Genomic DNA, 41,905 nt, shown 5'->3' with positions numbered 1-41,905 from the left:
GCGTTTTTAGTCGCATGCTCTAGACCCGAAGCGGAGTGATCTAGCCATGGGCAGGCTGAAGCGCGGGTAAGACCGCGTGGAGGGCCGAACCCACCAACGTTGAAAAGTTGGGGGATGACCTGTGGTTAGGGGTGAAAGGCCAATCAAACTCCGTGATAGCTGGTTCTCCCCGAAATGCATTTAGGTGCAGCGTCGCGTGTTTCTTGCCGGAGGTAGAGCACTGGATGGTCTAGGGGGCCCACAAGCTTACCGAAATCAGCCAAACTCCGAATGCCGGTAAGTGAGAGCGCGGCAGTGAGACTGCGGGGGATAAGCTTCGTAGTCGAGAGGGAAACAGCCCAGATCACCAGCTAAGGCCCCTAAGCGTGTGCTAAGTGGAAAAGGATGTGGGGTCGCATAGACAACCAGGAGGTTGGCTTAGAAGCAGCCACCCTTTAAAGAGTGCGTAATAGCTCACTGGTCAAGTGGTTCCGCGCCGACAATGTAGCGGGGCTCAAGCACACCGCCGAAGCTGTGGCATTCACATTTTAACTTCGCCTGGCCTTGATGCCAGGTGCAGGTGTGTGGATGGGTAGGGGAGCGTCGTGCCGGGGGTGAAGCAGCGGGGTGACCCAGTTGTGGACGCGGCACGAGTGAGAATGCAGGCATGAGTAGCGAAAGAAGGGTGAGAAACCCTTCCGCCGGATGACCAAGGGTTCCAGGGCCAGGCTAATCCGCCCTGGGTGAGTCGGGACCTAAGGCGAGGCCGAGAGGCGTAGTCGATGGACAACGGGTTGATATTCCCGTACCCGCGAAAGAGCGACCCTGACGAACCTCGTTGTGCTAACCACCCAAACCGGCCAAGACCTTCGGGTTGAGGTTGGGGAGCGTGGGAACCTGGCGGGTAGTAGTCAAGCGATGGGGTGACGCAGGAAGGTAGCTGAGCCCGGCCGGTGGTTGTGCCGGGGTAAGCGTGTAGGCCGTGTCGTAGGCAAATCCGCGACACATGGGGCTGAGACGTGATGCCGAGCCGATTCAGGTGAAGTCAGTGATCCTATGCTGCCGAGAAAAGCCTCTAGCGAGTTCTTAGCGGCCCGTACCCCAAACCGACACAGGTGGTCAGGTAGAGAATACCGAGGCGATCGGGCGAACTGTGGTTAAGGAACTCGGCAAATTGCCCCCGTAACTTAGGGAGAAGGGGGGCCGGAGACGTGAAGCCCCGCGCGGGTGGAGCGTTGTATGGCCGCAGAGAGCAGGGGGAAGCGACTGTTTACTAAAAACACAGGTCCATGCGAAGAAGTAATTCGATGTATATGGACTGACGCCTGCCCGGTGCTGGAACGTTAAGGGGACCTGTTAGCCCGCAAGGGCGAAGCGGAGAACTTAAGCGCCAGTAAACGGCGGTGGTAACTATAACCATCCTAAGGTAGCGAAATTCCTTGTCGGGTAAGTTCCGACCTGCACGAATGGCGTAACGACTTCCCCACTGTCTCAACCACAGGCCCGGCGAAATTGCAGTACGAGTAAAGATGCTCGTTACGCGCGGCAGGACGGAAAGACCCCGGGACCTTTACTATAGCTTGACATTGGTATCTGAATTAGCTTGTGTAGGATAGGTGGGAGCCGGTGAAGCCTATACGCCAGTATGGGTGGAGGCAATCTTGAAATACCACTCTGGTTGATTTGGGTATCTAACTTCGGACCGTTATCCGGTTCAGGGACAGTGTCTGGTGGGTAGTTTAACTGGGGCGGTTGCCTCCTAAAGGGTAACGGAGGCGCCCAAAGGTTCCCTCAGCCTGGTTGGCAATCAGGTGTTGAGTGCAAGTGCACAAGGGAGCTTGACTGTGAGACTGACAGGTCGAGCAGGGACGAAAGTCGGGACTAGTGATCCGGCACTGGCATGTGGAAGCGGTGTCGCTCAACGGATAAAAGGTACCCCGGGGATAACAGGCTGATCTTCCCCAAGAGTCCATATCGACGGGATGGTTTGGCACCTCGATGTCGGCTCGTCGCATCCTGGGGCTGTAGCAGGTCCCAAGGGTTGGGCTGTTCGCCCATTAAAGCGGTACGCGAGCTGGGTTTAGAACGTCGTGAGACAGTTCGGTCCCTATCCGCCGTGCGCGTAGGATACTTGAGAAGGGCTGTCCCTAGTACGAGAGGACCGGGACGGACGAACCTCTGGTGTGCCAGTTGTCCCGCCAGGGGCACGGCTGGTTAGCTACGTTCGGAAGGGATAACCGCTGAAAGCATCTAAGCGGGAAGCTCGCTTCAAGATGAGGTATCCCACCCACTTTGTGGGGTAAGGCCCCCAGCTAGACGACTGGGTTGATAGGCCGGAAATGTAAGCCCGGTAACGGGTTCAGTTGACCGGTACTAATAGGCCGAGGACTTGACTACCAAGCTGCTACGCGTCCACTGTGCAACTCTGAACAAACGATCACCCACAGGGTTGGTTGACATGTTCATAGAGTTACGGCGGTCATGGCGGAGGGGAAACGCCCGGTCACATTCCGAACCCGGAAGCTAAGCCCTCCAGCGCCGATGGTACTGCACTCGGGAGGGTGTGGGAGAGTAGGACACCGCCGGACAATCTTCCAGTCGAGGGCCGCCCCAGCAGGGGCGGCCCTCGACTGCGTTAGCGTTCTCGGCGGAAACGCCATCAGGAAGGATGTACCTGTGAGCTCAGGACCCCAGGGCGGGGACCGCCCCCGTCGTTACGAGGATCGCGCCGACCGTGGCCAGGGGCGTGGTGACGCCGGCCGCGACGGCCGTCGCGATGACCGTCCCTCGTACCGGGGTGGCCGCGACGACCGCCCGGGCGGCTTCCGCGGTGGTGACCGTGACAGTGGCGCCCGTGGTGGCGACCGTCGCGAGGGTGGCTTCCGCGGTGGTGACCGCCGTGAGGGCGGCTTCCGTGGTGGTGACCGCCGTGAAGGTGGCTTCCGCGGTGGTGACCGCCGCGAGGGCGGCTTCCGCGGTGGTGACCGCCGCGAGGGCGGCTTCCGCAGTGGCGATCGCGAGGGCGGCTTCCGCGGTGGCGACCGCCGTGAAGGCGGGTTCGGCGGTGGTGAGCGTCGCGAGGGCGGTTTCCGTGGTGGCGACCGTGAGGGTGGCTTCCGGAGCGGAAGCCGTCCGGGCGGCGACCGTCGTGAAGGCGGGTTCCGGGGCGGCGACCGTGACAGTGGCGCCCGTGGCGGCGACCGCCGTGAGGGTGGCTTCCGCAGTGGCGATCGCGAGGGCGGCTTCCGCGGTGGCGACCGCCGTGAAGGTGGTGCCCGTGACGGCGGGTTCCGGGGCGGCGACCGCCGTGAGGCCGGCACCCGCGACGGCGGCTACCGCGGCGGCGACCGCCGTGAGGGTGGCTTCGCCGGTGGTGACCGTCGGGAAGGCGGTTTCCGCGGTGGTGACCGTCGTGAAGGCGGCTTCCGGGGCGGCGACCGTGACGGCGGCTTCCGCGGCGGAGAGCGCCGTGAGGGTGGCTTCGCCGGTGGTGACCGTCGGGAAGGCGGTTTCCGCGGTGGTGACCGTCGTGAAGGCGGCTTCCGGGGCGGCGACCGTGACGGCGGCTTCCGCGGCGGAGAGCGCCGTGAGGGTGGCTTCGCCGGTGGTGACCGTCGTGAAGGCGGTTTCCGCGGTGGTGACCGTCGTGAAGGCGGCTTCCGGGGCGGCGACCGTGACGGCGGCTTCCGCGGCGGAGAGCGCCGTGAGGGTGGCTTCGCCGGCGGTGACCGTCGTGAAGGCGGTTTCCGCGGTGGTGACCGTCGTGAAGGCGGCTTCCGCGGTGGCGACCGCGAGGGCGGCTTCCGCGGCGGTGACCGCCGTGAGGGTGGCTTCCGGAGCGGTGACCGTGACGGCGGTTTCCGCGGCGGTGAGCGTCGTGAGGGTGGTTTCCGCGGTGGCGACCGTGAGGGCGGTTTCCGGGGCGGCGAGCGTCGTGAAGGCGGCTTCCGCGGTGGTGAGCGCCGTGAGGGCGGTTTCCGTGGTGGAGACCGTGAGGGTGGCTTCCGGGGCGGGGACCGTCGTGAGGGCGGCGAGCGTCGTGAGGGCGGGTTCCGCGGTGGCGACCGCCGCGAAGGCGGCCACCAGGGTGGCGACCGTCGGGAGAGCTACGCCGGCGGCGAGCGCCGCGAGGGCGGCTTCCGCGGCGGCGAGCGCCGTGAGGGTGGCTTCCGCCGCGACGACCGGCGTGACGACCGTCGGCCGGGCGGCTTCCGGGGCGAGCGGGACGGTGAGCGCCGTGGCTACGGCGAGCGGCCGGGCGGCGACGACCGCCGTGGCAACTTCGGTCCGCAGCGGGAGCGCCGGGACGAGCGCGGCGAAGGGCGTACCGGTGAGGCGCCGGAGCTGCCGGACGAGGTCGTCGCGAGCGACCTCGACTCGGCCGTCCGGGCGGAACTGCTCTCCCTCGCCAAGCCGGTTGCGGAGACGGTTGCCCGGCACCTGGTCGCGACCGGGCTGCTGATCGACGAGGACCCGACGCTGGCGCTGGCGCACGCCATGGCGGCCCGCCGGCTCGCGTCGCGGATCGCCGCCGTGCGGGAGGCCGTCGGACTGGCCGCGTACCACGCCGGTGAGTGGCAGACGGCCATCGCCGAGCTGCGGACGTACCACCGGATGAGCGGTCTGCAGAGCCACCTGGCCGTGCTGGCCGACTGCGAGCGGGCGCTGGGCCGGCCGGAGCGGGCGATCGACCTGTTCCGCGGTGCCGACCGGGACAAGCTCGACCAGGCCGTCGCGATCGAACTGCTCATCGTGGCCGCCGGCGCGCGCGGCGACCTCGGGCAGAAGGACGCGGCCGTGGCGATGCTGCAGGTCCGCGAACTGACCGGCGACTCGACCGAGCCGTGGGCGGCGCGACTGCGTTACGCGTACGCGGACGCGCTGCTGGCGGTGGACCGGCGCGAGGAGGCGCGGGAGTGGTTCTCCCGGGCCGCCGACGTCGACTCCGAGGGGGAGACCGACGCCGCCGAGCGGCTGCTGGAGCTGGACGGCGTGGTCATCGAGGGCGACGACGAGCCCGAGGACGACGCGGACACGTCCGAGGCGTCGGCCGACGATGACGATGACGATGACGATGACGATGACGATGACGACGACGATGACGACGACGACGATGACGATGACGACGACCGTGAGGACGACGCGCGGCTGACCGACGACGAGCTGACCGACGCCGAGGCCGGCTCGCTCGCCACCGGCACCCCGACCGCCGCCACGACGTCCGAGGACACCGCCACGTCGACCGCGGACACCGCCACGCCGGGCAGCACCGTCGCGGCTGCGGACGCCACCGACGTCACCCCGGCCGACAAGGCCGCCGCCGACCGGCCCGCACCGGGCGACGCCGCGTCCGGCGAGGGCGAGGCGGCGGAGCGCCGGTGACCGGGTACGGCGGGGACACCGCTACCGGCGCGGACCAGGGGCGACCCGTCCGCGCCGGAGCGGCCGGCCGGCTGGTCGACGCGTACTCGCTTGTCGTCTTCGACCTGGACGGCGTCATCTACCTGATCGACCGGCCCATCCCGGGCGCGGTCGAGGCGGTCGGCCGGCTGCACGCCGAGGGGCGCGCCGTCGCGTACGCGACGAACAACGCCTCCCGGCGCTCCAGCGAGGTCGCCGACCTGCTCACCGGCATGGGCGTTCCGGCGCAGCCGGCGGAGGTGCTCACCTCCGCGGCGGCCACCGCCGAGCTGCTCCGGGACCGGCTGCCCGAGGGGGCGCCGGTGCTCGTGGTCGGCGCGGAGGCGCTGCGGGCCGAGCTGCGCGCGGTCGGCCTGCGGCCGGTGTCCACCGTCGACGAGGAGCCCGCCGCCGTGGCCCAGGGCTACGGTCCGCAGGTCGGCTGGTCCGACCTGGCCGAGGCGTCCCTGGCGGTACGCGCGGGCGCGCCCTGGTACGCCACGAACACCGACCGCACCCTGCCCAGCCCGCGCGGCCCGCTGCCGGGCAACGGCTCGCTGGTCGCGGTGCTGCGTACCGCGCTGGGCCGCGACCCCGACGTGGTGGTGGGCAAGCCGGAGCCGGCGCTGTTCACCACCGCCGCGCGCCGGGCCGGGGCCGGGCGCACGCTCGTGGTGGGGGACCGGCTGGACACCGACATCGAGGGCGCCCGCCGGGCCGGGCTGGACAGCCTGCTGGTGCTCACCGGGGTCAGCGACGCCGCCGAGCTGCTGGCGGCGCCCGAGGAGCGCCGCCCCGCGTACGTCTCGTTCGATCTGGCGGGGCTCTTCGACCCGGACGCGGTGGTGGCGGTGCCGGGCCGGGCGACCGCCGGCGGCTGGTCGGTGGCGGAAGCCGGCGCGGACCTCGTGCTCGACGGCGCGGGACCGCCGCTGGAGGCGCTCGCCGCGCTCTGCGCGGTGGCCTGGTCGGCGTCGGCCGGGCCGCGCGTGCGGGCGCAGTCCCCGGCGGCGGCGGAGGCGCTCGCCGCGTTCGGCCTCGACGGCTGAGCGGCGAAGCGCCTAGAGCAGCTTGCGGAGCTTCATCAGGTCGAACGGGTTCGCCTTGATCGAGACCCGCCGGGACGCGACCGCCGACATCACGTCGAGCCGGCCGTTCACCAGCGCGACCAGGTCGTCACTGCCGGTGCTCAGCGCGATCTTCGCCTTCGGGTCGTCGCCGTCGGCCAGGTCGACCAGCCGCCCGCCCTCCAGCCGCCCGTGGAACGCGGTGCCGAGATCGGTGATCCGGCAGGCCAGCGTGCGGTCCAGGTCGATGCGTCCCTGCGCCTCGGCGTTGCGGTCCAGCCGCGCGGCCAGGTCCTGCAACGCCTGCCGGCACTCGTCCACGCTGGCCACATCGTCTCCTCACCACGAACCACGCCGTTTCCCGGCACCGTACCGCAATGGGGCGTCCGGGGTGCCCGGTAGCGTGGCACCTGCACACCTCGCCCCGCGGAAGGACTCAGGCATGCAGGACGCGTGGCGCGCCTACCTCGAGCTGGCCATGGGCCTGACGGAGGCGCCCCGGAAGAAGGCACAGGACGCGGTCATGCGCGTCGTCGGCCAGGGTGGCGCGACCGCCGCCCAGATCCAGACGCTCGCCGAGGAGCTGGTGGCCACCGGCCTGGCGAACCGGGAGTCGCTGACCAAGCTGGTCCGCTTCGAGGTGGACCGGGCGCTGGGCGCGGTCGGGCTGGCCACCGCCGACGAGGTCGCCGAGCTGACCCGCCGGGTGCACGACCTGGAGCGGCAGCTACGCGAGGCGCGCGGCAACCTGGGGCCCGGCGAGACGCCGCCCGCCGGATCGTCCGAGCCCGCCGCCGCACCGGCCGGGACCGCCACCGCGCCGTCCGGTGCGACCGTGCCGCCGACCGCCGAGTCCGCGGCAACGGCGCCGACGAAGGCGGTGGCGAAGAAGACGGTGGCCAAGAAGGCGATCGCGAAGAAGCCGCCCGCCACCATGGCCCGTACCCCCGCCGACGGCTCGCCCGCCGCGCCCGCCCGGCCGGCGAGGAAGGCCACCGGCCGCCGGGCGGCCGGCTCGTGACCGCGCCGCGGCCCGGTCCGCCGCCGGGCCCGCGGCCCGGACCACCCCCGGGGGTACGCCCCGCGCCGGCCGAGGAGGTCGGCGAGGCGCGGCACCCGGCGGTGGACGCCGCGGTGCTCGGCATGGCCAACGCCGAGGCGCTCGCCCCGGCCGACCAGATCGCCCAGTACGAGGCGGCGTACGAGACGCTGCGCGAGACCCTCGCCACCATCGACCAGGCCTGAGCAGAGGCGGAGACACACCTGATGGCTCGTCGTACCCGGCTGGACGCCGAACTGGTCCGGCGCGGGCTGGCCCGCTCCCGGGAACAGGCCGCCGCGCTCGTGGAGGCCGGTCGCGTCCAGCTGCGCGGAGTGCGGGCACGCAAGCCCGCGGCGATGGTCGACCCGGCCGATCCGCTGCTGGTGACCGGAGAGGACCCGGCCGACGAGTACGTCTCCCGGGGCGGCCACAAGCTGGCCGGCGCGCTCGCCGCGTTCGCCCCCGGCGGGCTGACCGTCACCGGCCGGCGCTGCCTGGACGCGGGCGCGTCGACGGGCGGGTTCACCGACGTGCTGCTGCGCGGCGGCGCGGCCGAGGTGGTCGCCGTGGACGTCGGCTACGGGCAGCTCGCCTGGTCGCTGCGCACCGACGAGCGGGTCCGGGTGTTCGAGCGTACGAACGTGCGTACGCTCACGCCGGAGGCGATCGGCGGCCCGGTCGACCTGACGGTGGCCGACCTGTCGTTCATCTCGCTGCGTCTGGTGCTGCCGGCGCTGGCCGCGTGCACCGGCCCCGGCGGCGACCTGGCGCTGATGGTCAAGCCGCAGTTCGAGGTCGGCAAGGAGCGCGTCGGCGCCGGCGGCGTGGTCCGCGATCCGGCGCTGCGCGCCGAGGCGGTGCTCGACGTGGCCGCCGCGGCCGCCGGGCTCGGCCTCGGCCTCGCCGGAGTGGCGGCCAGCCCGCTGCCCGGGCCGAGCGGCAACGTCGAGTTCTTCGTATGGTTGCGCGGGGACGCGCCCGCCGCGGACCCGGAGCGGGTCCGCGCGGTGGTGGCCGCCGGCCCGCAGGGCGCCGCCACCACGGCGGCCACGACCGAGGAGGTGTCCGGGTGAGCCGCACCGCGCTGCTGGTGACGCACACCGGCCGTCGACGCAGCACCGAGCACGCCCGGGCGGTGGCCGCCGACCTGATCGCCGCCGGTTTCGAGGTGCGGGTGGTGGCCGAGGAGGCCGACGACCTGGACCTGCCCGGTGTGGTGCCGGTGACCGGCCCGGAGGCGGCCGAGGGCGCCGAGATCGTCTTCGCGCTGGGCGGGGACGGCACGTTCCTGCGCGCGGCCGAGCTGGCCCGTCCGACGAAGGTCCCGTTGCTGGGCATCAACCTGGGCAAGGTCGGCTTCCTCGCCGAGGCGGAGATCGACGACCTGGACACCGCGGTACGTGACGTGGTCGAGCGTAACTACAGCGTGGACGAACGGCTCACGCTGGACGTCACCGCCGAGTTCGACGGCGGGCCGACCATCGAGTCGTGGGCGCTGAACGAGATCAGCGTGGAGAAGGGCGAGCGCGCCCAGATGCTGGAGCTGCTCGTCGACGTGGACGGCCGGCCGCTGTCCCGGTACGGCTGCGACGGCGTGATCTGCGCGACCCCGACCGGCTCCACCGCGTACGCGTTCTCCGGCGGCGGGCCGGTGGTCTGGCCCGAGGTGGAGGCGCTGCTGCTGGTGCCGATCAGCGCGCACGCGCTGTTCAGCCGCCCGCTGGTGACCGCGCCGACGTCGACGTTCGTCATCACCGTCGACCCGTTCACCACCCTCGCGGTGCTCTGCTGCGACGGCCGGCGTGTCTACGACCTGCCGCCGGGCGCCCGGGTCACGGTGCGCCGGGGCACGTTGCCGGTGCGCATCGTGCGGTTGCGGGCGCGTCCGTTCACCGACCGGCTGGTGGCCAAGTTCGACCTGCCCGTCCAGGGCTGGCGGGGCAACCGTCGCTGACCGACGGATCAGCGGAAACCTCCGTTCGGACCACCGGTCCGGGCCGCCGCGCACGTTACGGTGGGCGTACGGGCCGCGATGAGGTGAGTCCGGGTGCGGCGGTGAGGCCCGCCGCTTCCGGATGCGTGGCCCGGATGTCGCGGGCTCGGCCAGGGGGTGGTCGGGGCCGCGACGGTCGGGACGCCGGAGTGTCGTAGCCGGCCGCGGCGGGCGGACCGGCGCGCCGCGCCCGATCGGGTGTCGACCCCGGTCGGGCGGACAGGTCGTGCAGCCGCCGCCGGAGGAAGCGGCGGCGCGCGAGCTGGGCGACGCGATCTCCGGCGTCCCGGCCCTCTACCGCGCTGCGCTCGTGTCCACCTGGCGACATGTCGCCGGTACGGCGGCCATCAGGTCGGCCGGCCGCCGTGCACCAGTGGGCAGGTCGCGGTGCGACCGTCCACCACGGCCGGTCGGCGGCCCAGCCGCTGCGCGAACTCACCGGCCCGGGCCGTGTCCGCCCGTACCGGGCTGCGGTGGAGCTCCTCCTCGTCCGGGGTCGGGTGCCCGCGGCTCGACCTGCCGGCTGGTCAACTGTCACACGGCGGGGCTACTGTCGGGTGCTGTGCTGGAAGAGCTGCGCATCACCGGACTGGGCGTCATCGAGGACACCACGCTGCCGCTGGCCGCGGGGATGAACGTCATCACCGGCGAGACCGGCGCCGGCAAGACCATGGTGGTGACCGGCCTCGGCCTGCTCTTCGGCGGCCGCGCCGACGCCGGCCGGGTGCGCGCCCAGCCGGGCCGCGCCGTGGTGGAGGGCCGGCTGCGCCTCGGTGGGCGGGTGGCCGAGTCGGTGCACGCCCGCATCCTCGACGCCGGTGGTGAGCCCGACGAGGACGGCTCGCTGCTGCTCAGCCGCACCGTGACCATCGAGGGGCGTTCCCGCGCGCACCTGGGCGGGCGGGCCATGCCGGTGTCCACGCTCGGTGAGGTCGGCGAGCAGGTGCTGGCCGTGCACGGCCAGTCCGACCAGCTGCGGCTGCTGCGCCCGGCCGAGCAGCGCGCCTCGCTCGACCGGTTCGCCGGGCCCGAGCACGAGAAGCTGCTCGACGCGCTGCGCGAGACGTACGCCCGGTGGCGCACCGTCGTCGACGACCTGGCCGACCGGCGGCGCAACGCGCGCGAACGCAACCAGGAGGCCGACCTGCTGCGGCTGGGCCTGGACGAGATCACCCGGGTCGATCCGCAGCCGGGGGAGGACGACGAGCTGAAGGCGGAGGCGCAGCGGCTGGAGCACGCCGAGGGGCTGCGTACCGCCGCGCAGGTGGCGCAGCAGTGCGTGGCCGGCGGCGTCGAGGCGGCCGACGACGCGCCGGACGCGACGGCGCTGCTGGGCACCGCGCGGCGCACGCTGGAGGCGCAGGCCGGCACCGACCCGGCGCTGGGCGAGCTGGCGGCCCGGCTGGAGGAGGCCGCCACGCTGGTCACCGACGTGGCCGCGGAGCTGTCCACCTACCTGGCCGCGCTGGACGCCGACCCGGCCCGCCTGCAGACCGTCTACGAGCGGCGGGCCGCGTTGCGCGGGCTCACCCGCAAGTACGCCGACGACGTCGACGGCGTGGTGGCGTGGGCCGAGCGGGCCCGCACGCGGCTGTCCGATCTGGACACCTCCGACGAACTGCTGGACGAGCTGGACCGCGAGGCCACCCGGCTCGCCGGTGAGGTGGCCGACCTCGCCGGCCGGGTGTCGGCGTCCCGGCGGGAGGCCGCGGTCCGCTTCGCCGAGGAGGTCACCGTCGAGCTGGCCGGGCTGGCCATGCCGCACGCCCGGATCGAGGTGGCGGTGCTGCCGCGTCCGGCGGGCCGGTCCGAGCCGAGCCTGCCGGTCAACGGCGTCGAGACCGGCGTCGGCGCGGACGGCGCCGACGAGGTGGAGCTGCGGCTGCTGGCCCACCCGGGCGCGCCGGCGCTGCCGTTGCAGAAGGGCGCCTCCGGCGGCGAGCTGTCCCGGGTGATGCTCGCCATCGAGGTGGTCTTCGCCGGTTCCGGCGGCCCGCCCACGCTGGTGTTCGACGAGGTCGACGCGGGTGTCGGCGGTCAGGCCGCGGTGGAGATCGGCCGCCGGCTGGCCCGGCTGGCCCGCAGTCATCAGGTGCTCGTGGTCACCCACCTGCCGCAGGTCGCCGCGTTCGCCGACCGGCACCTGGTGGTGGCCAAGGACACCGGTGGAGCGGTCACCACGAGCGGGGTGCGCGTGGTGGAGGACACCGAGCGCGCCCGGGAACTGGCCCGGATGCTCGCCGGTTTGCCGGACTCGGATCTGGGTATCGCCCATGCCGAGGAGCTCCTGGCCGTGGCGGCCAAGGAAAGGCGTCCGTGATACCCCGATTGTGAGCGCAAGCACACCGGCGCGGGTTCCGGTGTGCTTCCCTGGGTAGGCGGCCCTGCTCAGGCATGTCGCGACAGCAAAACCTGCCTCACATGCCAGGATGGTCACGATGCGTCTACCCATACTGCGCCGGAGCCGGAACCCGGAGCCGGGCTCCATCGTCGGCACCGCGCGCCTCGACCGCCGGACGAAACGGCTGGTCGGGCGGCTGCGCCCCGGCGACATCGCGGTCATCGACCACGTCGACCTGGACCGGGTGGCGGCCGACTCGCTCGTCGCGGTGGGTGTGGCGGCGGTGCTCAACGCCAAGCCGTCGGTCTCCGGCCGCTATCCCAACCTCGGCCCGGAGGTGCTGATCTCGGCCGGCATCCCGCTGCTGGACGATCTCGGCGAGAGCGTCTTCGAGCAGGTCCGCGAGGGTGACCGGGTCCGCATCGAGGGCAACACCGTGTTCGTCGGCGAGGAGCCGGTCGCGCACGGCACGCTGCAGGACGCCGAAACCGTGGCCAAGTCGATGGCCGACGCCCGGGAGGGCCTGTCGGTGCAGTTGGAGGCGTTCGCCGCCAACACGATGGACTACCTGCGGCAGGAACGCGACCTGCTGCTCGACGGCGTCGGCGTGCCGGAGATCCAGACCCAGATCCAGGGCCGGCACTGCCTGATCGTGGTGCGCGGCTACGACTACAAGGCCGACCTGGACGTGCTGCGCCCGTACATCCGGGAGTTCAAGCCGGTGCTGATCGGCGTCGACGGCGGGGCCGACGCGCTGGTCGAGGCGGGCTACACCCCGGACATGATCATCGGCGACATGGACTCGGTCACCGACGACGTGCTGCGCTGCGGCGCCGAGGTGATCGTGCACGCCTACCCGGACGGGCGGGCGCCCGGCCTGGCCCGGGTCAACGGGCTCGGCGTACCGGCGATCACGTTCCCGGCGGCGGCCACCAGCGAGGATCTCGCCATGCTGCTGGCCGACGAGAAGGGCGCGTCGCTGCTGGTGGCCGTCGGCACCCACGCCACCCTGGTCGAGTTCCTGGACAAGGGGCGCGGCGGCATGGCGTCGACGTTCCTGACCCGGCTGAAGGTGGGCGGCAAGCTGGTCGACGCCAAGGGCGTCAGCCGGCTCTACCGGCAGAGCATCTCCGGTTCGTCGCTGCTGTTGCTGGTCCTGTCGGCGGTGGCCGCGATGGCCTCCGCCGTGGCGGTCTCCACCGTCGGGAAGGCGTATTTGGGCGTGGTCTCCGAATGGTGGGACAATTTCGTGTTCCAGCTCGGCCAGCTCTTCTAGCTCCCCCGACGATCAAGAGGCTGCAAGCGTGATCAACTTTCGCTACCACGTGGTGTCCCTGACCGCGGTGTTCCTGGCGCTGGCGATCGGCCTGGTGGTCGGCACGGCCGCCCTCAACGGGCCGGTCGCCGACTCGCTCCGGGAGAACGTCAACGGCCTGCGCAAGGACAACTCGCTGATGCGCCAGTCGGTCAACAGCATGCAGAAGCAGCTGGAGACCGAGGAGGACTTCGCCGCCGAGGTGGCCCAGCTCGTCCTGCCCGGCAAGCTGACCGGCCGCCGGGTGCTGGTGCTCACCCTGCCCAGCGGCCGCGACCAGGCCGAGGGCGTGGTGAAGATGCTGCAGACCGCCGGCGCGGACGTCACCGGCCGCATCGACGTGCAGGACAAGTTCGTCAACCCGGACAGCAACAACAACCTGCTGGAACTGGCGGTCACCGCCCGGCCGAACACGTCCCCCGCCATCAACCTGCCCGGCAACGGGCACGGCGTGGAGACCTCGAGCGCGCTGCTGGCCAACGTCCTGGTCGACCGTCCCGCGGGCACCCCGGCGGCCAGCGAGACCGACCGGCGCACGGTGCTGGAGCAGTACGCCACCGCCGGCTACCTCACCCCGGCGGACAAGATCTCCACCGCCGCCGAGGCGGTCGTGATGGTCACCGGCCAGCCGTACGTGGACAAGGACTCGGCCAAGAAGGACGAGTCGGTGGTGAAGATCGCCGTGGAGTTCGACCGGGCCGGCGCGCTGGTGGTCGCCGGCATGGGCTCGACCGGCGGGAACCTGGTCTCCGTGGTCCGCGGCGACCCGGTGCTGTCGCAGACCATCTCCACCGTCGACAACGCCAACACCGTGCAGGGCCAGCTGGCCACCAGCCTCGCCCTGGCGCAGCAGCTCACCGAGAAGAAGACCGGCCAGTACGGCGTGGGCGACAACGCCACCTCCCGGGTGCCTACACTGCCCCGGTGACCGCTGCGGGCCGCCCGGTCCGTGCCGCGTCGCGTTCGAAGTCCGGATCGAGGAGGTCCCGTGAGACTGGGTCGGCTGCTCGCCGTGGGCGCGGGCGCGCTGGCCGCCCGCTACGTGCTGCGTCAGACGCGCACGTCGCCCGGCGGCCCGGCGCTGGAGCGCACCAACTACCGGGGCCGCACGGTGACCCTGGCCGCCGGTCCGGCCCTGGCCGTCGGCGCGGCCACCGGAGCCGCGCTCGGCGCCGGTAGCGCCCCGGCCGGCGCCGCCGCACTCGTCGCCGGGCTCGGCGCGGGCGCTGTCGGCCTCTACGACGACGTGGTCGGCGCGCGCCCCGAGCAGAAGGCCGCCAAGGGGTTCGCCGGGCATCTCGCCGCGCTGCGCGAGGGTCAGGTCACCGCCGGGATGGTCAAGGTCGCTGGGGTGGGCGTGGCCGGGCTGGGCGCCGCCGCGCTGCTCGCCGCCGACCGGCGGGTCGCCGCGCATCCGCGCCGCCGGCCGGCCGGGGCGTTCGGCCGCGGGCTCGACGTGCTGCTCGGCGCCGGCGTGGTGGCCGGCACCGCCAACCTGGTAAACCTGCTCGACCTGCGGCCCGGCCGGGCGCTGAAGTCCGGCATGCTGCTCGGCGCGCCGCTGACCGCCGGCCCGTACGGCGGGCTCGCGGCGGGCGCTGTCGGCGCCTCGGCCGCGCTGGTCGGCGACGACCTCGGCGAGCGCGTGATGGTGGGCGACAGCGGCGCCAACGCGCTCGGCGCGCTGCTCGGGGTGAGCCTGGCCGCGCGTACCGGGCCGCTGGGCCGGGCCGGCGTGCTGGCCGTGCTCGCCGCGCTCACCGCCGCCAGCGAGAAGGTCAGCTTCACCCAGGTCATCGCGTCCACGCCGGGGCTGCGGCACCTCGACGAGCTGGGCCGGCTCCCGGACTGACGTGACGAAACCGGCTCCTCTCGCCGCCGCCGGCCGGGTCGCCGGGGCGGCCGCCCTCATCGCCGTCCTCACCGTCCTCAGCCGGCTCGCCGGCTTCGGCCGCACCGCCGTGTTCACCTGGATGCTGGGCCCCACCGACCTCGGCGGCGCCTACCTGGTGGCGAACTACGTCCCGAACTTCATCTTCGAGATCGTCGCGGGCGGGGCGCTGGCCAGTCTCGTCGTACCGTTGCTGGCCGGCGCGGTCGAGGCCGGTGACCGGCGTGCGGTGGCCGCCACCACCGGGGCGCTGCTGACCTGGACGCTGACGCTGCTGGTGCCGCTGGCGGTCCTGGTGGCGATCTTCGCCGACCCGCTGCCGGGCCTGATCGGAGACGGTCTCAGCGAGGCGCAGCAGGCGTCCGGGGCCCGGATGCTGCGCGTCTTCGCGCCGCAGCTGCCGCTCTACGGCGTGGGCATCGTGCTCACCGGGGTGCTCCAGGCGCACCGCCGTTTCGCCTGGCCGGTGATCGCGCCGCTGCTGTCGAGCATCAGCGTGATCGGCGTCTACCTCGCCTTCACCGCGACCGAGGGGCGGCAGGCCACGATCGGGGAGGCCGGACGCGGCGGCGAGCTGCTGCTGTCCGCCGGCACCACGCTCGGCGTGGTGATGCTCTCGCTGTCGCTGCTGATCCCGGTGCGCCGGCTACGGCTGCGGATCCGGCCCGGCTACCGGTTCCCGGCCGACGCCCGCGCCCGGGTCGGCGGTCTGGCGCTCGCCGGGGTGGTCACCGTGACCGCCCAGCAGATCGCCCTGGTGGTCGCGCTCAACCAGGTCACCTACGGCCGCACCGGCGACGTCGTCGTCTACAACCTCGCCCAGACCGTCTACTTCCTGCCCTGGGCGGTGCTGGCGGTTCCGCTGGCGGTGGCCGCGTACCCGACGCTCGTCGCGGCCCGGGCCACCGGCGACGAGCGCGCCTACCGGGAGACCCTGGCCCCGGCGGTACGCGGAGTGGTGCTGCTCAGCCTGCTCGGCGCCGCCGCGCTCGTCGGCACCGCGATCCCGGTCGGGCACTTCTTCTTCGCCGACCCGCTCGATGCGCGTACCGCGGCGGTCGGGATCGCCGGGTTCGCGCCCGGCCTGGTCGGCTACGGCCTGTTCGCGGTCCTCACCCGCGCCCTGTACGCCCGCGGCGAGACCCGCGCGGCCACCGTCGCGACCGCGCTCGGATGGCTCAGCGTGCCCGCGTTCGCCCTCCTGTTCGCCCAGGCGCTGCCGCTGGCCGACCGGGTCCTCGCGGTGACCCTGGCGACGTCGGCCGGCATGGTGCTGCTCGGCGCGCTGCTGATCGTCGCGGTCCGGCGTGCCGCCGGCGGCGAGGCGCTCGCCGGGATCGGCCGGGCCGGCGCCGCCGGACTGCTCGCCGCAGTGGTCGCCGGAGCGGGCGGGGCGGCCGTCGCGGCGGGACTCGCCGGGCTCGGTGACGGCACCCCGACGACACCGTGGGCCCTCGCGCAGGGCATGCTGTCCGGGGTCGTGGTCGGTGTCCTGTTCCTCGCCGTCGCCTGGCTGACCGACGCCCGCGACCTGCGGCCGCTGCTCGCGACCGTGACCCGCCGGCTGCGCCGGCGACGCCCGGCCGGTGGGGACGGCCCGCCGGCGCAGCAGCACCCCGGCGAGCGGGGCGACGGAAAGGAGACCGTTTCCTCATGACGGACGCCTCGCCCGCACCGCGCTGGCCCGGGTCGGTGGCCCTCGTGCTCGCCTCCAGCACCGGCGGGGTCGGGCAGCACGTGCGCTCGATCGCCGGGGGACTCACCGAGGCCGGAGCGTCGGTGCTGGTGTGCGGACCGGCCGCCACCGAGGAGCAGTTCGGCTTCACCGGCGTCGGCGCCCGGTTCACCCCGGTGGAGATCCCGGCCAGCCCCACGCCGGGCGACGCGCGCGCGGTCACCGCGCTGCGCCGGGCGCTCGCGGTCACACCCGTCGACGTGGTGCACGCGCACGGGCTGCGCGCCGGCCTGGTCGCGGCGCTCGCCCGCCCCACCGCGCCGCTCGTCGTCACCTGGCACAACGCGGTCCTCGCGAAAGGGCTGCGCGGCGCGGCGTCCCGGCTGGTCGAGCGGATCGTCGCCCGGTCCGTGCGGGTCGCGCTGGGCGCCTCCGCCGACCTGGTCGACCGCGCCGCCGCGCTGGGCGCCGCCGACGCGCGCCTGGCCCCGGTCGCCGCGCCCACGCTGCCGCCGCCGGGCCGCCGCCGCGCCGCCGTCCGCGCCGAGTTCGGCGTGACCGCCGACCGCCCGCTGATCCTCTCGGTGGGCCGGCTGCACCCGCAGAAACGGTACGACGTGCTCATCGACGCCGCCGCCCGCTGGCGCACCCGTACCCCCGCCCCGGTCGTGGTGATCGCCGGCAGCGGACCCGCGTATCTGCCGCTGGCCGCCCGGATCTCGGCCGCCCGCGCGCCGGTGACGCTGCTCGGGCACCGCACCGACGTGGCGGACCTGCTGGCCGGCGCCGACCTCGCCGTGGTGACCAGCGACTGGGAGGCCCGGCAGCTGTTCGCCCAGGAGGCGCTGCGGGCCGGCGTACCGCTCGTCGCGACCGCCGTCGGCGGGCTGCCGGAGCTCGTCGGCGACGGGGCCGTGCTGGTGCCGCCCGGGGACGTGGACGCCGTCGACGCGGCGGTGCGCGACCTGCTCGACGACCCCGTACGCCGGGCCGAGGTGGGCCGGCGCGGCCTGGCCCGGGCCGCGACCTGGCCCACCGAGGCGGACACCGTGGCCGCGCTCGCCGACCTCTACGCCGAGCTGACACCGCAGCACTCCGCCGGGAACCGCTGATGCTGCGCCGACTGACCCCGGTCCTGCTCACCCTGGTCGTGGTGGCGCTGGGCATCACCGCGCTGGCCGCCCGGCCGGACCGCGGCGCGGACCGGCCCGGCGCCGACTTCGTGGTCCTCGTCGGCGCGGCCGGCCTGCGCTGGGACGACGTCGACCCGGAGAACACGCCGACGCTGTGGCGGATGGCCGAGCAGGGCGCGATCGGCTCCCTGTCGGTGCGGTCCGCGCACCGGCCCACCTGCCCCGTCGACGGCTGGCTCACCCTCGGCGCCGGGAACTTCGCCGCCTGGCCGGGCGCCCGTCCGGGCGGTGGCTGCCCGGCGGCCGGCGTGACTGTGGAACGGCCCGACGGCATCGGCGCGAACCTGCCCGACCAGCCCAGCGTCGTGGCGCACAACCAGGAACAGCTCGCCTGGGGCGCCAAGCCCGGCGCGCTGGCCGAGTCGGTGCGCTGCTCGGTGGCGGTGGGGCCGGGCGCCGCCGTGGCCGCCGCCCGTCCGTTCGGCCGGGTCGACAGGTACGCGCCCACGCTGCCCGAGAACCCGGCGGAACTGCTCGGCTCCTGCGTGCTGAGCATCGTCGACGCCGGCACCGTCGACGACGACGACCCGGCCGTACGGGCCGCCCAGGCGCGGCAGGCCGACGCCCGGCTGGCCCGGGTCCTCGCCGCCCGGCCGCCGCGCTCACTGGTGCTGGTCGCGGGCGTCTCCGACACCGACAACCCGGCGCGGCTGCACGTCGCGATCGCCGACGGCCCCGGCTGGACGGGCGGCTGGCTGACCTCGCCGAGCACCGCCCGATCCGGCTACCTGCAACTGGTCGACCTGGCCCCGACCGTGCTCGCCGTACTCGACCGGCCGGCCCCGGAACGGGCCTTCGTCGGCCGTCCCGCGGTCACCGCCGACGACCGGCCCGACGACCTGCGGGCCGCGATCGAGGCGTCGGCCGACGCGGACCGGGAGGCCGCCGCCCAGCGGCGCGTCGCCGGCTGGTTCTTCACCCTGCTCGCCGCCGCCCAGCTGGCCCTCGCGGTGGCGGTGCTGCCGCTGCTACGCCGGGCCCGCCGCCTCGCCGGCCCGCACGGACCGGAACCGGTGTCCCGGCGCGTCGTCGCCGTGGTGGAGCTGCTGCTCATCGCCGCGGCGCTGGCCGTGCCCGCGGCGCTGCTGGCCGACGCCGTGCCCTGGTGGCGCGGCAGCCACGCCGGCGTCTGGTACGCCTCGGTGACCGCGCTGCTCGTCGTCGGCGGCACCGCCCTGGTCCGGTTCAGCCCCGGGCACGAGCGCACGCTCGGCCCGCTCGGCGCGGTCGCCGGGCTGGCCACGCTCGTGGTCGGCGTGGACGTGCTCACCGGCTCCCGGCTGCAGCTCAACGGCGTGGTCGGTTACTCCGCGCTGGAGGGCGGCCGGTACGCCGGGCTCGGCACCGTCGGGCTGGGCGTGTTCGTCGCCGGATCACTGCTGTGCGGCGGCTGGCTCGCCCAGCGGTTCCGCAAGGGCTGGCGGCCGATGGTGATGGTGGCCGTCGGCGGACTGGCAGTGGTGATCGTGGGCAGCCCGTACCTGGGCGCCGACTCGATCGGCGCGATCGCGCTCACCGCCGGCGTCAGCGTCGCCGCCGCCATCTGCACCGGCGGCTGGCTCACCGTGAGCCGACTGGCCTGGGCCACCATGGCCGCGCTCGCGGTCACCATCGGCTTCGCCCTGGTCGACCTGGGCCGTCCCGCCGACGAGCGGGGAAGCCTGGGCCGGTTCCTGGCCGCGCTCGGCGACGGCACCGGGGGGCTCACCGTGCACCGCTCCGGCGACTCCAACATCCAGACGCTGGTGAACAGCCCGCTCACCGTGCTGGCCCTGGCCGGGGCGGCGCTGGTCTGGCTGGCGCTGCTGCAGCCGTGGGGCGGCCTGATGCGGCTGTTCGGCATCTACCCGGCGATCCGGGCCGCGATGGCCGGCACCGGCGTGGCCGTCGGGCTGGGCGGCGTGCTGGGCGGCTCGGCGCTGGACGTGGCCGGCGCGGCGGCGGCGCTCGTGGTGCCCATGGCGGCGCTGTCGGCGCTGCGGGTGCTCGACCACTCCACCGACCGTACGCTGCCCGACAGCGGCCGCCCTGGCGGCGAGACGGACGCGGTACCACCGGGCGGCCCGGACAGCCCTTCCCGAGGCGGCCCCGCTGGCGACGGCCCGCCTGACGGTGCTCCGTCGGCCGGTGACGGTGCTGGCGACGGTGCTGGTGATGGTGGGTCGGCGGGCGACGCGGCCGGTGACGGTGTGGGCGATCCGGGGGAGGCCGGGGAGCCGGCCGGACCGGGTCGGCAGGGCCCGGCCGGCACGGAAACGCCGAACGCATCGCCCGGCGCCGGGGCGCGGGTCCCCGCACAGCCGACCCCGGCCTCCTCGGAGGTCCCCGCCGGCTGACCGGCCCGCGCTGCCCGCGCGGGCGTGCCGCCCCCCGCCGCGCCCTCGCCAGATCGGGGAGGTGGCGGGGTCAAGGCCCTGTGGAAGGCACCACATCGGCGGGGTGGTGTCGATCAAGGGCCCGGACGGGCACGGAAGAGCGCCGCACGAGGGCCGGCACGGGCCTCACGTGCGCCGACAGCGGGTGCGACGCCGGCTCACGGTCCGGATGGTGTTACCGTGGAATCCCGTGGATCGCGTGATCACTTGTCTGATCGGCACGGCGGTTCGCACGACCGCTACGGACGACACGGGAGCAGGCCTTGGCCCCTACAGCACGGACGACCAGGCACATTTTCGTCACCGGGGGCGTCGCCTCCTCGCTGGGTAAGGGCCTCACCGCCTCCAGCCTCGGCAGTCTGCTGACCGCGCGCGGACTGCGCGTGGTGATGCAGAAGCTCGACCCGTACCTGAACGTCGACCCCGGCACGATGAACCCGTTCCAGCACGGCGAGGTCTTCGTCACCGAGGACGGCGCCGAGACCGACCTCGACGTCGGGCACTACGAGCGGTTCCTCGACCGGGACCTCTCCGGCAAGGCGAACGTCACCACCGGCCAGATCTACTCGGCGGTGATCGCCAAGGAGCGGCGCGGGGAGTACCTCGGCGACACGGTGCAGGTCATCCCGCACATCACCAACGAGATCAAGGCCCGCATCCGCGGCATGGCCGACCCGGACGCCGACGGCCAGGTGCCCGACGTGGTGATCACCGAGGTCGGCGGCACCGTCGGCGACATCGAGTCGCTGCCGTTCCTGGAGTCGATCCGGCAGATCCGCCACGACCTGGGCCGGGACAACTGCTTCTACCTGCACGTGTCGCTGGTGCCGTACCTGGCGCCGTCGGGCGAGCTGAAGACCAAGCCGACCCAGCACTCGGTGGCGCAGCTGCGCAGCATCGGCATCCAGCCCGACGCGCTGGTGCTGCGCTGCGACCGGGAGATTCCGGACAAGGTCAAGGAGAAGCTGTCGCTGTACTGCGACGTCGACCGGGAGGCGGTCACCGCCGCCCCGGACGCGCCGAGCATCTACGACATCCCGAAGGTGCTGCACCGGGAGGGCCTCGACGCGTACGTGGTGCGCCGGCTCGGCCTGTCGTTCCGCGACGTCGACTGGACCCGCTGGGACGACCTGCTGGAGCGGGTGCACCAGCCGCGGCACACGATCACCGTCGCGCTCGTCGGCAAGTACGTCGACCTGCCCGACGCGTACCTGTCGGTGAGCGAGGCGATCCGGGCGGCCGGGTTCGGCCACCGCGCCCGGGTGAAGCTCAAGTGGGTGCCCAGCGACGACTGCGTGACGGCGGCCGGCGCGGCCGCCGCGCTGTCCGGCGTCGACGGCATCGTCATCCCCGGCGGCTTCGGCGTACGCGGCATCGAGGGCAAGGTCGGCACCGCCCGGTACGCGCGGGAGAACGGCATCCCCCTGCTCGGCCTCTGCCTCGGCCTGCAGTGCATGACCATCGAGGTGGCCCGCCACCTGGCCAACCTGGACGGGGCGAACTCCCTGGAGTTCGACGAGGAGGCCGTGCACCCGGTCATCGCCACCATGGCCGACCAGGAGGACATCGTGGCCGGCCGCGGCGACCTGGGCGGCACCATGCGGCTCGGGGCGTACCCGGCGAAGCTCGCCGAGGGGTCGATCGTCGCCGAGGCGTACGGCAGCACCGAGGTCAGCGAGCGGCACCGCCACCGGTACGAGGTGAACAACGCCTACCGGGACCAGCTCACCAAGGCGGGGCTGACGATCTCCGGCACCTCGCCGGACGGGCGGCTCGTGGAGTTCGTCGAGCTGGACCGCAACCTGCACCCGTTCTTCGTGGCCACCCAGGCGCATCCGGAGCTGAAGAGCCGCCCCACCCGCCCGCACCCGCTGTTCGCCGCGTTCGTCGGCGCCGCCGTGGCGTACTCGCAGGCCGACCAGCTGCCGGTGGACCTGGACGGCGCGGCGAAGAAGGCCGGCCGCGGCGGCGGCGCCAAGGCCCAGGCCAAGTGAGCGGCGTCGAGCACCGGTACGAGGTGACCGCGCGCCGCCAGATCTGGTCCGGCCGGATTTTCTCCGTGGTCAGCGACGACGTCACCATGCCCGGTGGCGGCGAGGCGACCCGGGACTACGTGCGGCACGTCGGCGCGGTCGCCGTGGTGGCGCTCGACGACGCCGGTCAGGTGGTGCTGATCCGCCAGTACCGGCACCCGGTCGGCCGGCACCTGTGGGAGCTGCCCGCCGGGCTGATGGACGTCGGCGGCGAGGACCTGGCCGCCGCGGCGCTGCGGGAGCTGGCCGAGGAGGCCGACCTGACCGCGGCGCGCGTGGACGTGCTCGTGGACCTGCACAGCTCGCCCGGCTTCTCCGACGAGGTGGTCCGGGTGTTCCTGGCCCGCGAGCTGGCCGAGGTGCCGGCGGAGCAGCGGCACGACCGGCACGACGAGGAGGCCGACCTCCAGGTGGTCCGCGTGGACCTGGACGAGGCGGTGCGGATGGTGCTGGCCGGTGAGATCACCAACGCGTCCTGCGTGGCCGGGCTGCTCGCCGCGGCCCGCGCCCGGGAGACCGGCTTCACCGAGCTGCGCCGGCCGGAGGCGCCGCTGCCGCGCTGATCGGGAACCGACGACGAAGGGGCCGCGCGGCGCTGTGCGCCGGGCGGCCCCTTTCCGTTGCGGTGGTCAGTCGCGCAGCGGGCGGCCCTGCCCGTCGACACCGCCGTTGACGAGGATCAGGATGCCGTCGACGAGGCCCCAGATCGCGCCGATGCCGCACGTCACGAGCGTGACGATGAGCTGGATGACACCGGTCTTGGTGTCGCCCATGTAGAACCGGCCGATGCCGAAGCCGCCGAGGAGGATCTGGAGCACACCCGCGACGACCTTGCTCTTGTCCGAGACGCCCTGCGGGTACTGCTGGTAAGGAGTGGTCATGAGCGGACACAATAGTGATCGACTCGCGTCCTGTCGGCCCCGGCACCCCGGTCGTGGAAGGATATTTACCGAACTCTGTCCTGTCGGCTGATGACGTCTCCACCGGCCAGCCTGGCCCATGCCTGACACACCGTCAGCACCAGCGGGCACCGGATGTCACAGTGTCGCCGTCCGTGGGCTTCCCACGGCTCTAGACTGCCGCCGGCGGGACCGGTGTACCGCGCCGGCAACGGAGCCGGCGCGGCGCCGCGCAGTCGGGGGTGAGCAGCCCCGGAGGAAGGTGTCTGCATCGTGAAGGTCGGAATCCCCCGCGAGGTCAAGAACCACGAGTACCGGGTGGCGATCACGCCCGCGGGCGTCAACGAGTTCACCCGCCACGGCCACGAGGTCTTCGTCGAGGCCGGCGCCGGCGTCGGCTCCAGCATCACCGACGACGAGTTCGCCGCCGCCGGCGCGAAGATCCTGGCCACCGCCGACGAGGTGTGGGACACCGCCGAGCTGGTCCTCAAGGTGAAGGAGCCGATCGCCGAGGAGTACCACCGGATGCGCGAGGGACAGGTGCTCTTCACGTACCTGCACCTGGCCGCCTCCCGCGAGTGCACCGACGCGCTGGTCAACCGCAAGGTCACCGGCATCGCGTACGAGACGGTCGAGCTGCCCGACCGGTCGCTGCCGCTGCTCGCCCCGATGTCCGAGGTGGCCGGCCGGCTCGCCCCCCAGGTGGGCGCCTTCTACATGATGCGCACCGGCGGCGGGCGGGGCGTGCTGCCCGGCGGCGTCTCCGGCGTGTACGCGGCCAAGACCGTGGTCATCGGCGCGGGCGTGTCCGGCCTCAACGCCGCCGCCATCGCGCTGGGCCTGCAGTCCGAGGTGCTGCTGCTGGACAAGAACGTGGCCCGGCTGCGCTCCGCCGACGCCATCTACCGGGGCCACCTGCAGACCGTCGCCTCAAACGCGTACGAGATCGAGCGGGCAGTGCTCGACGCGGACCTGGTCATCGGCGCGGTGCTGGTGCCCGGCGCGAAGGCCCCGAAGCTCATCTCCAACGAGCTGGTCTCCCGGATGAAGCCGGGCAGCGTGCTCGTCGACATCGCCATCGACCAGGGTGGCTGCTTCGAGGACTCGCGCCCGACCACGCACGCCGACCCGGTCTACAAGGTCCACGACTCGATCTTCTACTGCGTGGCGAACATGCCCGGCGCGGTGCCGAACACCAGCACCTACGCGCTGACCAACGTCACCCTGCCGTACGCCCTGGAACTGGCCAACCAGGGCTGGCAGGCGGCGCTGCGCAACGACCCGGCGCTGGCACTGGGCCTGAACACCCACGCCGGCAAGGTCGTCTACGGCCCGGTCGCCGAGGCGCACGGCATGGACGTGCTGCCGCTGGACGAGGTGCTGAGCTGACCGACGCCGCCGTGCGCGCGGCCGGCGCGGAACCCGCGCCGGCCCTGCGCCGCGCGGTCCGGACGTACCTGGACCACCTCACCGTCGAGCGCGGGCTGTCCGCGAACACGCTCGCCTCGTACCGCCGGGACCTGGACCGCTACCTCGCCACCCTGGCCGCCGCCGGGGTGGACGACCTGGCCGCCGCCGGGCCCGCGCAGGTCGAGGCCCACCTGGCCCGGCTGCGCGCCGGCGACGACGACCACCCGCCGCTCGCCGTCTCCTCCGCCGCCCGCGCCGCCAGCGCGGTACGCGGCCTGCACCGCTTCGCGCTGCGCGAAGGGCTCACCGGCGCCGACCCCAGCCGCGACGTCCGCCCGCCCGCGCCGCCGCGCCGCCTGCCCCGGGCGCTGCCCGTCGACGCGGTCCTGCGGCTGCTGGAGGCCGCCGGCCCGGCCGACGGCACCGGCGACGCCGCCGCCCGCGCGCTGCGCGACCGGGCGCTGCTGGAATTCCTGTACGGCACCGGCGCGCGCATCTCCGAGGCGGTCGGCGCCGCCGTCGACGACCTCGACCTGGACGCCGGAACCGTGCTGCTGCGCGGCAAGGGCGGCCGGACCCGGCTGGTCCCGGTCGGCGGGTACGCGGCCGACGCGCTGCGCGCCTGGCTGGTCCGGGGCCGCCCGGCGCTGCTCGCGGCCGGACGCGGCACCCACGCGGTGTTCGTCAACGCCCGCGGCGGCCCGCTCACCCGGCAGGGCGCCTGGGCCGTGCTGCGCGCCGCCGCCGCCCGGGCCGGCCTGCCGGTCGACGGCCCCGACGCGGTCTCCCCGCACACGCTGCGCCACTCGTACGCCACGCACCTGCTCGACGGCGGCGCGGACGTGCGCGTGGTGCAGGAACTGCTCGGCCACGCGTCGGTGACCACCACCCAGGTCTACACACTGGTCACCGTGGAACGACTGCGCGAGGTGTACGCGACAGCGCATCCGCGCGCCCGCTGAGCGCCGACGTGGCCGGCCCTGGCCGACGGGCCGCCGACACGCCGACCCGCTACCGAACGCGCTGCTGGCCGGTGGCGTACAGTCGGCATCGGCGCGGGCCTCCAGGTGCGACGGACCGGGGGTGCGCAGCGGCGCCGCGAGGGACGTCGGACGGCTCCGACGCCGGGTGGTCGTCGGGAGGGGGCAACGAGGACATGGCAGGAAACGGTGACCGTGCCGAGACCTGGACGTCGGAGCTCCGTGAGCAGCAGGCGACGCTCGGCGCCGATCTCGGCCCCGCCGACCCGGCCGCGTACACCATGCGCAAGCCGATCCCCGAACCCATGCCGACCGACCGGCACGGCCCGGCGCGGATCATCGCGATGGCCAACCAGAAGGGCGGCGTCGGCAAGACCACGACGACCATCAACCTGGGCGCGGCCCTGGCCGAGTACGGCCGCAAGGTGCTGCTCGTCGACTTCGACCCGCAGGGCGCCCTCTCCGTCGGGCTGGGCGTCAACCCGCACAACCTGGACCTGTCGGTCTACAACCTGCTGATGCAGGACGACGTCACCGCCGAGGACGTCCTGATCAAGACCGACGTGGCCGGGCTGCACCTGCTACCCGCCAACATCGACCTCTCCGCCGCCGAGATCCAGCTCGTCAACGAGGTCGCCCGGGAGATGGCCCTGGCGCGGGTGCTGCGCACCATCCGCAAGGAGTACGACTTCATCCTGATCGACTGCCAGCCCTCACTGGGCCTGCTGGCGATCAACGCGCTCACCGTCGCGCACGGCGTGCTCATCCCGCTGGAGTGCGAGTTCTTCAGCCTGCGCGGTGTCGCGCTGCTGCTGGACACCATCGACAAGGTGCGCGAGCGGCTCAACTTCGACCTGGAGCTCGAAGGCATCCTCGCCACCATGTACGACAGCCGCACCACCCACTGCCGCCAGGTGCTGCAGCGGGTGGTCGAGGCGTTCGGCGACAAGGTCTACCAGACCGTCATCACCAAGACGGTGAAGTTCCCCGAGTCCACCGTGGCCGGCGCCCCGATCACCACCCTCGACCCGGCCTCCTCCGGCGCCCGCAACTACCGGCAGCTGGCCCGGGAGGTCATCGCCGCCCAGGCGGACCGGTAGGGCGCACGCCGGCCGCCCGCCGCGTCGTCTACGGTTTCCCGGTGACCGCACCGCCCCTCGACCCGCCACACGGCGCCGGCGACCCCGCCGTAGCCGCGGAGCTGGCCGCCGAGGTCGACGGTGTGGTGCCCGCCGACGCGGGCACCGGCGAGCAGACCAGTGGCTTCACGGTCCGGCTGGACAACTTCACCGGCCCGTTCGACCTGCTGCTCCAGCTGATCAGCAAGCACAAGCTGGACGTCACCGAGGTGGCGCTGCACAAGGTCACCGACGAGTTCATCGCGTACCTGCGGGCGATGGGCGACCAGTGGGACCTGGACGAGACCAGCGAGTTCCTGCTCGTCGCCGCCACCCTGCTCGACCTGAAGGCGGCCCGGCTGCTGCCCTCCGCCGAGGTGGAGGACGAGGAGGACCTGGCGCTGCTGGAGGCGCGGGACCTGCTGTTCGCGCGGCTGCTGCAGTACAAGGCGTACAAGGAGGCCGCCGCGCACATCGCCGAGCTGGAGGCGGTCGGCGGACGGCGCTACCCGAGGGCGGTCACGCTCGAACCCCGGTACGCCGAGGCGCTGCCCGACCTGGTGCTCGGCATCGGTCCCGAGCGGCTGCGCAAGCTCGCGGTCAAGGCGATGAGCCCGAAACCGGTGCCCGAGGTGTCCATCGCACACGTGCACATGGTCCGGGTCAGCGTCCGCGAACACGCCGGCATCATCGCCGACCGGCTGCGCCGCGCCGGGATCGCCACGTTCTCGCTGCTCTGCGCCGACTGTGAGATGACGCTCGAGGTGGTGGCCCGGTTCCTGGCGCTGCTGGAGCTGTACCGGCAGGGCCTCGTGGCGTTCGTGCAGGAGCAGGCGCTGGAGGAGCTGACCGTCCGCTGGACCGGCCCGGTCGACGGCGAGGCCGAGCTGACAGTCGACGAGTACGCCGGCAGCCCCGAACCCACGACCACGTCCGTCCCCGCCGCACCGGCCGACGCCGCGGCTGCTCCGGCCGACGTCGGCGCCGGGGTGAGCGACGCCGCCGTGCCGGGCGACGTCGCCGCAGATGCCGCATCCGACGCCGCCGTGCCCAGCGAGACGGCGGACGAACACGCACCGACGCAGGAGTGAACGGATGAGCGACCAGGAACGCCGCGACTCCCTGGCCGACCAGGCCGCCGCATGGGTGCCCCCGTGGGAGCGTCCCGCCCCGCCCCGGCCAGCCCCGGACGATTCCGACGCACCGGCCGAGCACCCGGACCCCGACATCCCGGACACCACCGATTCCCGGGAAGCAGATCTCGACGCGACACCGGATTCCTCGGCGGATCTTGGAAGCGAAGGGCCCTCAGAGGGGCCCATTCCTTCCAAGATCGCCACGGTTCAGGGGGATCTTGGTACGGGGACGCCCCTCGGAGGGCGGGACCGTACCAAGATCTCGGGAGAGGCCGGGACGGACGACGCCGGGGGAGACGTCGGCCTGCCCGCGCGGGACGCGGCGCCGGGGGCGGGTGGGGGAGCGGGTGCTGAGGGCGTACCCGCCAAGCGGGGACGGCGGCGGGCCGCGCCGGAACCGGTGCCCGCGCCGGTCCTGGACGACGCGGAGCTGCGCGGCGCCCTGGAGGCGATCCTGCTCGTGGTGGACCAGCCGGTCAGCGAGCTGGTCCTGGCCGAGGTCCTGGAGCAGTCCCCGGAACGGGTCGGCGCGATGCTCGACGAGATCGCCGCCGGATACACCGCCGCCGGGCACGGGTTCGACCTGCGCCGGGCGGCGGGTGGCTGGCGTCTCTACACCCGGCCGGAATACGCCACCTACGTCGAGCGGTTCGTACTGGACGGGCAGTCCGTGCGGCTGACCCAGGCCGCGCTGGAGACCCTCGCCGTGGTCGCCTACCGGCAGCCGGTGACCCGTTCGCGCATCTCGGCCATCCGGGGTGTCAACTGCGACGGGGTGCTCCGTACCCTGGTGGGTCGCGGCCTGGTCGAGGAGTGCGGCACCGAAGCGGACAGCGGCGCCTACCTCTACCGGACCACCACCATGTTCCTGGAGAAGCTGGGGCTGAACTCGGTGGACGACCTGCCGCCCCTGGCCCCGTTCCTTCCCGACGACGTAGAAGAGCTTGCCGATGCGACGCGATGACCGTGCCCCGAAGCCCGACGCCCCCGTGTACGAGGGCGCCGAGCGCCTGCAGAAGGTGCTCGCCGCCGCGGGGGTGGGTTCCCGGCGCGCCTGTGAAGACCTGATCTTCCGGCGCCGGGTCACCGTGAACGGGCGGGTGGCGCAGCTCGGCGACAAGGCCGACCCGGCCCGCGACGTGATCGTCGTCGACGGGGAGCGGCTCCAGGCCGACGTCCGCCTGGTCTACGTGGCGATGAACAAGCCGCGCGGCGTGGTCACCACCATGGCTGACGAGAAGGGCCGCACCGAGCTCGCCGACTTCATCGGCGCGCGGCTGGAGCAGCGGGTCTACCACGTCGGGCGACTGGACGCCGACAGCGAGGGCCTGCTCCTGCTCACCAACGACGGCACCCTCGCGCACAAGCTCATGCACCCGTCGTACGAGGTGCTCAAGACCTACCTCGCCGAGGTGGCCGGGCCGATCCCGCGCAACCTGGGCAAGCGCCTCGCCGCCGGCGTCGAGCTGGAGGACGGGCCGGTGAAGGTCGACGGGTTCAAGCTGGTCGACACGCTCGGCAAAACCGCCCAGGTGGAGCTGACCCTGCACGAGGGGCGCAAACACATCGTCCGGCGCCTGATGGCCGAGGTGGGACACCCGGTGTCCCGCCTGATCCGTACCTCGATCGGTCCGATCAAGCTCGGCGACCTGCGCACCGGGCGGCTGCGGCGGCTGACGAACGCGGAGGTCGCCGCCCTGTTCAAGGCCGTGGGTGACTGACCCGCCGATCGGGGTACGGCTGCCGGTAGGCTTCGACGCGGTCCGCGGGCCGGCGCGTGCCGCCCGGCGGGACGCCCGCGCGGCGCGGGCATGATTGACGACAGAACCATCCGCTCAACGGCGCCCGGGAATCCGGGCGACCCGCGAGGTACGGGCTGAGGAGGACAACGGTGGAGGAGAACGTACCGGCCGGGCGATGTGTGGTCGCTGTGGACGGGCCGTCCGGTTCGGGGAAGTCCACCGTGTCGCGGCGGCTGGCCGCGGGCCTCGGCGCCCGCTACCTCGACACCGGCGCCATGTACCGGGCGCTGACCTGGGCGGTCCTGCGCTCCGGCGTGGAACTCACCGACGCCGAGTCGGTGGCAAAGGTCGCCGCCGAGGCCGACCTGCGCATCGGCACCGACCCCCAGGGGTACGCCGTGACGGTCGACGGCACCGACGTGTCCACCGCCATCCGCGGCGCCGAGGTGACCGCCGCCGTGTCAGCGGTGGCCGCCGTCGCCGCCGTACGCGAGCTGCTGGTGGACCGGCAGCGGCGGGTGATCGCCGACGCGGGCCGGATCGTGGTCGAAGGCCGGGACATCGGCTCGGTGGTCGCGCCGGACGCGGACCTGAAGGTGTACCTGACCGCCTCCGAGGCGGCGCGCGCGAAGCGGCGCAGCGCCGAGGACGCCGCCGACGTCGCGGCGACCGCCGCGGACCTGGCCCGCCGGGACCGCCTCGACTCGACCCGCAAGGTCAACCCGCTGCAGCAGGCCCCCGACGCGGTGGTGCTGGACACCACCGAGCTGGGCATCGACGAGGTAGTGGCCCGCCTGCGCGAGATGCTCACGGAGCGGGGTGCCGCGTGAGTCAGGATTTCGAAGGCTGGGTGGAGCTGCGCGAGCCGGAGGTCGACTCCGGTGAGCCGGCCGGCCCGCAGCCCGTGGTGGCCGTGGTCGGCCGCCCCAACGTGGGCAAGTCCACGCTCGTCAACCGCATCATCGGCCGCCGGCAGGCGGTCGTGGAGGACATTCCCGGCGTGACCCGGGACCGCGTGCCCTACGACGCGCAGTGGAACGGCCGGGCGTTCACGGTGGTGGACACCGGCGGCTGGGAGCCCGACGCCAAGGACCGGGCCGCGGCCATCGCCGCCCAGGCCGAGACCGCGGTGGCGACCGCCGACGTGGTGCTGTTCGTGGTGGACGCCATGGTCGGCGCCACCGACGTGGACGAGGCCGCGGTGAAGATGCTGCGCCGCAGCGCCAAGCCGGTGATCCTCATCGCCAACAAGGCCGACAACACCACCATCGAGATGGAGGCGACCTCGCTGTGGTCGCTCGGCCTCGGTGAGCCGTTCCCGATCTCGGCGCTGCACGGCCGCGGTTCCGGCGACCTGCTCGACGCCATCCTCGACGCGCTGCCCGAGGCGCCCGCGATCGTGGAGAACCGGCCGCGCGGCCCACGCCGGGTGGCGCTGGTCGGCCGCCCCAACGTCGGCAAGTCCAGCCTGCTCAACCGCTTCTCCGGCGAGGAGCGGGCGGTGGTCGACTCGGTCGCCGGCACCACAGTGGACCCGGTCGACAGCCTGGTCGAGATCGGCGGCGAGACCTGGCAGCTGGTCGACACCGCCGGTCTGCGCAAGCGCGTCGGCAAGGCCAGCGGCACCGAGTACTACGCCAGCCTGCGTACCGCCTCGGCGATCGAGGCGGCCGAGGTCGCCGTGGTGCTGATCGACTCCAGCGAGGTGATCAGCGAGCAGGACCAGCGGATCCTCACCATGGTCGTCGAGTCCGGCCGGGCGCTGGTCATCGCGTTCAACAAGTGGGACCTGGTCGACGGCGACCGCCGCTACTACCTGGACAAGGAGATCGACCGCGAGCTGCGGCGCATCCCCTGGGCGATCCGGCTGAACCTGTCCGCCAAGACCGGCCGCGCCGTCGACAAGCTCGCACCCGCGCTGCGCAAGGCCCTCGCGAGCTGGGAGACGCGGATCCCGACCGCGCAGCTCAACCAGTGGCTCACCGCGCTGGTCCAGGCCACCCCGCACCCGGTACGCGGCGGACGCGCCCCGCGCATCCTGTTCGCCACCCAGGCCGGGGCGGCGCCGCCGCGGTTCGTGCTGTTCACCACCGGCCCGCTCGACGCGGGGTATCAGCGCTTCGTCGAGCGCAAGCTCCGCGAGGAGTTCGGCTTCGAGGGCAGCCCGATCGAGATCTCGGTACGCCCGCGCAAGAAGCTCGGCCCCGGCGGCCGGGGCAAGGCCCACGGCTGACGCGCTCTCTGCTTGCCGCTCTTGGTGTTGTCGCGCCACACCCTCCTAGGATGCTCTAGGGGGTGTGGCGCGCGGCGCGGGAGGGGCCTCTGCGGACGGTGCGAAGATCCTGCGCTAAGCTGTACCGGCTGCCGCAGGGGAGACCCGGCGGGGGGCATCGGGACGTGGCGCAGCTTGGTAGCGCACTTGACTGGGGGTCAAGGGGTCGTCGGTTCGAATCCGGCCGTCCCGACAAAGAAAAAGCCCTGACCAGCTGAAACACTGGTCAGGGCTTTGATTTTCTTCGATGGAGATTTGAACCGCCCCCCGAAAACCCCCCGTTTACGCGGTGCGGCAACCAAGTTCGTCATCGGTGTGCATCGTTCTCTCCTGGCGGCGGTCCTTGGTTGCTCGGGTGGCTGCCGAGCCGTTCGAGGATGCCGGACACGTCTGGGGCTTGTACCGGCTTGGCGATGTAGTAGGTGTCGGTGACCTCCTCGCTGGAGTGCCCGAGTTGCGCTGCCGCGCTCTTGGTATCGATCTCCTCCTTGATGAGGGTGGCGACGGTCTTTCGGAAGGTGTGCGGGGTGACCCAGTCGAGGTCGGCTTCGGCGCGGGCCTGGCGCCACTGACGGCGGACGTTGTTGGGGGAGAGCCAGGTGCCTCGTCGGGAAGCGAAGATCGCGTCGTGGGGGTTGTCCGCGGCGGTGAGTTTGCGGGCCATGAGCATGCCGACCGCGAACCGGGGGAGGACGACCCTCCGGTAGCCGGCGTCGCTCTTGGTCCAGGGCTGTCGGAAGAAGCCCTGGCTCTTGATGAAGACCAGCGTTCCGCAGATCGTCAGGGTTGGTCGTTCGGCGGCGAGGTCCAGGTCCTCCCAGCGGAGGGCCAGGATCTCGCCGATACGGGCGCCGGTGGCGAGCATGAGGTCGACGACCTCGGCCAGGTCGCCGCTGTGCCGAGGCCCGGGCTTACCAGGGATCGGTCGCTGCCATTCGCGGATCGCCGTACGGACGGCTTGGAGTTGCTCGGCGGACAGGACGACGACGGTGCGACGGGGTTTGCGGAGTCGGCCGGTGTCGCGGACCGGGTTGGTGGGGATGGCGCCGTGGCGTATGGCCAGAGCGAACATCTGACTGAGTACCACCTTCACGCCTTTGGCGGCTGAAGGGCGGTCCTTGGCGATGTCGCGCAGGAACCGGTCGAGGCGTCCGACGCTGGCTTCCCGGATTCGGAGGTTGCCGAGGGCGGGCAGGATCGAGGTGCGAACGCTGGTCGCGTATCGGTGGATGGTCTGTGGCGCGATGCGTTCCTCGGCGGTGATCTCTTCGACCCACAGTTCGGCGAGGGCACTGATGCGCGTTTCGCGGGTGATCTCGTCGTCGGTGGGGGTGGCACGGTCTCGGAGTTTGACCTTCAAGGCCCGTTCGGCGGCCGGGCCTGTGGTGTCGGTGGCCTCGATGTCGCGGGTGATGCCGTCGTAGTCGCGGAACCGGGCGCGTGCCCGGAATCTCTTCGGACCGAGTTTCTCGATCCGGATTTTTCCGGAGGTGCCGATGGCCAGTTCAGGTCGGGCCATGGTTCACCGCTCCGCGTCGGTGTGGTCTTCGAGCCAGCGCTCGACCTCGCTGCGCCGGTAGCGCAGGGTGTTGCCGACGCGGATGGCGCGAGGGCCCTTGCCTCGGCTGTGCCAGGCGTAGAGGGTGTTCTTGGGCTTGCCCAACCAGGCCGCGAGGTCGTCGATGGTCAGGAGTGGGTCTGGTCGCCATTCGGAGGCGGCGGGGCCGTTCATCGCCGGTCCAGGACGTCGGTCGAACCGGGCTGCCAGCGCCGCGTCGTGCGGTTGGCAGTTGGCCGGCGTGCGTCGGCACCTGGTCTGGATCCCGGGCCGGTTCGGGGTCGGGGCGGGCATGGATCATGCCTCCTTTTGTTGGCCCGGCGCTGCTGGGGCCGGGGGTGAACGGGGCCGTCGCTACGACCCGCGGGTGCGACATCTGACAGCTGTGGCCGTCTATCCATCCGTTGCGTCCCCCAGGGGTCAAGCCAAGGGCTGGGCTCGTCCTCGAAGAGGCATCGCAGGCTCTGTATCGATCGCGGACGGACGGTGTCCCCCTGGTCCTGCGGACCGCTGGATGGCGGACAGAGGGCGTCAGTCGAGCCCTCGCTCGCCAGTTGCGAGACGCGGTGCGTCTCCGTACCGAGCTGGGTGTGGAAACGCGCGATCCGGGTCGCGGTGCTCGCGCACCCGGTCATCTCGATGCAGATTGGGAAGCTCTGGAGTGTTCTCATCGTCAATTGCCTTTCGGTCAGGCTGATGTGTGGGTTGGTGCTGGTCGTGGTCTGCGATATCCGGGCGCGTGGAACCGGTGACCTCCTTGCTCCAGAGGGCATGCGCGGATGGCCCACCGAGCAGAGAGGCTCGGCAGGCTGGCTCGATTGAATGGACGGCCCGCCGATCTCGGCGGGCCGTCATCTGTTGGAGCGCTGCCTGGTGCTCACCCCGGTGGCGCCGTCATTTGCCGGACAGCGGTGAGTCCCGAGGGCTAGCGCCGGTGTTTGCTCTGACGACGCGTCAGGCTGTGTGGCTGCTGCCCGCGAGCCGGCGCAATGCCTGCCCGGCACCGGGGTAGGCGAGCCGCAAGGTGTAAGCGGCGAGTTGAACGGCCCACCAGGTGAGGGCGACGAGGTAACCGACCAGCAGAGCGCTGCTGGTATCGCTGGTGAAGACGATGGCGTAGCCGATGGCGAGCCCAGGGACCGTGATGGTGCGGGTGGTGCGGCTTCGGCTGGTGGTCAGGGCGGTGGCGATGCCGAGCAGTGCTGCTCCGGCGCTGCCGATGAGGCCGGGCATGCCAGTCAGGTCGACCGGTGGGGTGAGGGTGATCGCCGCGCGCATGAGACAGATGCCGGTGGCGGCGATGGCGGCGGGCAGGGCCGCCGGACGAGTGCGCGCGAGCCAGTAGGACAGTTGCCGAGCCGCAATGCGGGGAGCGGTGGCGCCGATGATCGCGGCGCAGACAGCGAGGGGGAGTGCGGAGCCGAGCGTCCATTTCAGGTATGGCTCATAGCCGAACTGGACGGCGGTGCCGGTGGCGAGGCCGTAGAGGGCGGCGGCGGTTGATCCGCCGACGGCGGCGGCGAGGTATCCGCGTCTGATGAGGTGGCCGGTGGTGGGTCTAGAGGTGGCTGCGTCGGTGGTGCCGGCGAGCCAGGTGGTGGGGGCGAGGTGCGCCACGGCGAATGCGGTGAGCATGGTGAGGGCACCGGCGACGCCCAGTTGAGGCAGGGAGAGGCGGACGCCGACGACCTGGACGGAGTAGGTCGTGACGATGTCCGCGGTGAGGATGGTCTGTAGGAGCACGGTGAGCGAGCAGACGCCGAGAATGATGGCGCTGGTCAGGTCACGGACGCGGAGCCGAACTCGTGGCAGTGCGGTGTCGTTGGCGGTGCTTGCTGTCTGGTGATGGGCTGCGGTGAGCGCGAGGGCGCCGTCAGCGAGGGCGTGGGAGTGACCGTCGAGGGCGATCGGAGTGTGCCCGGTGACGGCCGCGAGGCGTTCCTGTAGGCCCGGGATTGCTCTGGCTTCCCGGTGGATCACGTGGCTGAGGTGCTGCTGGCTGATGTCGGCGGCGTCGAGGATGCCTTGGACGGCATTGGCGGCCTCGTCGAGGAGAGGCTGCGCTGCGGCGGTGACGTCGTCGCGGGTCAGAACGGCCGGTGGGCGGGGCGAGGGCAGGAGAACGGGTGCGCGTTCCTGAGTTGAGAGGGCGGTCCTGGCCTGGCGGATGGACTCCAGTAGTGCCGCGTCGGCTGGCTCGGGTATGGCCTGTATTTCGGGTCGTTGTGACGGGTCGTCCGCGATGCTGCGGGTCAAGAGGTGCTGCGCGAGGTCTCGGTCCAGGTCGCGGCTCGGGCTCACCTGGCGGGTGGCGAGTTCCCGGTACCCGTCGCGGCTGGCTTGCAGGACGGTCAGCGTGATGGGACGCCGCTCGGCGTCGCAGATCAGCAGACATGTGCCATCCGGGGCGTGGCCGGCGGTCGCGTAAGCGGCGAGTGCTGCTGGCGCGGTGACCATGGCCGGTGCGGGGAGGCCTGCCCGGGCTGCCGCGTCGGTGAGATGCCCCCGTCGGCGCGGTCCCCAGGCCGACGGGATGGTCACGGTCAGAGCGGCGACCGGTACGGCGACTTGGCGGACTGCCTGGTCAGCGACGTACCACAGCTGCCCGGCGAGCAGCTGTACGGCGTCCACCGGCGGCTCGGCGTCAGCCGCGTGCAGGAGGTCCACCGGGTCTCGGATGAACCGGTGACCTACCGAGGGCTCCGGCAGCCCGTTGACGCCGGGGTGAAGTTGACCGGCGGGGTCGATCACGATGCCGTGCGGCATGACGATGCGGCCGTTGAGCAGGACGGGGATCCGGGTGCCATCGCGGTCGACGGTGGCGGCGATTGCCGACGACGTGAGATCGATCGATAGTCGCGTGCCCCCGCTTGGCATGCGAGGCAGTCTCTCCCGACCGGGGCGTAGATCGTCAACCACGTTCTCATCCCGTGATCCATTGTGCGCGCATGGTGAGAATCCTTCCTGAGGAGATGGCCCTCGATGGGTATCGCCGTGTATGCGAGAGGAAAGGGATCTACCAAGCGGGGGGACGGACAGGATGTCGCAGCAATCCCCGGACAGCGGCAACCGGCTAGCCGAATACGCGCGTCCCACGGTGTACGTCCCGCCCGCGTCGACACCGCCGCGCCACACAGCGGGGCGGGTGTCCTCCGTGATCCGACCGGTCCGGGCCACCGTAGCCACGGTCGTGTTCCTGGCCGGGGTACCGGCGCTGCTGGTGTCCCTTGACGGGAACCCGCTGCGGAGGTGGCCGTCCTGGACGCAGGTGGTGGCATGGTTCGATCAGCCGAACGAACGGTTCACCTCGACCGTCCTGGCCGGCGCGGCCGTCTGGGCGGTGTGGCTGTTGTGGGCCGTGCTCGCGCTGCTGCTGATCGCCGAGATGATCGCGCTGGCGACCCGATGGCGGATCCCGGTGCTACGGCTTCCCGCACCACTGCACCGGCTCGTGTTCGGCCTGGCCGGCACCGCGGCCATCGCCGTCACCTCCGTCGGCCAACTGAACACCGGCGGCGCTCGACCACCGGCGGCCGTCGACGCGGCCGAGGCAGTAGCTGTTCCTCAACAAGCCCTCGCCCAGGGGCCGGCACTGATTCAGGTCGGCAACACCCGCTACCTGTACACCGTCGAGCGACACGACACCCTGTCGAAGATCGCCAAGCAGTGGCTCGGTGACGCCGGCCGCTGGCCGGAAATCTGCCGCATGAACAAACACCGCCACTTTCCCCAGGTCGGCGGCACACTGCGTGACTGCGACTTGATCTACCCGGGCTGGGAACTGCGGCTACCCGCCGATGCCCAACCCCCACAGACCGCCATCCCGGGCCGCCGCCCGCGCTCACCGCGACCCGGCCCCGTCGCCCCATCCCCACCGCCGAACAACCCGCCGGAAGCCCTGCAGCCCACCGATCCGCCCACGGAAAACCATGAGACGGCCGCCGCGCCCAGGAGCTCTTCGCCGACCACATCCGCCGCACCGGATCCCGGGTCACCCACCGACGCTCCCACGCGGCCTTCGTCCTCGCCGGAAGCCAACGGCGCGCAACACCCGCAGGACACCGACCACCAGCGGGGTCTGCAGCTGACCTCCGCGGAGTGGCTGCCCTGGTCCCTCGCCGCCGCCATCAGCGCGGCCGCAGTCCTGGTGTGGCGGCAGCGCCGGCGCCGCTACACCGGTGACCCCCACGACGATCCACCCACCGACCTGCCGCCCTCGGTGGCCGAACTGCGCCGTGCCGTGGCCCGAAACCCCGACCTCCCGCACCCCGACGACGGGGCACCACTGGCCACCCTTGTCCCGCTGCCGTCCGGTGGCCTCGGCCTCGTCGGCGACGGCGCAGCTACCGCCGCACGCGCCACCCTCGTAGCAGTACTTGCTTCCGGCGACCCACAACACCCCAACGCGCGCGGCGAAGTCGTCATCGACGCCGCTACCCTCACCACGCTGCACGGCACCGAAATGACGACCGTCAGCTCATGGCCGCGCCTGCACATCACCGACACCCTCGACGACGCACTCACCACGATCGAGACCCTGCTGCTGCACCGCAGCCGCCTACTCGACGAACAGACGTTGACCGACCCCGATGAGCAGCAACAACCGAAGGCTCCGGAAGTGGAGGTTCTGTCTCCGGTCGTCCTCATCACAGAGACACCAGCCGCAGCAGCCGCAGCCCGCGTCAAAGCGGCTCTAGCCGCGGGCGCCAGCAGGCAGGTATTCGGGGTACTGCTCGGTGAGTGGCCCCCCGGCGTCACCATTGACGTAGCGCCAGACGGACAGACCACCCTCATATCCGGTCGGCCAGCCGAACCGCTACCGCCGCGCCTACCCGTGCTCGAACCCACCACAGCGATCCAGACCCTGACCACGCTGCGAGAAGCACAAACCGGAGAACCTTCAGCGACAACCTCGCCAGCTGAGCCAACCAAGGTCATTGCCCTGCAGGCCAGCCGCAACGCCACCGCACCTCAGGACCAGCCCGCGCCGACCCCAGCCCTCTCCGACGGCGTCGCCGGGAAGGCCCGACTTCGAGTGCTCGGCCTGCCGCGGATCGAGGACATCACCAAACCGGGCCGACCGTTGCGCGCCAAAGCCCTCGAACTCGCCGTCTTCCTGGCCTGCCACCCCGACGGCGTCACCACCCGCGACATCGGCGAATACCTCGAACCTGACGCCCGCCTCAGCCAAGCAGACCAGCGCGTACACACCAACGCCTCAAACCTGCGACACGTCCTCGGCCGTGCCGGCACGGCCGAGACGAAGAACGCCTACGTCATCAAAACCGCTGGCCGGTATCGACTCGATCCGACGACGGTCGACGTCGACGTGTGGACTCTGCGTGACCTCATGCGCCGCGCCAGCATCGCCAGCGGACCGCGACGCCACGAACTGTTGACCGCCGCCTGTGCACTCTACAACGCGCCACTGGCCGCGGGGCAGGACTACGAGTGGCTGCAGCCCCACCGCGAGACCGTGCGCCGCTGGGGCACCGAAGCCCACCTACTCCTCGCCGAAGACCTGCTCAAGCCAGACCCGCAGGCCGCATCTGACCTGCTGAACAAAGCCATCGTCCTAGACCGGTACAACGAAGCCCTTTACACCAAGGCTATGCACGCCCGGCACGCCCTCGGCGATGCGGACGGCATTCGTACTCTTCTGCGCGCCCTGACGAGAGTGCTCGCCGACCTCGACGCTCAACCGAGCGAAGAAACAATCGCCCTAGCCGTCCGGCTCGGTGCAGAGTTGACCCGTGGGTGACCCGAACACATGAGAATCCGCGCGGCGGCGATGCGGATCCGTACCGGTGTGAACGGCACGGAGGACACCGACGGAAAGGTGGCGGGCGATGATCTCCTCCGGTGAGGCGAGCGAAGGATCAATCTTTCAGCATTAGCAGAACGCTCCTGGGATTGGGGCGGTGGACGAGACCACGACGTTCCAGTTCTTTGACCACTGCGGTACGAATGCCTTTGACCTCGCGCCCTATTGAGGCGGAACTCTTCCATCATCCACGGATAGAGCGGCTCGCGACAGACCCGGCACCCATCCTCAATCGTGGCGTGTTCCTGAATGAACTGGTAGACGGCCTCCGCGTATTCGGACGTCCGCGGCATGAGTTCCTCCTCCGAGCCCAAGTCGGAAGCTACAGCTACGCCTAGCCGATCGGTATCGTTCTCGTGGCGGATTTCCGAGAGCCGTGTCCGGCGATCCTGCAGCTTGGCGGTCGAGCCTCCGCTGGCTCTCGCGCCCAGCCATGCCTCCTGTCCTGCTCTTCTGCCGCCCTCAGAGTGGGCAGCCGGCGGGAGGCATGTGCGCGCCGGTCAGCTCACGGCGGGACCGTCGAGACAGCCGACTTCGGTCGAGCCCGAAGCGACGCGGACGTAATACCCCCAGTGGCGTAGGACCAGCGCGACCTTTGTGGCGCCGACTGGGTTGGCGGAGTGGACGTTGATGACGCCGACGTCAAAGTGGCGCTTGTCGAAGGCCGCCCGTTCCAGGACCTCCACGACCGGCCAGATCGTGTCATCCCCGCCGAGGTCATGGTCCAGCCACAACTCGTCCAAGCGCCGGTCTCGGTACCGACCAAGGAGCTCAACTCCGGCGTCGCTGGTGCGGGCCACCTCGGCGGTGCGGCCATCCACGAACGAACGTAGGTCATCCACCAAGACGATCATTCGGTCAGCGTTCAGTCGATGATGATGCCTGGCACCGTCGCGATCCGGCATTCGGATTAGCCGCGACCCGAGGGCCAGTGAACGCCCACCGAGCACTCGTCGTGAGTAGCGGACTTAGGCCGTCGAGTTGCACTTGAGGTCGTTGGTTGAGCAGGCGCGAGGGCTACGATGGTCGACAAGCGGCATCCGGCGGCATCGACTGTCCCGCACCCAGGAATGTGCCCTTCTCAAGCAGGCTCCTGAACGATCCGTCGGATCTTGGCGATCTGGTCGTTCCAGCTGCTCAGCTGAGTGATCTTGACGACGTCGCCGGTCTGCGGTGCTTGGATGATGAGTCCTTCGCCGAGGTACATGCCGACGTGGCGTGGGTGGGCCGGGGTGCCGTTGCTGCCGGGGATCAGGATGAGGTCGCCGGGTAGCAGGCGGGTCGGGCTGGCTACTGGTGAGCCGGCGTTGGCTTGGTCGGTGGTGACGCGAGGAATGGAGATGCCGGCTGCTCGGTAGGCCGCTTGCATCAGGGATGAGCAGTCGCACTGTTTGTGGGGGTCGTTGGAGTGCGGGTCGGTGCACGAGCCGCCGAAGTGGTAGGGCGTGCCGAGCTGGGCAGCGGCCCAGAACACCGCGGTTGTCACCGCTGGCGAGGTGTCGGAGGGCAGCGTGAATCCGGCAGGTAGGGCGGCCAGTGCATCGGGGGTGCAGTCGGCGAGGGTGCTGGTGAGTTGCTCCATCAGGCGGAGGGCATCGTTGGTCCATGTGGCGTACGCATCGGGGAAGGCCGAGGCTTGGACCGCCTGGGCGACCTGGGTGAGCGGCATCGACTCCCAGCCGGGGATTGTGAGGAGCTTGTCGAAGAACTTGCCGGCCTGATACGCGGGTTCAGCCAGTTGTGCGACGGTGCCCCATCCCTGGCTGGGGCGTTGTTGGAACACCCCGATGGAGTCGTGGTCGTTGCGGGTGCCTAGATGGGGCAGGTTGCGGAGGCGGGATTCCTGCATGGCGGTGGCGACGGCGATGACCCAGCCCCATCGAGGGACGCCTTTGGTGACGCCGGTGTCGATGATGGTCGCGGCTACGTCAACTTGCTCGGCATCCCAGGCGCCGACGGTAGGCGGTCGCCCGGCGGGACGCATGGTGGGTGTGGCGGCGATGCCGCACCCCCTGGAGTCGCCGCCCATGACGGCCGTCAGCAGGAGCATGGGCAGGCCGAGGCAGGCAACGACGACGAGGCTGACAATGCCGGTGATGGCTCTAGTCATGGCGGCGGCCTCTCAATACGGCTGGGGATGGCTGATCGGACAGGGACAGTCGGGAGCGCTTGTCGGCGGTGGAGCGGACAGGTGCGCGGAGGGCTTCCAAGGTGGTGAAGCGGAGAATGACCGTGGGCCCCCACGTGGGCGGCCCACCTCGAGCTGCTCGATCAGCCGATGAACGTGAGGCGCGTCAACACCGGCTGGCCTCAGCCCCTGTACCTCGGTTGTGCCTGGACCGGTCCTTGGCCGTCTGGTGCTGGGTGGTGTGGCGGTAGATCGCGATGCATCGGAGGATCAGCTCGTGTGATGGCAGGGTCAGTAGCCGCTGCCGTTTGTCCTCGCGAAGCTTGTCCCAGATGAGGACGGTGACGCTGGCGGACCACACGTCCACAAGCACGCCGTCGATTTTGGCGTACTGCCGGGCGGCGAGGATGCGTCGCAGTGTGTCGATGAGCGTGGCGTCGCCCGGCGGGTGGTTGGCGTCGTCGGGGCGGGCGGCCTCGGGCAGCAGGGTGTAGCAGTCCTCGCAGGTGTCCCCGATGCGCGGCGGGTGGTCGG

33 protein-coding genes, 1 tRNA gene and 2 rRNA genes (2 of these 36 running past the window's edge) are annotated in these 41,905 nt (G+C 72.0%); 27 read left to right on the top strand and 9 right to left on the bottom strand.

Going from position 1 to position 41,905, the window contains the following annotated elements; translation table 11 throughout:
• A 23S ribosomal RNA gene (locus tag O7542_RS14215) occupies nucleotides 1-2,376 on the top strand (it extends 733 nt beyond the left edge of the window).
• 74 nt (nucleotides 2,377-2,450) lie between these two features.
• Nucleotides 2,451-2,567, top strand: a 5S ribosomal RNA gene (rrf, locus tag O7542_RS14210).
• A 94-nt stretch (nucleotides 2,568-2,661) separates the two neighbouring features.
• Here the strand turns inward: rrf and O7542_RS14205 are convergent.
• Nucleotides 2,662-4,545: a hypothetical protein gene (locus tag O7542_RS14205; RefSeq protein ID WP_281606424.1), complete on the bottom strand. Its 1,884-nt coding sequence runs from the start codon at nucleotides 4,543-4,545 to the stop codon at nucleotides 2,662-2,664.
• On the opposite strand from O7542_RS14205, the gene O7542_RS14200 reads away from it, so the two are divergent.
• Together O7542_RS14200 and O7542_RS14195 are read left to right on the top strand one after the other, a co-directional pair.
• The gene (locus O7542_RS14200) at nucleotides 4,513-5,361 is read left to right on the top strand and encodes a Replicase polyprotein 1ab (RefSeq protein ID WP_281606423.1); all 849 of its coding nucleotides are present in this window, start codon (nucleotides 4,513-4,515) and stop codon (nucleotides 5,359-5,361) included. The two genes, O7542_RS14205 and O7542_RS14200, sit on opposite strands and share 33 nt — an antisense overlap.
• A 71-nt stretch (nucleotides 5,362-5,432) precedes the next feature.
• A complete protein-coding gene (locus O7542_RS14195) occupies nucleotides 5,433-6,428 on the top strand; it encodes an HAD-IIA family hydrolase (RefSeq protein WP_176722855.1) in 996 nt (331 codons plus the stop codon).
• Between the two features lie 12 nt (nucleotides 6,429-6,440).
• Here the strand turns inward: O7542_RS14195 and O7542_RS14190 are convergent, their stop codons facing one another.
• Entirely contained in the window at nucleotides 6,441-6,776 is a 336-nt protein-coding gene (locus O7542_RS14190) for an SCP2 sterol-binding domain-containing protein (protein WP_043324901.1), read from the bottom strand.
• Between the two features lie 112 nt (nucleotides 6,777-6,888).
• Between O7542_RS14190 and O7542_RS14185 the strand changes: the two genes are divergently transcribed.
• The 13 genes from O7542_RS14185 to O7542_RS14125 all read left to right on the top strand — a co-directional run bounded on the left by O7542_RS14185 (nucleotide 6,889) and on the right by O7542_RS14125 (nucleotide 22,867).
• Complete coding sequence (locus O7542_RS14185; protein WP_113974879.1) at nucleotides 6,889-7,467, top strand: hypothetical protein; 579 nt, start codon at nucleotides 6,889-6,891, stop codon at nucleotides 7,465-7,467.
• Nucleotides 7,464-7,691: a hypothetical protein gene (locus tag O7542_RS14180; RefSeq protein WP_030502668.1), complete on the top strand. Its 228-nt coding sequence runs from the start codon at nucleotides 7,464-7,466 to the stop codon at nucleotides 7,689-7,691. The genes O7542_RS14185 and O7542_RS14180 overlap by 4 nt, the downstream gene beginning before the upstream one ends.
• A gap of 21 nt (nucleotides 7,692-7,712) precedes the next feature.
• Complete coding sequence (locus tag O7542_RS14175; RefSeq protein WP_104115246.1) at nucleotides 7,713-8,561, top strand: TlyA family RNA methyltransferase; 849 nt, start codon at nucleotides 7,713-7,715, stop codon at nucleotides 8,559-8,561.
• Nucleotides 8,558-9,442, top strand: coding sequence for an NAD kinase (locus O7542_RS14170; protein ID WP_064446404.1), 885 nt, complete (start codon nucleotides 8,558-8,560; stop codon nucleotides 9,440-9,442). The genes O7542_RS14175 and O7542_RS14170 overlap by 4 nt, the downstream gene beginning before the upstream one ends.
• 601 nt (nucleotides 9,443-10,043) lie before the next feature.
• Nucleotides 10,044-11,801, top strand: a complete 1,758-nt coding sequence (gene recN / locus O7542_RS14165) for a DNA repair protein RecN (RefSeq protein WP_113974877.1) — start codon at nucleotides 10,044-10,046, stop codon at nucleotides 11,799-11,801.
• A 118-nt stretch (nucleotides 11,802-11,919) separates the two neighbouring features.
• Nucleotides 11,920-13,098, top strand: coding sequence for a putative cytokinetic ring protein SteA (gene steA / locus O7542_RS14160; protein WP_030502674.1), 1,179 nt, complete (start codon nucleotides 11,920-11,922; stop codon nucleotides 13,096-13,098).
• Nucleotides 13,099-13,126: 28 nt separating this feature from the next.
• Nucleotides 13,127-14,065: a copper transporter gene (locus O7542_RS14155; protein WP_281606422.1), complete on the top strand. Its 939-nt coding sequence runs from the start codon at nucleotides 13,127-13,129 to the stop codon at nucleotides 14,063-14,065.
• Nucleotides 14,066-14,125: 60 nt separating this feature from the next.
• Nucleotides 14,126-14,989: a hypothetical protein gene (locus O7542_RS14150; protein WP_281606421.1), complete on the top strand. Its 864-nt coding sequence runs from the start codon at nucleotides 14,126-14,128 to the stop codon at nucleotides 14,987-14,989.
• Between the two features lies 1 nt (nucleotide 14,990).
• Nucleotides 14,991-16,685 (top strand): lipid II flippase MurJ, encoded by a 1,695-nt coding sequence (locus tag O7542_RS14145; RefSeq protein ID WP_281606420.1) that lies wholly within the window; start codon nucleotides 14,991-14,993, stop codon nucleotides 16,683-16,685.
• On the top strand, nucleotides 16,682-17,815 hold the full coding sequence (locus O7542_RS14140) for a glycosyltransferase family 4 protein (RefSeq protein ID WP_166457684.1): 1,134 nt from the start codon (nucleotides 16,682-16,684) through the stop codon (nucleotides 17,813-17,815). The genes O7542_RS14145 and O7542_RS14140 overlap by 4 nt, the downstream gene beginning before the upstream one ends.
• Entirely contained in the window at nucleotides 17,815-20,232 is a 2,418-nt protein-coding gene (locus tag O7542_RS14135) for a hypothetical protein (RefSeq protein WP_281606419.1), read from the top strand. Before O7542_RS14140 ends, O7542_RS14135 begins: the two co-directional genes overlap by 1 nt.
• 302 nt (nucleotides 20,233-20,534) lie before the next feature.
• Nucleotides 20,535-22,265, top strand: a complete 1,731-nt coding sequence (locus O7542_RS14130; protein ID WP_043324896.1) for a CTP synthase — start codon at nucleotides 20,535-20,537, stop codon at nucleotides 22,263-22,265.
• A complete protein-coding gene (locus O7542_RS14125; RefSeq protein ID WP_043324895.1) occupies nucleotides 22,262-22,867 on the top strand; it encodes an NUDIX hydrolase in 606 nt (201 codons plus the stop codon). The genes O7542_RS14130 and O7542_RS14125 overlap by 4 nt, the downstream gene beginning before the upstream one ends.
• Before the next feature lie 66 nt (nucleotides 22,868-22,933).
• On the opposite strand, the gene O7542_RS14120 is transcribed toward O7542_RS14125, so the two are convergent.
• A complete protein-coding gene (locus O7542_RS14120; RefSeq protein WP_082930962.1) occupies nucleotides 22,934-23,305 on the bottom strand; it encodes a TM2 domain-containing protein in 372 nt (123 codons plus the stop codon).
• A gap of 171 nt (nucleotides 23,306-23,476) precedes the next feature.
• On the opposite strand from O7542_RS14120, the gene ald reads away from it, so the two are divergent.
• The 9 genes from ald (at nucleotide 23,477) to O7542_RS14075 (ending at nucleotide 32,054) form a co-directional block, all read left to right on the top strand.
• The gene (gene ald, locus O7542_RS14115; protein WP_281606418.1) at nucleotides 23,477-24,592 is read left to right on the top strand and encodes an alanine dehydrogenase; all 1,116 of its coding nucleotides are present in this window, start codon (nucleotides 23,477-23,479) and stop codon (nucleotides 24,590-24,592) included.
• A gap of 11 nt (nucleotides 24,593-24,603) precedes the next feature.
• Entirely contained in the window at nucleotides 24,604-25,575 is a 972-nt protein-coding gene (locus tag O7542_RS14110) for a tyrosine recombinase (RefSeq protein ID WP_064446394.1), read from the top strand.
• A gap of 194 nt (nucleotides 25,576-25,769) precedes the next feature.
• On the top strand, nucleotides 25,770-26,693 hold the full coding sequence (locus O7542_RS14105; RefSeq protein WP_013285595.1) for an AAA family ATPase: 924 nt from the start codon (nucleotides 25,770-25,772) through the stop codon (nucleotides 26,691-26,693).
• A gap of 41 nt (nucleotides 26,694-26,734) precedes the next feature.
• On the top strand, nucleotides 26,735-27,802 hold the full coding sequence (locus O7542_RS14100; protein WP_069089181.1) for a segregation/condensation protein A: 1,068 nt from the start codon (nucleotides 26,735-26,737) through the stop codon (nucleotides 27,800-27,802).
• Between the two features lie 4 nt (nucleotides 27,803-27,806).
• Nucleotides 27,807-28,811, top strand: a complete 1,005-nt coding sequence (gene scpB / locus O7542_RS14095; protein WP_082930961.1) for an SMC-Scp complex subunit ScpB — start codon at nucleotides 27,807-27,809, stop codon at nucleotides 28,809-28,811.
• A complete protein-coding gene (locus tag O7542_RS14090) occupies nucleotides 28,798-29,568 on the top strand; it encodes a pseudouridine synthase (protein WP_043324891.1) in 771 nt (256 codons plus the stop codon). The genes scpB and O7542_RS14090 overlap by 14 nt, the downstream gene beginning before the upstream one ends.
• A 170-nt stretch (nucleotides 29,569-29,738) precedes the next feature.
• Nucleotides 29,739-30,419, top strand: coding sequence for a (d)CMP kinase (cmk, locus tag O7542_RS14085; protein WP_043324890.1), 681 nt, complete (start codon nucleotides 29,739-29,741; stop codon nucleotides 30,417-30,419).
• A gap of 20 nt (nucleotides 30,420-30,439) precedes the next feature.
• The gene (gene der, locus O7542_RS14080) at nucleotides 30,440-31,822 is read left to right on the top strand and encodes a ribosome biogenesis GTPase Der (protein WP_176722856.1); all 1,383 of its coding nucleotides are present in this window, start codon (nucleotides 30,440-30,442) and stop codon (nucleotides 31,820-31,822) included.
• 158 nt (nucleotides 31,823-31,980) lie between these two features.
• Nucleotides 31,981-32,054 (top strand) — tRNA-Pro (locus tag O7542_RS14075).
• Nucleotides 32,055-32,168: 114 nt separating this feature from the next.
• Here the strand turns inward: O7542_RS14075 and O7542_RS14070 are convergent.
• The 3 genes from O7542_RS14070 to O7542_RS14060 all read right to left on the bottom strand — a co-directional run bounded on the left by O7542_RS14070 (nucleotide 32,169) and on the right by O7542_RS14060 (nucleotide 36,296).
• A complete protein-coding gene (locus tag O7542_RS14070; protein ID WP_281606417.1) occupies nucleotides 32,169-33,380 on the bottom strand; it encodes a site-specific integrase in 1,212 nt (403 codons plus the stop codon).
• 3 nt (nucleotides 33,381-33,383) lie between these two features.
• Nucleotides 33,384-33,593 (bottom strand): helix-turn-helix domain-containing protein, encoded by a 210-nt coding sequence (locus O7542_RS14065; RefSeq protein WP_030504821.1) that lies wholly within the window; start codon nucleotides 33,591-33,593, stop codon nucleotides 33,384-33,386.
• A gap of 780 nt (nucleotides 33,594-34,373) precedes the next feature.
• Nucleotides 34,374-36,296, bottom strand: coding sequence for a hypothetical protein (locus O7542_RS14060; protein WP_281606416.1), 1,923 nt, complete (start codon nucleotides 36,294-36,296; stop codon nucleotides 34,374-34,376).
• Nucleotides 36,297-36,573: 277 nt separating this feature from the next.
• On the opposite strand from O7542_RS14060, the gene O7542_RS14055 reads away from it, so the two are divergent.
• Entirely contained in the window at nucleotides 36,574-39,180 is a 2,607-nt protein-coding gene (locus tag O7542_RS14055; protein WP_281606415.1) for a LysM peptidoglycan-binding domain-containing protein, read from the top strand.
• Between the two features lie 563 nt (nucleotides 39,181-39,743).
• On the opposite strand, the gene O7542_RS14050 is transcribed toward O7542_RS14055, so the two are convergent.
• From O7542_RS14050 to O7542_RS14040, 3 genes are all read right to left on the bottom strand, one after another.
• Complete coding sequence (locus O7542_RS14050) at nucleotides 39,744-40,112, bottom strand: cyclic-phosphate processing receiver domain-containing protein (protein WP_281606472.1); 369 nt, start codon at nucleotides 40,110-40,112, stop codon at nucleotides 39,744-39,746.
• Nucleotides 40,113-40,324: 212 nt separating this feature from the next.
• Nucleotides 40,325-41,353, bottom strand: a complete 1,029-nt coding sequence (locus O7542_RS14045; RefSeq protein WP_281606414.1) for a C40 family peptidase — start codon at nucleotides 41,351-41,353, stop codon at nucleotides 40,325-40,327.
• Nucleotides 41,354-41,537: 184 nt separating this feature from the next.
• Nucleotides 41,538-41,905, bottom strand: partial view of a hypothetical protein gene (locus O7542_RS14040; RefSeq protein ID WP_281606413.1) — the 3' portion only. 82 nt of this gene lie beyond the right edge of the window; only the last 368 of its 450 coding nucleotides appear in the window; the start codon falls outside the window, past its right edge; it ends in the stop codon at nucleotides 41,538-41,540.

The organism is Micromonospora sp. WMMC264, from assembly GCF_027497275.1.
GTDB classification, from domain to species: domain Bacteria; phylum Actinomycetota; class Actinomycetes; order Mycobacteriales; family Micromonosporaceae; genus Micromonospora; species Micromonospora chalcea.
The sequence above is the reverse complement of the archived record's forward strand: the minus strand, read 5'-3'. Positions and strand labels throughout refer to the sequence as shown.

Coding starts and splice junctions, on each gene's coding strand:
- O7542_RS14090 (WP_043324891.1), top strand. CDS start 28,798: ATGCGACGCGATGACCGTGCCCCGAAGCCCGACGCCCCCGTGTACGAG.
- O7542_RS14135 (WP_281606419.1), top strand. CDS start 17,815: ATGCTGCGCCGACTGACCCCGGTCCTGCTCACCCTGGTCGTGGTGGCG.
- O7542_RS14065 (WP_030504821.1), bottom strand. CDS start 33,593: ATGAACGGCCCCGCCGCCTCCGAATGGCGACCAGACCCACTCCTGACC.
- O7542_RS14070 (WP_281606417.1), bottom strand. CDS start 33,380: ATGGCCCGACCTGAACTGGCCATCGGCACCTCCGGAAAAATCCGGATC.
- O7542_RS14140 (WP_166457684.1), top strand. CDS start 16,682: ATGACGGACGCCTCGCCCGCACCGCGCTGGCCCGGGTCGGTGGCCCTC.
- O7542_RS14045 (WP_281606414.1), bottom strand. CDS start 41,353: ATGACTAGAGCCATCACCGGCATTGTCAGCCTCGTCGTCGTTGCCTGC.
- steA (WP_030502674.1), top strand. CDS start 11,920: ATGCGTCTACCCATACTGCGCCGGAGCCGGAACCCGGAGCCGGGCTCC.
- O7542_RS14175 (WP_104115246.1), top strand. CDS start 7,713: ATGGCTCGTCGTACCCGGCTGGACGCCGAACTGGTCCGGCGCGGGCTG.
- O7542_RS14060 (WP_281606416.1), bottom strand. CDS start 36,296: ATGCCAAGCGGGGGCACGCGACTATCGATCGATCTCACGTCGTCGGCA.
- O7542_RS14105 (WP_013285595.1), top strand. CDS start 25,770: ATGGCAGGAAACGGTGACCGTGCCGAGACCTGGACGTCGGAGCTCCGT.
- scpB (WP_082930961.1), top strand. CDS start 27,807: ATGAGCGACCAGGAACGCCGCGACTCCCTGGCCGACCAGGCCGCCGCA.
- O7542_RS14120 (WP_082930962.1), bottom strand. CDS start 23,305: ATGGGCCAGGCTGGCCGGTGGAGACGTCATCAGCCGACAGGACAGAGT.
- O7542_RS14185 (WP_113974879.1), top strand. CDS start 6,889: ATGCAGGACGCGTGGCGCGCCTACCTCGAGCTGGCCATGGGCCTGACG.